The organism is Paenibacillus sp. N3.4, from assembly GCF_008017805.1.
Lineage (GTDB): Bacteria > Bacillota > Bacilli > Paenibacillales > NBRC-103111 > Paenibacillus_E.
The window spans coordinates 115,344-169,698 of sequence record NZ_VRTT01000002.1 but is presented as its reverse complement, the minus strand read 5'-3'; the positions used below and the strand labels follow the sequence as shown (position 1 = coordinate 169,698).

The window sequence follows — 54,355 nt, the reverse complement described above, 5'->3', positions numbered from 1 at the left end:
AGTAGGGGGCTCCCGTCATTCCTTCATCAAGTTCACGCTGTAATTTGTTATCTGTAAACTGCAGTTCGTTTTGATACTTGGAATGGGGGGTAGCCTTGACGACAAGTTGAAACATATTGGAATTCGCCGCTCCAACAAGATGAGGTGGAGCGCTATGCTTATAGGTAAACCCTGTTAATGCTACTGAGAATAGAAGCGTATAGAACAGCCATCGGAACAAGCTGCTTGCCCGCAATCGCCACATCGTTGACTTCCTCCTAAATATGTTATGAGTAGGGGGCAATGGTCCCACAGTCAAGTTTTTACTAACTTGATGAAAATTATGATCAATACGAGCTAAATGTTTCACGGTATATGCTCGATGATTTGAAATGTGATAAAATGTCACCAGATGTAATCATTTGCCTAAGTCGATGGACGGAAAGAAGGTAAAGCAACATGTCGAATTATTCAAGCGAAAGAAAGCCGTTTGAGCTCAATTTGGGCCCGGATCGAGTGGTAAGAGGGGATTTATATAAGGCTGCAACGGGGTTATCCAAAGGAACATTAATTGTTTGTCACGGCTATAAGGGATTTAAAGACTGGGGAATGTTTCCACATGTCGCCGCATCCTTGGCACAAGAAGTAGATGTGATTGCAATCAATTTCTCTCATAATGGAGTTGGGGGGGATCTGCTAGAGTTTACAGAACTCGAGAAGTTTGCTCGTGATACTTATTCCAAGGACTTGGAAGATTTGCATGCCGTCATTACATATATACGAAATCAGGATTATGAATCCTCTCAAAAGCCGATTCTCCTGCTTGGTCACAGTAGAGGTGCAGCCGTTTGCCTGATTTATGCATTGGATCAGCAGAATGAAATCGGTGGTGTCATTAGCTGGAACGGCATTGCCAATGTTGATTTATTCACGGAGGAAAACAAGGCGGAGATGCGGACATCAGGGAGATCATATACGCTGAACGGGCGTACTAAGCAAAACATGCCGCTAGATCTTGAAATTCTAGAGGATATGGAGCGCAATCGCGATAGGTATGATATCGTAGGCAGAATCAGCGGCGCGACATTTCCGATTGCCCTCATTCAAGGAACGGAAGATGGACAAAGGGGGATTCAAGGCTCAAAAACCATTGTGGAGCGGCATCCAGCTGTGAAGTGGATTCGCATTCCCGAGGGAAATCATACTTTCGGATCGGTGCACCCTTATCAAGGAGAGTCAAGAGCATTGAAAGAAGCAATAGCAGAGACGAACAAAATCATTCAAGAAATGGTAGGGTAGCTATGTCGAGAACATTTTTCATATCCGATCATCATTTTGGTCATAAACCTATCATTGATTTTGAATCCAGACCTTTTGCAGATGTCGAAGAAATGACAACTACCATGATTTCCAAATGGAATGCAGTTGTCAAAAAAGAGGATCACGTTTTTCATCTTGGCGACTTTTCTTTTCTGAACAAAGAGAAGACCCGAGATATTGTATCCCAATTGCATGGATATAAGTTCCTCATTCTGGGGAATCATGATCGAGGAAGATCACGAAGCTGGTGGCTTGATGTTGGTTTGACGAAGTTAGTGAACACGCCATTATTTATAAAAACTTCTTTTTCCTATCTCATGAGCCTATGTATATGAATAAACACATGCCTTTTGTGAACGTGCATGGTCATATTCATGGTCAGAAATATGAGGGACTCCATTATTTTAATGTGAGTGTTGAACATTGGGATTATACCCCAGTAAGCTTCGAATTTATAAGGGACTCTGTTGTGGTGAACGAGGAACAATGAGGTTAGCAGAAAAAAACAGAGCAGTCTAACGGATATCTCCAGTAGGCTGCTCTGCAACTTATAGTCTGATATTATTTCTTTTCTTTCTTCACTTCTTCAACGAAAACGTCACTTGCATCTCGATTACTTTCAAGCTCAAGGATCGTATATTTTTTATCACCAATCATGATGATATCTTCCACTTCCGGTAACGGATCTGCCAAATAAACAGTTCCCAAAAACATATTGCTGCTCTTCAAACGTAAATTCCATCTATGCTGTTGCTTAGTCATTTCCTTTGTTCCTCCCAATGCTCTTATGACATCAAGTTACCATAAATTCAGACAAGAAGAAAGTCTTTCTCGTTTTAAAGGCATAAATAAGAGATTTGCCGCGTTTTGGTAGATACACTAGTTCTGGGTTGTTCATTTAATATTGACAATTATGCTGATTCTTGATATATTACTAATTGTCTTCAAAACGACTTGTTAGCTCAGCTGGGAGAGCACTATCTTGACAGGGTAGGGGTCAGTGGTTCGAGCCCACTACAGGTCATACCACAAAAAGCATTAAAACCCTTATTCTTTAAGGGTTTTTTTGTTATCTATTTTCAGATATATTATTGACTTAGTTTCAGGGGGCGAAATGGGGGGCATAAAATAAAGTTGCAACTCTTTTTACTTTAGGAAACAATCGTCTCATTTAATCTCATGTAAATTTAAAGAAAATGTGATATATTTTTGTGAGTATTTTCCATGTGTAGTGCCTCTTAAAAAGCGACTCATTCAGAATTAAATTAATGAATGGGTCTCTTTTACGTTGCATTTTCGCTTATACTCAATACTCACTCAAATTCACCAGAATGCCCTCAGATAGCTTCCGTATATTGATCCTCATACAAGTATCACCTAACACTAATCACGCTCGCAAGCCCATTTAAATCCTAAATTATTAAGGGAATATTTGTATTGCCTTCCATCGTTCGACACATGTAATATATTCCATATAAACTACAAAGGTAGTTTTGTTGCTTGGCTATCTTGAAGAGTACGCGGCAAAACAGGGTGATGGCGTTTAGGAAATGGAGGTGAAATTTGAGTAGAATCGATATCGGAAAAATTATTGCAGAATCAGTCTTTTGCTATGAGAAAAATGACGGTCAAGGTTTAGTGAATAAAGACCAATGTGCTTGTTACCAGCAAGGGCAAAAGACGTGTAATGCGTTTATGCAACAAGAACTATTTCATAAACGTTATGGTGAGTTAGAGAATGAAGGATTACCTCGAAAAGATATCCTTTCTATTATTGAAAAGGAAATTGAAGGTAAAGAGCACCATTGGTATAAACAAAACGTAAGCAAATGAATGGCAATAGAGTGTTCTATGAGAAGATGGGAATAAAACTGAACCAACTACTATGCTTAAAGTACGCATTTATGATTTTTAACGAAGAAGAAGTTATTGAAGAGGAACTTGTTTAGCCAGAGCTATAAATGCTCATTGAACGGGCAGGATACTGACAAATTTATGGCGAATGTTAAAATAAGTAAACCGTTTTCTGAAAAAACTCTGCACGTTCTCCCTGAGAAGCGCCTATGTAATAAAAAAAGCATGAATATAGATTGGTGGGAAGTTATATGAGTGAAAATGCCCTTACAAGTAGCGAAATCAATCAGATTTATAAGGAAATAATTGAGGATGTGTACGAAGCTTTAAAGCCCTTCGGTTTTAGGAAAAAAGGTGTTTTGAACTTAGTAAGAATTGATGGATGTATGTATCAGAAATTGAATTTCCAGAAACATACGTACAGTCCATTAATGACGATTAATGTAACTTTTCGACCGCTCTTTCTAAATAATACTGATGATAATACACTCGGATCAAATAAACGTTTATGTTTCTTTGAATCAGATTTACATAACTGGTACGATATACAATTAAACTATAAAGAGACATCTAACAAAATAATTAAATTACTTATCGATAAAGTTCTACCATATTACGATGGTTTAAATACCTCTAAAATGGTTTTAGACAAATCATCACAACTCACAAGTTATTTCCATCAACAATTAATTTTGTTTTCTGCTCTAAAAGAACACGAATCAGAGATCAGCTTAAGATACTTGGATATAATACTTCAAGGATTACATGATCATAAAAAAGATGTTGAAAATATCAATAGGGATGTCAGTGGTTTTAATAATGGAATAAAGTATTATAGTGATTTAAAGCATATGGTTCACAATAAAAATTTTGCTGAGATTGATTTACTTTTAAAGGGTTATGAAGGTGAATTTTTGAAAAAAGTAAAAAAGTTCTTGAAATCTCCGTCGTTCTCTGAATAAAAGAGAAGCTCTATTAAAGAAACCACATCAAGTATGCATTTTTCTGGTCAACATTTGCAGTTTTCCCGCTTGTTTTCTTCCACAATAAATAAAGCCCACTACAATTTTCGCTTAAAATAGCATTCTCCTAAACTAGCAGCTATTTGAAAGAGCCGTCATGTGTGATGTCCATGCATTCACTGGTTATCTCGGTGTGTACAATCAATTTTAAGTTTAGATCATCTTAGATCATTATATACAAGATGAAAGGAACAGTGGCTCTATGTTCAAATTTTTTAACGTCTTGTTTATTTTAATAGTATCCATATTGATATTTACTGGATGCACCACTGAAGAGTCATACAAAACACCTGAACAAGCATTTGTTGCTACTGGCATTAAATCAAAGGGAATTATTAAAAAAGTCCAATTAACAGATGGAGAAGTTATTTTTTATGAAGGATTGAATAATGATGTAGGTGTTGGTCTGGCAAGGAATTATAAGGGGAATTGGAAGTGGATATCTGGACATGGAATGGAGGCTTCGAGTTCATTTCCAGTGACGTTTTCATGGGCTAATCTAGAGCAGATGAAAAAGGCAGGAAAAGGCTACCATATATTTTGGGGTAGTGTAAACGACGAAAAAATAAATAAATTACATATAACTTATGACAACGAATGGAATCTTAATGAAGATGCACTATTTTTTGACTCTGGTCTGGGCTTTAGGATATGGTATGTCGTTTCTACCTACTATTATGGAACAGTGCCAGGAATAAAGGCAACAGGTTACGACAAGGATGATCAAATAGTTTATGAAAATTAATCAATCTAATCTAATCAGTCTCTTCGGTTTATATTAATGAGTTCTCGTTCCATTAATGGAAGGTTAAGTGTGGAATGCATTCTTTTTTAGCAACTATCGGCTATATTAGGTATCTAAGCCTTCTTTTGTTAGATGGTATCTAGCTATTTAGTTTGTTATAATGGGGAGTGGATTGACCAGCCCCTATTTATTTTTTTAGGTGGAGGTTAAGTTATTGCCAGTATATAGAGTTGAAGAAGAAGAATCTGTTTGGTAAGAGTTTGAAGTTGGTAAAGATCTATGGATAGGTAAGCGTAATAAGATTAGGAAAAAGGGTTTCTGTTCAGAAACTGCTTGTAGACAAATGGAGGCAACAAAAATGACAACAAAAAAGAAAACGATTGAGGCCACTTCAGATAAGCTCAATCATTCAACCAAGGTCCTTTTGAAAAGATGGGCTGGTCTTAGTGGATTTTATGGCTATAAATTAATGGAGTTTGATGAGGTTTGCGCTTTATTAAATTCGAATGGTTGGCGTTTGCAGATCGATGATTCCGTAGCTTCAGTTCGAATTGTTGAATTGTATCAAGGCGAGACTCGAGTCAGAAGAGAGAAGTTCACGATGGATGAAGCCGGAAAGGTTCATATGGTTTAATCTTTAAACCAACAAATGAATGTTGCGAGGAATGAATAAAAAAATAACCTATGTTTTGCTATTTATCTTACTCTTTTCCATCCTTTATTATAATAAAGATCCTTTTCTAGCGGTTCTTAGAAATGTTAATGGGCAACCCACAGTTACTCTTAGTGTTCCTTCTGAACGTTTCCCGGAAACAGCTGCACATATCAAGTCAGCTATTAGACATGGAGAACCAGATATCTGCACCATTGATCGAAAGGGTGCCGAAGAAAATCGTAAACATTCATTAAAGGGTGTTCCAACTAAAAAAGGTTTCGATCGAGATGAGTTTCCGATGGCCATGTGCGCCGAAGGTGGTCAAGGCGCAGATATCGAATATATAAGTCCGTCGGACAATCGCGGCGCAGGATCATGGATTGCCAATCAATTGGAGAAATATAAGGATGGAACTAAGGTCAAGATTGTTGTAGAATAACGTGTTGAATGTAAAAAAGTCTCCCTTTTGTGGTCAAATACCACGAAAGGGAGACTTTTTTGCCTTTACCATTATCCTTTGACGCACCTCTCCAGATGATCGACATCTGTAATTCCCAAACTTACTAGCGCCTCGCCAACATCCATGCTAACATTCGCAATAAACCACATACTTGTACTCGGTACAAGGGATCTTTTGAATTCATGAAACAGAATAGAACGATATGTTTTTAGAACGGTCATGAATTCGACGGTGGGTGGCGTGAACAAACGAACTTCGGAAACTTTGTTGAAAAATGATTTCACTTCAAATAAGTCAATGCCGGTACGATCAAATTTGCGGATCATGGCAAAGAAATGATCAATTAAATCTTCTCTCGTTAATATCATCGAGGTATCCTTCTTTCGAGCTCTTCTACCGTAACCATACCATAAAAACGAACTATTTACTCATAAAAAAGAAAAAAAGACGAGCTTCACTCTAAGGAGGATCGAGTGAACCGTCTTTTTTGTCTGTATGCTTGCTTCTTTGCTGAAGAATTAGCGTTTGAAGCTGGAAAGTTGCTGTTCTGCGATTTGTACTAACCGTTTCGTAATGTTGCCGCCTATCGCGCCAGCATCGCGTGTTGCTAAATTGCCGTTGTAGCCATTTGGAGAGAGAGGAACACCAATTTCTTGAGCGACTTCATACTTCAGTTGATCGAGTGCTGCTTTGGCTTGTTGTACGACTAAAGTGTTGCTAGCCATTCATAATCATCTCCTTTTTTTTGGTACATGATTATTATTTGAAAGTTCAGAATATTTATTCATTAAAATATGTGATACAAGGAAAAATCCGTTTGGGCTGATTTTTGTCCTCTAATATCAATAAACCCCCACCGGTTAGGAGGGGGAACTTATATTTGAAATATGTATTATTCCTCTTCGGATTCCGTGCTTTCGTCAGCAGCAGCGAGTTCTTCAACCGCGTCTGTTGCTTCTTCTTCCGCCTCTTGGCTCACCTCTTCTTCGGTGGACTCGTTGGCAATTTCTTCTTCATTTTGGGATACAACATTTTCTTCCTCTTGGCTCATATTGTCACCTCCTCGGCTACGTATAGTATCATTCTATCTCCTTTATGCGGAAAGGACAAGGGGGTTGAAAGCGCTTTTAATAGATTTAATAATTAATTAATAGAATTGTCAGATAATGAAGAAATGCGTTAGCGAGAAAGGTCGAAAAAAGTGTTTTGATGTTATAATATTGCCCGTCAAGGCGGGTAAGCATGTTTTATTTTTTCTTTGAATATATATATGTGGCGAAGCAGCAAAAACATCAAATTGCTGAGCTAATAGGAGGAATCCGAATGAATCGGTCGGATGTTATTTTGGAGCTACAACTTGTTCCTGAACTAGTAAAGCAAGCAGAAGTCATCTTCGTGGACGCAGTGTCTGAACTTGCATGGGCGAAACATCGACTTTTGTCCAAAGAGTGCGAAGTCATCAGCGAGGGGTTAGTTACAGGAAAGAACGACCTGCACCGTCAAGCAGAAATGTGGCCTTACACCAGGGAGCTCCAGCAACAAGTTCTGCTCATGGAGGATGCTGTCGAGCATGCGAAAGTAGAGTTTCATTTCTACAAACGCAAATTGGAAAATCTGCAGACGATTGCTAAATTGATGACGATTTTATAAGTGGGATTCATAGGATTTAAAAAGCCTGAAATCGAAAGATTTTGGGCTTTTTTCTGCAAATAAGAAAGAATATGTCTATATGATTGCTTCGTATAATGAGTGGCCGGCATACAATGAATAAAAGTTAAAGGACTTTATATAAATGGTCCTTTAACTTTTTTTCTTCAGAAATAGTTATCCGTTTATTAGCTTACTTTAAAATGATTGACCGATTGTCTCAAGTTCTGAGAAATGTTGCTTAACGAATGGGCGGAACCTGCCATGCCGTTAAGAGAATCGAGCTGCCTTCCGGTCGTTGCGGCAACCGCCGTTGCAGAAGAAGCCGAACTCTGAGCGATGGTGTTCATCTCCTCGATGGTTACGGACACCTGCATAGAGCTTGCTGCCAGCACTTGAGCGGCAGTTGCTGCTCCCTGAATGCTGCGATTGACATCCTCCGCTGATGAAACAATGTTCGCAAAGGATACTTCCACTTGCCCAATGCTCTCCAGTCCCTTATCTACCTCGCCTAGCCCCTGCTTCATCGTAATTGCTACTTGGTGCGTATCCGTTTGGATCTGCTTGATCATTGCGCCTATATGCTTAACCGCATTAGCTGATTGCTCAGATAGTTTCTTTACTTCTTGAGCAACAACAGCGAAACCTCTTCCGTATTCTCCTGCCCGTGCTGATTCAATCGCGGCATTCAGGGCTAGCAAATTGGTTTGCTGAGATAAATCTCCAATCAGATTGACAATGTTTCCGATATCGCGAGAATGTTCCTCCAGTTTGCGAATCCCTTTTTCTCCGCGGACGACGGCTTCGCTAATGTTATGCATAACATGAACGACTGTTTGTACAGAGGAGTCGCCTTTCTTAGCTTGCAGAGAGGCTTCCGCTGCCATTGACGAAACTTCTCCTGTGGAGTCTGCAATTTTTTGAAGTCCTCCTATAATTTGATCAATGGCCATGCTGGTTTGTTCAGCACCCAACATCTGATCGCTTGCTCCTGCAGCTACGCTCTCTATGGATTGCTTCACCTCACCAGCTGCCTGAACATTGCGTTCGCAATGTTCGAGGAGTTGATCGGAGGACGCTGCGACGGTATCGGACGTGTCGCGTATCTGGATAATCGTACCTCGGAGATTCAGGGTCATACGATTCAATGAATGAATCAAAAGCCCGATTTCATCGCGGTTTTTGACGTTAATAGCAGTGGAAGAAAGATCTCCCTCGGCAATTTTCTGCAGAGTGCCGGATACTTGCCTCACTGGCTCGGCAATGTTGGCTGAGATGAAGAGCGCCAGACCAATGGAGAGAATGACAGCAAGAGATACCGCGATTCCCGTATTGCGAATAGCGCTGTAGTAGAGGCCCTCACTATTTCTGGATAAAGTTACAGCACCGTCATAATTCAGTTTGCCCAGGGCATCGATCTCTTGCTGCATCGATTCATAGGCTTCTTTCGACTTCTTTAACATCTTGGATATCTGGTCAGCATAGGCACCAGCACCTTCCACAAAATTGACCCGTGTTGCCATAATGAATGAATCAGAGTATACATCCTTATAGGCAGACCATTTCGCCTTCAATTGTCCAACATGCACTCGTTCCTCGTCACTTTGCACTTTTTTGCTGTAAAGCATCAAATTATCGTCGATTTGCTTGAAAATCGCACCGGACTGCGGGGTGAACTGCTTTTATTCTCCTCATTCGGTTCCATAATCATCGTAGCCTGTAAAGCTAACATTTGTTGCGCAAGTAAATTAATTTTGTTGATTGTATCTATTCCCTGCAAGGAAGAGTTGGTAATCTCTCCTGTTAATTTTTGCATGAACGACATATTAACCAACCCAGTAAAGCCGACAATTGCTGACAAAACGATCGTAATCAGAAAAGAGCCCAGCAATTTTTTACGTACAGTAAAGGGTTTTGCCTTTGCCATTACACTCCTAGTGTTTCCGCTGAATACGGCTTTACACAAGCCTAGCCACTCCTTATTGCGTTGTTGAATCCAGTTCCTCCACTTGGAGAATTTGATGTTGTGCATGCTTACCCTCCGTTTTGTGAAACACATAATAGGGCTAGTTTAACTTATATTAATTCGGAGAAGGTTAGCGGTGTTCAATGAAAATGTTAAATTTATCAATAAAAACTATGTCCGAGTATAGATTTTTTCTATGATCTAGCTGGGCGAGGATGTTCATCACTGATTTGTCCAAAGATGTATCACCTTTTATCGATTTTACTATCGCGGGTGCTATATTAGAGTTAAATGGATGATAACGATTATCAGTAGATGAAAAGGAAAGAACTCCTGACGCTCCTTAAAGATCTTTCCTTTTTTTTTGTAAATATTTATTGTGAAAAATTGTTTGTTAGGTATGGTTACTGCTGAATGCAGATGTGCATCCTAAGGGGAGAATATGTAAATAGAAAAGTTCCTTGGGAGGTAGTCGCTTTATGAAATCCGTCAAATTGATTGTGTCTGTTAGTCTGGGACTGCTTGTACTGAGTGGTTGTCAAACCGTCAAAAGTATGGCGACAAGTGAGGCAGCACCACTTCCTGCAGAGATTAATGTGCCAATAATGGGAAGCAATGGTCAATCCATTGGGCAAGCCAGGCTAATGCCTGTTGCAGATGGGGTACGGATTGATGTCCGAGTTAGCGGGCTGACACCTGGTAAGCATGGTATCCATTTTCACGAAAAAGCAATTTGTGAAGCTCCAAGTTTTGATTCCGCAGGGGCACACTTCAATCCATTCAAGAAACAGCATGGTTTTCTTAACCCGAAAGGTCCACATGCAGGGGATCTTCCCAATCTGATCGTAGATGAGCAAGGAAATGGTAATTTCAATGCGGTTACGAAGGCTGTGGTTCTACTTCCACACAAACCAAACTCTTTGCTTCAATCGGGTGGTGCTAGTCTCATTATTCATGAAAAAGAGGATGATCTGAAGACAGATCCAACCGGTAATTCGGGCAAACGAATTGCTTGCGGTGTAGTGAAATAATTGAAGGGGCGGAATTAACAGCATGATTAAAACACAAGATCTCAAATTACAAATGGATGAACTTACGAAACAAAACGATATGGTGCTCATTGAACTTGAACAAGTAAAGAAGATGCTCATTAATGGCGGCAGCAACTCTCAAAGCAATCAAGGCACCGGACAAAACCAAGATCAAGGTGGAGCTGGAGGTCAGAACAGCGGCGGACAGCAAGCTGCAAATGCCGACTCGCAGCCACAAGGTCAGAATCAAGCTCAAGGATCAAGTCAACAATCTCAAAGCAAAGGTCAAGGACAATCACAAGGCCAATCACAAGGGCAATCACAAGGACAAGGACAATGTCAGAGTGCAGAACAGAGCTCAGGAAGCGGACAGCAAGTAACCGATTTAGCCAATGAATTATTGAAAATTAAAGATCTTGTAGAAAAGTTAGAGCAGAAAACATCTCAATATGTCAGCAGCCAATCGGAAGGTACCTTAACGGAAAAAGACGCCGTTAATCTTATTCTGACCTTAATGAACGGCATGGTGGACTGGGCCAGTGAATTTGTCTCGTCCAAAGCGTCGTCGAATGGGCAGTTGCAATAAAAGGAAGAAAAGGTCGTACGAAAGACAAAAGAGCATCTCAACCATGCGCTTTTGTCTTTTTTGTTGAAATTAGACGTTTTCAATAAAGAATTCTTTATAATTCATTTATTGATTTTTTAGGCTATTCGACAATATGCACTTATTTACAGAACATAGAATGACCGATAAAGTATAGAGTAGAAAAGTAATAGAGTTAAACTATGGATGAGGTGTAGGGGTCATGAGAGAAATTGATATTAATCATGTGATGAATCAACTTGGAATTCAGCCTATTCAGTTGCAAAGATGGCAAACCGAACAAGCGAAACAAGCAGCAGTTGATCGTGCATGTCTTCTCGAGGCTTCAATTGAAACACTCACGGAACTTATGTCCGAATCTTCATCTCCGCTGTCAATCTAAACATCATCTTCATTTAATGGCCCCTGTTCCCTCAAGTTTGAGTTGAATATGGACATGGACATGAAACTCAAGCCCGGGATAAAGGGATTGCCACATTTCCCATTCTTCTTCCACAGCGCCAAAATGATGAGCTCTATAATCTAATCCGAAGCCAAATGGATCGAGATTTTTTTTCTGGCTTCGATGATCGGAAGAATGGGATCTAACCCCATTCTATTTTTTTTCGATAAAATCGAACATATATTCAGAAATAATATAACCGGACTCCACGCCAATCGTCCCATGGAACCCTATAGGAATAAGAAAGCTAGTCAGCAATACACCCGCTCCAATAATAGGAATCGTCCAGAGATAGGGAATACGTTTTTTTTCGCGTCACAATTTCCATACAGGCATCATAGTTCATGGATGGATTCGTTGCAGCTTTGTAAAACACCCATGCAATAATTGGCGCATTAAGAATGAGAAGAATTTCCATGCTGTACAGAACGCTTTCTGAGCGAGTTCTTGAAATAAGTGCAACAACGAGAACGAATGCCAAAATAATGTAAAAGGAGGATACATCCGGATTAATATATTTTTTGGTTATTTCGCTGTAAGCAATAAGTGTAATGCCGCCGGCAAGGAACCACAGAGAAATGAATAGCAGCATAATGATAATCCGCAGCCAGTTTGGAATGCGGTTCTTCATGATTTCAGGGAGAACTTGATCTAGAAACTTGGTTATAAACGTCCTATCACACGAGTTTACACACGTAGAGAACTATTTCGATAGCGGAACCTGATTAAGTTAATGTTGGTTTCAATATGCTCACTAAAAGCCGTTTGAGGGCCCTGAATGGTTGCTTCCACTTTGGCATCGGATAAGGTAGTGGCTTTAACTTCTGCCGCCTGAAAAAGAAGGATGTTATCATTGGAAAAAATAGCTATATAACCGGATGTTATTTTAAATAATGCGTCGACATCTGTAAATTTTTGGTTTGCATAAATCTATGCTCTAGGTCATCGGAGGGTCGTTAATGAGATCAAGGGATATTCTTCCTCTAAAAGCAACCTTTTCCTATTAGTGTGTCTCTCTAGCAGTTGATGTATCCATATGACGACAAAGTATCGTTAGTTTATTTCAAGGTCGAAAAGGGAATGATTGGAACAAAGGACTCCAAAACCTACCAATGAGGAGACACTTCATGAGAACATTAGCTATTATTCCTGCTTACAACGAAGAGAAGAGCATAGAACACGTTGTTGCCGCTATTAAACAAGAACAACCGGATATGGATATTATTATCATCAATGATGGTTCTACAGACCAGACCTCTTGGATGGCTCAAAAGACAGGTCTGGCCATTGTGATTGACTTGCCGGTTAATCTAGGCATCGGGGGGGCCATGCAAACGGGATATTTGTATGCATACCGTCACGAATATGATCTGGCGGTCCAGATTGATGCCGACGGACAGCACGATCCGAAAGAATTAACGCAAATTATGGAACCCATTCTAAGTGGCACTGTAGATTGCTGTATCGGTTCTAGATTTTTACATAAAACAGCCTATCGTTCTGCGTGGAATCGAAGATTGGGGATCTTATTTTTTACATGGATGATTCAATGGATGACAGGGAAGACGTTCACGGATCCGACTTCGGGCTTCCGTGCGGTTAACCGTCGACTCATTGACTTATTTGCTCATGACTATCCCGAAGATTATCCGGAAGTCGAAGCGATCGTTTTGCTGGAGAGAAAGAAATTCATCGTCCAGGAAGTATCTGTTAGGATGCATGCCAGAAAGACGGGACGCTCATCGATTACACCTTTGAAATCGTTGTATTATATGATGAAAGTTTCTTTAGCCGTTTGTATAACCAGAATACGTAATGTGAGTTGATAATGATGAATGTGTATGTGTTGGGCATTGTGTTTTGTCTGATCTTTATTTTTATTTGTGTAGAGCTAATTCGCAGGCAGAAGCTTCAGGAGCAGTACGGAATTCTTTGGTTAATTCTAGGGAGTTTGATGGCTGTATTCAGTCTGTTTCCCAGCTTACTTGATGTGATTTCACATCGTATGCATATTTACTACGCACCGTCATTTCTTTTTCTGGGAGGACTATTGTTTTCTCTTGTTTTCATCATGCATTTAACACTGGTTATTTCGAAGCTGCATCGTAAATTAACACGTCTTATCCAAGAAGTAGGTCTGCTGCAGGAACAGTTGCAAAGGAAGGGGGCGGAATAAAAAGGATGGCTCCATTTGTTATCGTCTTGCTAAATGTATGTTTATTGGTTGCTGGGCAAATTGTCTGGAAAGTAGCGCTTAGTCGAACGCCATTAACCGGCATCCATAACCTAAGTGCCATTTTGATGCAGCCTTATATTCTTCTGGGTTGCGTGCTATATGGAGTGGCTACGGTAATATGGTTCTATGCATTAAGCCGGTATGATCTGAGCCGTATATATCCTTTGCAGTCGATAGCCTACGTCTTCGGCGCTTTGTTTGGATGGTTATTATTTAAGGAAGCGTTTACGGTTCATCAGGTCATGGGCTTGCTCATGCTGGTTGGAGGCGCATTTCTGTTAGCTAGGTGAATAGAATAACCATCGTGGAAGGGGAAGAGGGTTGTGAAGAAAGAGTACGGGTTTGCCTTACTGCTCATATTGGCTGCCGCGTTATATTTGCGTCTTCATTATGTGCTTGAAGCGGAGTATCCACCGTTGGAATGGGATCAACTGGAGTACACGAAAACAGCGGTTCAATTGTTGGAAAAGGGCATATTCGCTTATCGGGATACGATTCCTAATACGTTGGTCACACCTGGATTTCCATTGCTCTTAGCAGCTGTATTTTCCGTAATCGGACATGAGCACTTAGAATGGTCTTTGATGGTTGTCCGTGTGTTGAATTGTTTTCTTTCATTGGGGGCTATTGTTTTTCTTTTTCTATTGGGCAAGCGAATACTTCATCCGATAACGGGGCTTTTTGCTGCAGGATTTGCCGCGGTGTATCCTTCCTACGTATGGTCATCTTCCCTCATTTTAACGGAGGTTCCATTCCTTACGGCTTTCACGGCCTTACTTTACATCCAATTACGTATCATACAGGAAAACAGATGGCGAGACCATCTCTGGATGGGATTGCTGCTGGGGATCTGTGTGCTCATTCGACCGAATTCACTTCCGATGGCTGTACTCCCGTATGCATTTCTATGGATAAATAATAAAAAGCTGGATGTTAAACCAGCTTTAGTGGCATTTTCTTCTTTTGCTCTTGTGATGATGCCGTGGTGGGTTCGTAATTGGCTCACTTTTCATTCCTTCATTTTCATAGCCAGCGGAGAAGCAGGCAATCCGTTCCTGGGTGGAACGGATCCTTACTTCCAAGGAACAATTGATTGGAATCACATTGATAAAGAGCATCAGTTCGCAGAAGGATTACAACGAATCAAACAAGGATTGATCAACGATCCTTTGCTATGGATCAAATGGATGACGATTGGAAAGTTGCTCGTATTTTTCAATACGATGTGGGTGGGACCTTATCCGTTTTCCGTTCCAGCGTGGTATGCCAATTGGTTGAATCACTTGCATAACTTTTTAATTGCCATCGGCTGCTTCACGATGCTCACTTTTAGCTTTCGCCACAAAGGCATCCTTTATCTGACGATGGGCTTTATCATGTTTTTAAGTGTCCATATGATATTCATACCGGTAAATCGGTACTTGTATAGTATGCTCCCGTTTCTTATGTTAAGCAGTGCCTATTTACTTACACAAGTTATCCTTATGGTGCGCCATGCCTGGATTACATCTCTATTACAGCGGAAGAGGATCTAAAATTCATATGCTTAGCACAATATTCGATAATTTCACTTCTGCGTACAATGCCGATAAATTTATCTGAATCATCCACGATTGGCACGAAATTCTGGACTTTGGCCAAATCGATTAGATCCTCCATATCCGCATGAATATGGACGGGTTTGTTGCGAACTCGCAGCGGAACTTCAGAAAGAACATGACGATGCGCATTTTCAAAGCCAACACCTTCGGTGTTTTTAAGAAACCAAAGTAAGTCTCCCTCAGTAACAGTTCCCACAAAGTGCCCGTCATCGGAAAGGATAGGGACAGCGGTATATCGATGGTATTCCATTCTTTCTAACGTTTGACGCAGTGTAGCGTGCAAGGTCGTAGTAATGACTTCGGATTTAGGTAATAGGAAAAAAGCGATATTCATTCGTACACACTCCTTCGTTCTTTCATCAGGCAGGTTTAGAAACAGACACCTCTATTGTATCAAAAAAAGCGCATAGAATCTAAACCTGCGATAGATGCTAGTACAGAGGTGATTGAATTGAACCAAGCATTGAATACAGCACTAATTGGAATTGGGACAGCCCAAGCGGTAAAGATCCCTATTACTTATATACAGACTGGGGACTGGGATTGGACACAGGTGCTGCAAACCGGGGGGATGCCAAGTTCACATTCCGCTGGTGTATCTGCGCTTGCGACTTACATTGCTTTTAAAAGAGGGATCTCAGCGATGGATTTCGCGATAAGTACGGTTTTCGGAGCTGTCGTCATGTACGATGCGATGGGGATCCGTCGAGCAGCAGGAGAGATTGCCGTAGAAGTGAATGACTTGGATGAGCAAGTCGAACGTTTGGCTAAGCAGCAGCCTGGTTTATACCACGCGCGTAGACGGAAAGCTTTAAAGGAACGATTGGGGCACCTGCCAACGGAAGTTTTGGGAGGTGCGATATTAGGCGTTGCTGTAGGGGCCATCAGTTTTTTGATAGAAAAACAAAGAAGGTAAGAATGACGCATATGGACAACTTTCTGCGAATGGGATAAGATCAAGAAACGTTCTTAGAAAGGAAGAAGTCGATATGGAAATTATTCGTGTAACCTCATTAGAGCAACTGCAAGCTTGTTTTCAAGTTCGTTTAAAGGTGTTCGTGGAGGAGCAACAGGTTCCTGAACATTTGGAGATGGATGAAAAGGATGAGTCACCGGATGCTTGTCATCACATTCTTATAACATATGAAGGGCAGCCTGCCGCTACGGCACGTTGGTATGAATATCAAGAAGGCGTAGCCAAGGTTCAGCGTGTTGCCGTCCTGAGTGGATATAGAGGCAAATCTCTAGGGAAGCAAGTGATGATGGCGATCGAGCAGCAAGCTCGTGAGTTAAACTGCTCCTCTGCTATTTTAGATGCACAATGTCAAGCTGAGGGTTTCTACCTTCAATTGGGATATCAAGTTATTTCCGATGAGCCCTTTTATGATGCGGGTATCCTTCATGTCCGTATGCAAAAACGGCTTCACCCTTGAGCGGCTTTGTCCAGCATAACTGTATTTCCCATGGCTAAAGGCATTGTGATAATAAATCGTGTTCCCAAATTTAGCTCGCTTTCTACTTCAAAGGTTCCTTGGTGATCTTGAACAATTTTATAGCAAATGGATAAGCCAAGTCCCGTCCCGGATTCCTTTGTTGTATAGAAGGGATGAAAAATTTTCTCGAGCTGGTCTTCGGGGATGCCTGGTCCATTATCCGCAATTACGAAAGTCGCGTTCTTAAGATCGCGGCTTAGTTTAATTTGAACAAGTCCATTCTCTTCCATAGCCTCGCATGCATTTTTAACTAAATTCAACAGCAACTGTATCATTTTGTCTTGATCCATAAGTACAAAGATTGCATCTAAGGATTCTTGATAGTGAATTTCATGTCCGAAACGCGTCGCTTCCGATTCCATTAATGAAATCACTTTCAAGACGCATTCATGAAGAGAATATACGCGAAGTGATTGCTGTGAGGCTTGGAAAATTGCAGGAATTCACCGGTCAGGTGACTCATGCGGTCGATTTCATCCATAATCATCGAATACCAATTCTCAATGTTGTAACCGTTTTCTTTGGAGATTTGTAGAAAGCCTCTTACTGTTGTCAATGGGTTTCTGATCTCATGAGCCATCCCGGATGCAAGCTCCCCAACAACCCTAAGCTTTTCTGATCTATGCATATGTTCTTCACGTTTCAGCCATGAATCCCGTTTCTTCATGAATAAATTATGCTCGACTAACAAAATAAGATCGTCTTTGGTTTGACCATCAAAGGGATAGCACGCGATACCATAGGTAATCTGAATCCCCGTCAGTTTGGGAAGCTCAGAATCAAGCTTTTGCTTGTAGGAGGCAGTTGTTTGATTATTTGGGTATAAGGGGATAACAACGGCGAATTCATCGCCACCGTATCTCGAGATAAAGAACGCTTCTTTAAATAAAATTTGAAGGAGGTCCGCCATTTGCTTTAAAATGAAATTACCGGCCTGGAAGCCGCGGGTCGTGTTCATGGATTTCAAATCCGTACAGTCAATAAGGATGACGATCAGATGCTGATCCTGCTGGATCAATTGTTCCAATCTACGGTGTGACTCCTCATAGTTATACAAGCCAGTTAGCAAATCTTTTTGGGACAACAATTCTTTTTCTTTACGGAGCATCTCCGATTGTCTCATCGTTAACCGAGTTGTCGTTGTCACAACTGCAATTACCGTAAAATCAAGCATGCAGCTAATGGCATAATCCCAAAACAAACGATTGTTCGTTGTTGCTATAATAGGATATGAAATCATCATGTAAGTGAGGGCATAGGAAGCAGCCAACATCCATAGTGTTTTCCATTGTTTTTCCACATGAATATCCCTTGCGAGCGTTAAGATGTAGAGGGGCAAACAAAGACTCATGTGACCAAAATATTGTAAAGATCCTATCAATAGTAGACGTAGCCAAAGCATAACAACATGACGCCTCTGAATTTGTAAACTGACCATATACAATATAGAGCTTAGAATAAGCAATGGAAGGTTACTTGCTGGGTTGGAAATACTCGCATATAGGCAAAAAAAGAATGTATAGGCATAAAGAATCGAATTGATAACCACCATATCATCTCCTGAGTGTAAGAGTGACAGTATTTTACACACTTGTGATATGTTCTCTGTGACATAAGCAATTCCTTCTTATCCATGAAAAAATAGGGGATAAACCACGAAATTCCCCGAAAAAAAAACCTTTCGGACATGATCCGCAGGTCTTTAACAGCGTTATATAATAGAAATTAGAAATTATTCAGGAAGATCAATGATTTCATGCTGGTGCAAGAAGGTCATACTCCCGGTTTGTCCGATATAGTTACTCATCGTATCATCATAATGCATGAGGTAAATGCGCTCCTGCAAAGGAGTGGGAAGGGTGAGCAGCTCAGCCAGTGTAGCATGTATGTAGCCTTTGCCTCCGAGTTGGCAATCGTGCAGGATGGTGTGACAATTTCTTTTCTGAAAGACTTCTTCAAGCAGCAACTGCTCATTGAATTTGAGATCAGCACTATAAAATATTCGTTTATTTATAAAAAATGAATAATTAAGCTTATTGGGAATATGGAGAGTGGGTATGTATTCAAAAGTGAGTCCAGGTAAAATAAGGACGGGGAGATGTTCCTCGATCAGATGAACTTCGAAATAATCACCAAGGCTGTGGAAACCTTCAATTGGGTTATAAAGGCCGCCTTTGAGCGTGTTCTCCCATAAGGTTCCGGCAAGCGCTTCGGTTATGAAAAGCTTTATTTTCTTGCGATTGTGCAGATACAATAATCGAAAAGCGATTTCCTCCAGTCCGCCAACATGATCCGCATGGATATGTGAGATGACGATGCCATCGATCTGATCAGGCGTTAAGCCGATTTCATGCAGCGATTTTGGCGTGGTTGAACCACAGTCGATGAGTACTTTTCGTCCTTGGCAGTGAATAAGAGCGCTTGTATTATAATATGACTTGGCAAATGCACTGCCGGTTCCCAACATTTGAATTTGCAAACTCATTCAGGCAGCCCCCAATATTCGACAAAAAGCATCTTTTTCTAATGTAGCATGGGAGCTTCATGGATTTCAACCCTTATATCTAATTCGTTTTTGAACAAATGCTTGAAAGGTTATCTTATCAATTGGGAAAACTTGTGAGGTGTTTATAGTTGTTTATATGGATTGGGCTTATAATTCTTCTTTTAATCAGCTTGATATTAATCGGCATATCGACCTACGTGGGTTGGCAGCTTACGCATCCTAAACGAAAAGTGTTGGATGATTCTCCCCTTAACTATGGCATGCATTTCGAGGAAATCAGCTTTCGGAGTCGATCCAAGGATGTGCTCATACGGGGTTGGTTCCTGAAATCTCCACATAGGTCAGACGTACCTATGACGGTGATTATGGCTCATGGGTATAGCGGGACACGTCTAGAGAAGGGGCTGCCAGCGCTGGCGCTGGCTCAGTCTCTTGTAGAGGCTGGTTATCATGTGGTTATGTTTGATTTTCGTAATTCAGGACAATCAGAAGGTCATATGACTACGGTAGGTTATTTGGAAAAACAGGATGTTCTAGGAGCGATAGATTGGGTAAAAGAGCATGTGCCAGGAAAAATCAGCTTACTTGGCTTTTCCATGGGCGGAAGCACAGCCATTCTTGCCGCAGCAGATGAAAAGGCTGTTGTCGGGATTATCGCAGATAGTGCTTTTAGCCAACTGAGTCCTTACCTCCGCGATAATTTGCCGGTGTGGTCGAATCTACCCCGATTTCCCTTTACTCCGCTTATTCTTTTCATTTTGCCGCGACTCATAGGAATCAACCCCCGCAAAGTTGATTCTTTAGCTTCTGTCGACCGTGTTTATCCACGTCCGATTCTATTTATTCATAGTAAAGCGGACACGGCGATTCCGTGGTCGAATAGCTATGTGATGTGGGCTAAACATCAGGACGTTTTTGAACTGTGGGCGACCGACGAGGGTGGCCATGTCGGCTCATATTACATGCAGCCGGAAGCATATCGAGAGCGTGTTCTTGCTTTTTTATCTAAATGTTAAAACCAACGCAACTCTTCTTAAGCTTCGGAGTATAAAGATGCAGACACAAAGATTACTTACGAGAGCTGGAGGTTAAAGGGATGAAAGTTCAGCGTATATTTGCGTTGATGCTGGTGTTTTTTGTTCTAAGCACGGCTGCAGTGGTGGCCTCATCGATATGGGGGGATTATAAGGGGTTGAACGTTGCCCGATTGATCGTCAATGGGAATACGGCGGAATTCGGGGATTCAGATGTACCACCGCTTATTGTGGACGGCAAGACTGTCCTGCCGCTTCGTAGTGTGAGTGATGCGCTTCAAGCGTTAGTGAAGTGGGATAATTCGAACAAAACGGCTTATTTATTCAAACCAAATGTTCATATGTTCTTCACGACAGAAGTGCGTAAAGATTCGGCTATCGTTCCTTTCGGAGTGGTTGAACGTGGAAAGCAAGCAGATTTTATCGTTTTCGCACAAGTGGATAATTTGAAAACGAATATTGATTCAGTGCAGGTGTCTGTGATTTCACCAAGCGGGAAAAGCGTGATTACACCAGTTGTCAAATCAATTGCAGAATCCAAAGAGTCCTTCTGGCTGAAAGTGCCTTTATACGGGGTTTCTTTCGACGAAGCGGGCACTTATGTTGTGAGGTTTGCTATGCGGCAATCAGGAACCACGGACTACTCGGTCGTATCGGAGAAGCAAATTCAATCCGAGTAAATATGCAGTCACAAGGAATTAGGTTTGACCTCTTATTATGAAAATGTTAGGATAATTGGGTAATCAATTATTAGACGAAATGAGGTTCTGCCTGTGAGTGATGATAAGCACGATCATGTACATGGCCCGGACTGTGACCACGATCACGAGCAAGGGGAAGATGTTTTTATCGTAACCGACGAGAACGGTGAAGAGCACGAGATGGTCATGGTTTATACGTTCCAATCTCAAGAGCAGGCTTATGCTGTTTTGCTGGATCGTAATGATCCTGAAGCAGACGGTGTCATTTTCCGTGTGGAAGAAGAGGACGATGAAGCTTACCTCATCAACATTGAAGATGAAGCGGAATGGAACGTGTAGTGACTATTTACAATGAAATCGTAGCTCAAGAAGACGAAGAATAAGAGCTATACATAAGAGCCCCCCTAACGGATAACCATCTGTTAGGGGGTTCTGTTTGTTATGATTATTTTCTTGGATTGAAATACATGATTCTGCCATTGAAGAGATGAAGTTCGGCTTTCAAAAGTTTCCCTAGGTATTTGCAGAATTCGTTGCCCTTGCTCTTGTCCCCATGGGTCGCATCATCCGGCAAAACGACTTGTACATAATGTCTTTCTTCCTCTGCATGCTGCTCGTTTCCAACACCAAGGAGAATGTATTTGTACAGTGGATTGATTCCTTTCAAATAGAACCATTTGCCTTCGCCTTCCGGCTTTGTTTCAATGGTGTAAGGGAACCCAGCCTCGTCATATTCCCAGCCTAGCTGCTTGGCTGTCAGACTTAGCTGCTCACGGTAATGGAGAAGCCTTGCTTTCAGTTCGTCCAAAGTGAGTGCGGCAACCGTGGAACCTGTAACCAATTTAATATAAGCGCTTTGAGCCATTCCTTGATCACCTCATTCGCTAAACATCACCAACATCATAGCATCATGTAAACGGTTTTACAATATATACCTGTTGAAAGAGAGATTAGAATATCGCTTGTGTTTCGACGATGACCTTCACATTTTGAACGCTGCGGTCTTCTGGTCCTTTAACTGGCAAGCCGACCTCTACATGTTCTACGATGTAGTTGATTAGTTCTTGCGTAATAAGCTCGCCAGGGAGAAGAATAGGTATGCCCGGCGGATACACATAGATGAATTCAGCGATGATACGATCAGCGGCATCTTTAAAAGGAATAGTTTCCGTCTCGCCATAGAAAGCATCGCGTGGCGTCAATGTGAGCTGTGGAATCGCCGGTACTTGAATGACAACTTCCTTCACTTCGGCGACGCCGTCATTCACATGTGAAAGTTCGCGAAGGGCTTCTAATAAAGTATCGACGTTTTCTTGCGTATCGCCCGGCGTGACGAGGCAAAGGATATTGTACATATCACTCATTTCGATCTCAATATTATAGTGTTCACGAAGCCAATTCTCTACCTCAAAGCCGTTAAGGCCGAGCTTGCGAACGTGGACGCAAATTTTTGTAGGATCGTAGTTATAGGTTGCTTCTTCACCCAGAATTTCTTCGCCAAAGCAGTATAGATTAGGAATTTCGTTGATTTGCTTTCTTGTATACTGAGCTAATTCAATAGTCCGCTCTGCCAAGCTGCGGCCATTCAGTGCTAAATGTCTGCGAGCGGTGTCTAATGAAGCTAGCAGGATATAAGAAGTTGAGGTTGTTGTCAGCATCGATATGATGGTTTGAATTCGTTTTGGGTTGACGCGATTTCCTTTGACATTAAGCACCGAGCTCTGGGTCATTGAGCCGCCCAGCTTATGTACGCTGGTAGCAGCCATATCGGCGCCTGCTTCCATCGCTGACATCGGGAGCTTATCATGGAAATGAATCAATACGCCATGGGCTTCATCAACGAGAACTGGCATGTTGTAGCTATGCACCAGGTCAACGATTTCCTTCAGATCCGTACATACGCCGTAATACGTTGGATTAATTACGAGAACCGCTTTGGCATCAGGATGCTTCTCAAGGGCTCTGCGTACGGAGCGGGTTGGAATACCATGGTCAATACCTAGGTTTTTGTCTCGCGCAGGTTGAATGAAGACAGGTTTTGCACCTACGAAAATAATAGCCGCCAAGATTGATTTATGCACGTTACGCGGTACGATAATTTTATCGCCTTCGGAGCAAACGGTCATAATCATGGTCATGATGGCACCGCTAGTCCCTTGTACGGAGAAAAAAGTATGATCGGCGCCGTAAGCGTCCGCGGCAAGCTTTTGAGCTTCCTCAATCACACCCATTGGTTGATGGAGGTCATCCAGTGGTGCTATATTGATGAGGTCGATGGACAGAGCGTTGTCCCCAATAAAGGAACGAAACTCCGGGTCCATGCCGACTCCCTTTTTATGTCCGGGAATATGGAACTGGATTGGATTTTTCGCGGCATGCGCGAGCAGTGCAGTGAACAGTGGCGTACGATTGTGATCCACTTAATTATCGCTTCCCTTCTATCGTGGCGTGTTTGTCGATCTATACAACAAACAAAATGAGTATAACAAAATACAATCGACATGCAAGCTAAATTTTTGAAAATAGTTTATGCGGATTGAGGTCAAACTAACAGTGGACTTGTTAAAATAAGCCGAAAAACGCAGAAGGAGGCAAAATCCTTTGAATTTATTGCAAAAATGGCACAAAAACCGACTGTTTTCTCCGTTTGTCGTCGAATTGTTAATTATTATGTTTGTCGTCGAATTTGTGAAGGGCGCTTTGTTGTTAACGATTTTACCTGTATATATGAAGACAACCTTGGGCGCATCCGCCTTTATTATCGGATGGACCTTAGCTGCACAATATATTGGAGATAACGTGCTTCGCACACCAGTAGGGTGGATTATTGATAAGTTAGGCTATCGGACAACGATGTTGACCGGCGTGCTGCTAACTTTTATTTCTGTCATTTTAATTGCAACGACGTCACAGCATATTTGGGTCATCGTAGGATGCGCTCTTCTTGGCTTTGGTACCGCTCCGTTATGGCCTTGTGTCATTACAGGAACGACTGAGGTAGCCGGAGATGAGGCCCAAGCAACGATCATGAGTGTGGTATATATGGCTTGGTTGTCGGGAACTGGGTTAGGTCCGGTTGCGATTAACTTTTTTGTGGGGGAAACGAATTATAGCACCGCTTTTCGGGTGCTACTTGGCTGTATGACCGTTGTTGTGATCGTGGCGTTGATGCTTCCCCGGAAATCAGGTGTTTCTGCCTTAAACACAGGAAGTAGAGAGAAAGCAAATGTACATAAAAAGGTACTAGAACCTTTTGCCAAACGAGTTTTTGCCTATCTAAGTGAAGTTCGGCGTTCTATGTCGATAAGTCCTTTGATGTTTCCCGCCATGTTTGCCCAGACCTTTGCTTTGGGTATCTTAACGCCAATTCTTACGCTTTATGCCAAAGAGGTTCTGAAGCTGACCTCCTTTCAGTACAGCATGTTCCTCATTGCAGGTGGAGCCGTCACGGTCATCTTCTTAGTTCCAATGGGGAAACTGGTGGATCGTTTTGGCATTCGCCCCTTTTTAATCGCCGGATTTTTGTTGAGTTCGGTTACTTTGCTTCTGTTTACGTTTACGCACACTATGCTGCTGCTTTATGTACTCGTAGTTGCACTTGGAATCGGTTATGCTTTCATCATTCCGTCGTGGAATGCATTGATTGCATCGGTCATTCCGCCTGAGAAAAGGGGAGCGGTTTGGGGTTTTTTTCTAACCATCGAGGGGATGGGAATGATTGTCGGTCCTATCGTCTCGGGTAAACTGTGGGATGTATATGGCTACCATGCGCCTTTCCTCACCAGTGGTTGTGTAATTTTCCTGCTGCTTGTTCTTCAAATGTTCATTTCCATCCCCAAAAAAGGTATGGTACGATAGGAGAAAATGTTTCTTTTGGAGGATTAAAAGCTGCATGAACAAACAAATCGGAATCATCATGCTGTTGTTGATGACCATATTCGTCGGTTTCGGTATTATCATTCCCGTTCTCCCAGAGGTTGTTAAGGGTGCCGGTGCGCAATACCACAACGCGCTGTTGCTATCTGTGTATTCCGCGGCTTCCTTTCTGATGTCGCCGATTTGGGGAGGGATTTCTGATCGCATCGGACGCAGACCCATTATATTAATTGGCTTGCTTGGCTTTAGCGTAAGCTTTTTCATTTTTGGCTTTGCAAACGGACATCTCTGGATTATGTATGTGTCTCGTATTTTTGGCGGTTTATTCTCAGGTGCGGCCACTGCTTGTGCGGTAGCATATGTAGCTGATATCACGACTGCTGAGAACCGGACCAAGGGAATGGGGATGGTCGGCATGTCCATTGGTTTAGGCTTCATCTTTGGACCTGCATTAGGCGGCATACTTAGCCGATGGGGGCTTTATCTGCCTTTCTTTGTGGCATCCGGACTAGCGCTTGCATCATTCGTACTGGCATTCACGATTTTGAAAGAATCGTTAACCCCTGACAAACGGACGTCTGTCAAGGAAAAGAGGGTGTCCAGATGGACAGCATTCGATGGGGCATCCAAATATTTATATGTGCTTTCTTTTTTCGTTTCATTTACATTGGCAGGGCTGGAAGCAACGCTGCAATATTTTCAAATGGATAGGATTGGCGCTTCGCCTTTCGATATCGGTATGATGTTTTTAGCCAGCGGCATTGTAGGTGCCATTATTCAGGGCGGTGTTGTTCGCCGTTTAGTGAAACAGGGAGCTGAGCAGCGAGTTATTGGTGTTGGACTGCTTTTATCCGCTGCAGGTTTTTTCCTGCTTCTGTATTCCAGCAGCGTTCTCACCGCAGCCATCTATTTGTCAGTCTTTGGAGCGGGTAACGCGCTCATACGCCCTTGTGTGACGTCTTTGATTACTCAGCGCACTAAAGTGGGGCAGGGTGTAGCAACGGGCCTCAGCTCGTCCATGGACAGTCTGGGCCGTATCGCTGGCCCGCTTCTTGGGGGAGCCGTGTTCGCCATTGCGCATTCACTGCCCTTCATCATCGGCGGTGTCCTTTGCTTAGCGGCAATACTTTTGCTACAGCGCTTCATTCGCTTGGATCGGCAGACTCGCACGCAGCAAGCGGCCTGACGTACGAAAAAAGCTGTACACTTGATTCCCATTTGGGAGATCAGGCGTACAGCTTTTTTGCTTTGGAAACAAACAGAAGAGAAGTATTCGGTTGTCTTCTACTAAATCTGCCCTAGGGCTCGCGAGGCGACAACCCATGCAAGATGAAATGAATCGTATGCTCAATCTCTTGAGCCTCATCCCACTCGGCGTCAGGCAGCATCAGAAAGCGCGTCAGAATGAAGCCAATAATGGAAGTTACGATCAATCGCACACTGGTTGCGGTGGGCATTTCGATAAGCTGCCCTTCCGCCTGAAAATGCCGCACCACTTTGTTCGCGCGTTCGAGGACGAGTTTTGCCGCAGTGGCTTTAAATTGTTCCCTTAACTCTGGATGAAAAGGGATTTCGTGAAGAAAAATTTTAAGAATCGGTAAATTTTTGCGAGCGAATTCTAACCGATTAATAAGAATAGCGCGCAGGAAATCCTCGACCTTGGGATAGTCTGCGTCTAGTACTTTCATGAAATCTTTGGCAGCAAATGGGGCGATAAGCTTCGTCATAATGGGAGCAACGATGGAGAGCAGCAATTCTTTTTTTGTTTTATAATGACGGAAAATCGTTCCTTCCGCTACGCCTGCTTTCTGAGCAATTTCACTGGTGGAGGAGCCTGCAAATCCTTTTTCAGAGAATATCTCCACAGCGGCCTGAACAATCTTCATCTGTTTATCGGTCATTTTGTCTTCCTCGTCATTCAAACGGAGCAGCTCATTTAACCATGGCTCGATTTCGGACAATGCATTCACCTCCTCATCGTTTTCTGCAAGGAAAACGGCATTATGGCCAGCTTAAACCGACATCCACTCATTATATCTTACGATGCTTTCGCAGCGCCAGTATGTTTAAAATCATAAAGCAGATCGTGAAGGCGGCCAATACGAGGACATCGATCCAAATACGATCCCAGCCAGCCCCTCTGATCATGATATTTCGCAGCGCATCGGCGCCATATTTGAGCGGCATGATGACGCCAATCCAGCGAAGGTAAACGGACATCGTGTCGAGACTGAACAAGCCTGAGAAAAACACTTGTGGAACGATGATCAGCGGAATGAACTGAATCATCTGGAACTCGTTTTCTGCAAAAGCTGAAATGAGCGTACCCAAAGACAGGGCTGTCAGTGCAAGAAGGACTGTGATAAGCAGAACAAACCAGAATGAGCCGACAAGCATAAGGCCGAGCACACTTGTTGCAAACCATGCGATTAAAGCCGCTTGCAGCGTTGTGAATAAACCAAAACCTAGTATATAACCGACAACAATTTCCCACCGTCGTAGTGGAGTTGCGAGCAGGCGTTCTAAAGTTCCTCCCGTGCGTTCTCTGAGAAAAGAAACACCGGAGAGCAAGAAGACGAAGAAAAAGACGAAAAAGCCAATCAGAACAGGGCCAAAGTTATCAAAGGCAGCCATATCAGCCGATCCATGCAAATAGGTGATGGTGGGTACTGGCGTATTAGCATTTGCAGGTGCTGCGCTTTGTAAGGCTTTTTGGAGCAGAAAGAGAATAGCTTTATTTTTGCCGGGATCGCTGCCTTCTAACGTAACTTCGGGTGCCGCGCCATTCATCGTAATTATGGCATCCAACTGCATGGATGCTAGCTTCGCTTGGGCTTCTTCAGCGGAATAGTTGGTTACTTCTGCATGCTGATCCTGTAATTTTTGAACAAGGGGAGCAGGAACACCGACAGACCCGAGTTTAGGAACGTAAGTATTACCGTTAAATACTAAGGACATCATGAACAGAATCAGCATCGGAGCAACGAGCATCATAGCTAGCGTTCTTTTGTCATGAAAGAATTGACGCAAAATACGTAAAACAATCGCACGGATTCTCATGCTCGAGCACCTCCATAGTAGAGGAAGGCTTCTTCAATTGTTGCCGATGATGTAGCCTGCTTCAACGCTTGCGGTGTCCCCACAGCAGTCAGCTTCCCATCCCGAATCATGCCGAGTTGATGGCATTTATCAGCTTCATCCATGACATGCGTGGTCAATAGGATGGTGGTTCCTTGTTGGCAAAGCTTCGTTAATTCCTCCCAAATAGACTTGCGCAGCACAGGATCGATACCGACTGTAGGTTCGTCAAGAATCAGAATCTCAGGCTCATGAAGCAAGGAAATAGCCAGTGATAAACGGCGCTTCATGCCACCTGAATAATGTGTAATTTGTTTCTTTAGATGAGCGCTGAGGTCAACGAGCTCCATGACCTCTTGCATGCGTTGTTTACGCCTGGTGCCTGATATACCGTATAATGCTGCGAAGAACTCGAGGTTTTCCTGCGCCGTCAGCTCTGCATATAGGGCATCCGATTGGGCCATATAGCCGATTTTAGCTAACATGCTTAACTGCGGCATCTGTTGTCCGAGTACGTGAACGGTTCCAGAAGTAGGCGCATCGATGCCTGCGATCATGCGTACAAGTGTTGTTTTACCTGAACCAGACGGACCTAGAAGACCTAAAATATGAGCTTTGGGTACCTCTAAAGTGATGTCCTGAAGAACAACCTTTTGACCAAATTGCTTGCTGACATTCTGAACCTGAATGGAATCATGTTGGGGCATGGAAGAGCACCTCTTTCATAAAAGTGAGTAATCACTCATTTATTCTTAGTTCCATCATATACGATTGCAAAGCACTTGTGAAGTGAGTAATCACTCATTTTCATGAAATAAAAAAGGCACCCTGACTGGATGCCTTCATAAAAATAACGCTGCCCGTTTATTTATTCTTTCTTCTTACCATCTTTTTTATGGTCAACCCATTTCTCGATGGATGGTGTTAACTGTTCCTTGATGGATGCGACGAGCTTGTCTTTGGAAACGCCTTTGGCCTGAGCAATTTCGGCTAGTGACTTACCTGTTTTAAGCTGAGCGTGCAGCTCGTCCTTGCTCAGGCCAAGTGACTTCGCCAACTTCTCAGTGTCTGGCTTCAGGCCATGACCATGCCATTTGCCGTGACCTTGCGATTCGTCCAACAAATTTTTCTCATTGAGGATGAACTTCAAGTGCTCACCGAGTTTTTGTTTCATATGATCGCCTTGTTCGGCTGTCAGCTTGCCGTCTTTCACGGCGACATCAATGTTGCCGGAGCGAATTTGCTGCAGCTTCGCGGTCAGGTCGGCTTCGCTGATGCCTTTTTCTGCGGCCGCTTCGACAATGCTTTTGCCGCTTTTCAGCGTGTTGACCAAGACGTCCTTATTGACGCCAAGGACAGCAGCGGCTTCCTCAATAATTGGCCATTTGCGACCTTGGCGGCCTTGCTGACCGCGCTCGTCTTGGGTCTGTGTTTTGACAGCTTGCTCAGGATCCGTGCCCTGCGCTTGAGCGTTCAATAAGGTTAGTGAACTGCCGCCAACTAAAATAGCCGTCGCCACCGAGGTGATGAGCAGCTTTTTAATAAAAATTTCCTTCATAGGGATATTACCTCCTTTCCGAGTAAATTCGGAATTACAGAACTTAGTCTGTGCAAGAGGCATTAATTTTAGTTTAAAGGAACCTTAGGCTATCATAAAAATTTCCAACACAATTTATTTTGTATCTACAGCTTGCATATAAAGAGGCATAAGCTTCTCGAACGTTTCCTTGATGAGCTGTTCCAACTTATCCGGATTTTGGAGCACAGGGTCTGCAGCCGCGAGATTTCTTCCAATCAACAGCTCTGCCTTTTTTACATCGCGAAAGCGCACCAATGCTTCCTGCCAACCCTTGCGATCGAGATCGGAAAGCACTGTTGCCTCTTTTTTCATATGATCAAAGGAAAGAACAAAGTCGGAAGGCAGCTCAGTCTGCAAACGATCGATATCATTCATATAGGCTGTTGCAATGTTACTTTTATTCGGCAATTCATAGATGAGAGCGAGCCAAATAAAGACTCGGTCGTCGAAAAGGCCTACTTGAAAGTGAGGAACTTGTTTATATCCACGTTTGTTAGGGCAAACAGCCATCCACGTATCAACGGGGGCATTCACTTTACGTCTGGCGTGCTTGGCGATATGAAGAAACATCTCTGTTCCAGAGAGAAGCGACAATTCATGAACCAAGCTGTCGCCTAGCGCTTTGAACTTGGGCTGTATACGCTCTCGAATGGCTTCCATACGTCCATCAAGGCCTTCTATAGAAAAGGTATCGAAATCATGCTGTGTAAATCCGTTGAAACTCATCGTAATTAGTCCCTCTTTTCATATGCGTTTGCAACTATATTAATGCAATTAGCGTCGTATCGCAATTATTTAAGAGATTCATCATGGAAGAACTAGGTCATAGGACCGATTTTGTTGGAAAAAGCAGGATTTACTACTTTTTTGACGAAAGATGTAGAATCATTCTAATTTGGAAAGACAGGAGAATTTAACCATATGAGCATGCCAAAATGGTCCAAAGTTGCCATACTGGGCACTGTAATGGGAACTTGTTTTACAGCAGGTGTGTATGCGCAAGACATCCTTCAGCGAGTTGATGCTTATTTGCGCAATGACTTCAACGTCGTTGTGGATGGGCAGCAGGTAAAGCTCGCAAACCCACCATTAATTTATAACAATGCCAGTTATTTGCCTGTAAAAGAGCTTGGAACCTACCTCGGTGCGGTTGTCAATTGGAAGGATAGCAACAAAACCATCTATATTAATTCCCGTATTAATGCCCAGCAACCGGCCGAAGGAACCAATACGATTTATTCAGAACTTGTGTTCCAATATCCTTTTGCTCAGTATTTAGATTATCTGGGCGCGACGTATCCCGTCTTGATTAATACGACAGACCAAGCCTATTATCGGTTAAAAGATTTGGATCGAATGGGCGTGAAAACGGATGGATTACGCAAAGCGAAAGAAAAGTATTCGGGCGACATTTATGTAAGCGAAATGGAATTAAAGACCATTTGGAAAGAAGTGCCCCAAATCTCCTATCTCGTCAATGAACCGATTGTCATTACCGGAGAGAAGGATCCGATCAAGCTCAAAGTCATTAGAGAATACATTAATGGCTTCCGTTACTACGAAATTAATAAAGTTCCCTATATGTCCAGCCCGATCATTGTGGATGCTCTACCTGAGGAGAATACATACTCCTATCTACTTGTCGAGAACGGTCATTTCTATCGAACAAGCTTGAAACTGACACAAATCAATGGCATCAATAATACGCCAGATTATGTGGTGGGCAGTTCGTCCAAAGAGGACATTGAAGTGACGAAGTCAATTAATGAGCATCACCAGTGCCAGAAAGTCTTTTTAAATAAAAAATGGCAATTTGCGTTCGGTCGCGAAGGTTCAGTTTGCTAAGAATTTCGGTAATATAATTTTTGATCGTGCCTTCGCTCAGGAACAGCTCCTGGGCGATTTCTTTATTTGACAAGCCCTCAGAAATTTTGACCACGACCGATTGTTCGCTTGGTGTTAATCCCAACTGACTTAGAGGCTGAGGGACATTCACTACAGGAAGTACGCTGGGGCGTATGAAGGTAGTCAGCTTTTTAGCAATATCGGGATGAATGAGTAAATTCCCTTGCTCCACGGTCTTGATGCCTTGAATGATGCGGTCCGGTGGTATGTTCTTAAGTAAATAACCGCTCGCGCCGTTTCGCAGAGCTTGCACAATGAATTCATCATCATCGAAGGTTGTCAGAATAAGCACGGTGACCTCAGGAAATGCTTGCTTGATTTTCAAGGTGCCTGCGACGCCATCACAGACGGGCATACGAATATCCATAAGAACGACATCCACCTGAATGCCGCTTTGAATGACCTCGAAAGCTTCTTCGCCATGGTTGCAGGTTCCCACAATTGTGATTTCTTCATCGAGTCCAATGATTAATTTTAAACTTTCACGAATAAAGGGGTCATCGTCTGTGATCAGTACATGAATCATGAATAAGTTCAGCCCTCTCTTAAGTGGGATCTATTTGACGAAAAGTGGGTAAGACAGTTGTTATGACAAAGCGGTCGTTCACCGTAACGTAGAGTTTTCCTCCGATAAGCTTGCTCCGTTCCTCCATGCCGGTTATACCAAGGCCTTTGACCCCCGCTTGCTCAGGTCGTTCACCGTTATTTGAAATGCTCATCGTCACTTGTTTGGGTTCATATGTTAACTGAATGAGGACTTGCGTCGCTGCGCCGTGACGAATGGCATTCGTAATGGCTTCTTGAGCATTGCGGTATAAAATAAATTCCAAACTTGGATACAGCGCATAAGGCATTCCCTCCATCTCCACCTCGACAATGATTCCCTTATCTTTCGTTAGTTGGTCGATTAATGTACGAAGTGAATAGGTGCGAATCTCATCTTCGTCAGGCTTCATTCGTCGGACAGTCGAGCGGAGCAAATCCATACTTTCGGTTAGCTGATCCCGAACACTGGTTAGCATTTCCATGCCTTTGCTTTGCTGGACAGGAAGGATTTGCAAGACAGCTTCCGTCATCATTTTCAACCGAATCAGCTTATGTCCAAGTTCATCATGGATGTCGCGGGAGATCCGATTGCGTTCTTCTGTTTGGGCAATATTCTCGACTTTGCGTGCATAATCAATTAATTGTGCTCGTGCTTCATTCAGCTCGTAATGCTGCCGCCTCAGTGTGTCATTGAGCAGTTCGACTTCTTCTTTATTTTGCTTGATGCCGTACATATGCAGTAGAAGGAATGTAAGAGAGAGAAAGATGACGTTTGCCATGACATAAGAGCTTACAGATTGACCGGCTAAGGATAGATTCAATAAAGTCAGCTGGAGAAGCAGGCATGAATAACGGATATGATGCTTTATAGTGAACAAATAGGACATTAAGGTAGAGTAGAAGAGAAAGAATAAAATACCGCCATAGGTATGGCACAGCCATGCGCCAAAACCGATTTCGAGAAGCAGCATGAACGTGGATTGAGGCATTAGGGTTCGACGTAGTTCTGCTATCCATATGAATATCAGAATGAGGAATACATACATGGCGTAGGATGGATGGTCTACGAGATACATCGAGGCAATTGCCGGTATGAGTATGAGCATGTAGCGGGTAATCGGGAGAAGTAGTGGCAACCTATTCGCTTCCTTTTTTTGGCCAAGTGTAAGTAAAGTATAGCATAATTGCCAAATGCTTTGACACGCTTTCTTATCAGGATATGACTTAAGTCATATTGGAAAGTGACATCTTCTACCTGTTGAACCGGTAATTACGAAGTACAATATAGATAGACATAGCGTGGAAGAAAGGGAGAGGATAAGATGAGCTTCGTTCAACTCAAAGGTGTCGTCAAAAAGTACAATAATCACATTTCCGTTGATCATCTGAATTTATCTATTCAAGAAGGCGAGGTTTTCGGCCTCTTAGGTCCTAACGGGGCTGGGAAAAGCACAACGATCAAAATGCTGAGCGGATTGCTGAAAATCGATCAAGGCGAGATGTTTGTGGATGGCCTGTCTGTCGCCGGGAACACCATGGAAGTGAAACGAAGAATTGGTCTTGTTCCTCAAGACTTGGCTATCTTTGAAAACTTGACTGCCAAAGAAAACGTGACGTTTTTTGCTAAGCTGTATGGCCTGCGGGGACAGTTGTTAAAAGCCAGAGTGGAGGAAGCGTTGGAATTTGTTGGATTAGCTGATCGTGCTAAAGACAAACCAAGCTCCTTTTCCGGAGGGATGAAGCGAAGGCTGAATATTGCCTGCGCCGTCATGCATCATCCGAAGCTGATTATTATGGATGAACCGACTGTTGGTATCGACCCGCAGTCGCGCAATCATATTTTGGAATCAGTTAGGACTCTCAATCGGATGGGTTCTACCATCATCTATACTTCCCATTATATGGAGGAAGTGGCTGCCATCTCCACACGGGTGGGTATTCTGGATCATGGTCATCTCATCGCTTGCGGTACGCAGGAAGAGTTGAGGGGGAAAGTAGCCCAAGATAATAAAATTATCATTCAGGTAGTGGGACTGATTCCTGCCGCGGTGGAGGAACTGAGGGATCATCCGCGAATCAAGCAAGTGACGGTTCAAGAGCAAACTTTGGAACTATTGGTTGGCCCGTCTCAAACGTTTTTACAAGACATTCTGTTCATTCTCTCTAAACATGAAGTGAAAATACAATCGCTTACGCAAGTGGAGCCAGATCTCGAGGCTTTGTTCCTGTCGCTGACCGGACGCACTTTGCGGGATTAGGGGGAATTATTGATGGCTATATGGACGATTGCCTGGTACGAGGTATTGCGTATGCTGCGCATGCGTTATATTCTGCTTATCCAATTTTTCATGCCCCTTTTGATTATATTTATTTTAGGCTCCGCACTCTCCACGGCATTTAAAACAGAAGATCGGGCACTCAAACCGGTCAAAGTGGATGTCGTTCAAGCCGATACAGGACTCCTAAGTGCCGGATTCAATGAATTTATCGCGGCGGCTGAAGTAAAGAACAGGCTTCAAACAGTCATGATTCAAACACGTGATGAGGCGGTTAAACGAATCAAAGACGGTACATCCGATTTTGCATTAATCATTCCAAGTGATTTCAGCAGCCGTGTGCTCGGAGGTTCAGAAGCAAGCTGGGAAATGATTCTTGGTAAGGACTATGGCCAGAATCTGGTTGCGCAGATGGTGCTGCGCTCTTTCTTAGATCAAGCCAACCTTAATCAAGCCGCATTCATTGCTGCGGGTCCTGCAGCAGCGGAGGCTATTCAGAAACAGGGAGGCGTTGCTTTACAGAAGCCAACTGACACTTCTCCGGTACGTATAGGTAAACTAACAACTGCTAACGGCAGTTATACGGCTATCCAATATTATGCAGCATCCATGTTAGTCATGTTCTTACTTTACTCGGGCATGTCAGCAGCGATTGGGCTGCAAAGTGAGAAGGAGAAGCATACCCTAAGCCGCTTGAATGCGATGCCGATTCATGAATATGACATCTTATTAGGCAAGGTCATAGGGAACGCGTTCATTTCACTCCTGCAAGCAGGGACGATTATAGCCGCGACATCTTTCTTTTACGGTGCCGATTGGGGTCATTCCTGGGTCATGCTCTTCTTGATATGCTTAAGTATCATCACGGCATCGATGAGCCTCGCCATTCTGGTCATGATCGTAGCCAAATCGATGAAAACGATTGGCACTATTTTTCAAATGCTAATTATTGCCATGACCTTCTTGAGTGGTGGATTTACGCCTTTACCTGAGGGGTTGATGCAGCGAATAGGTGAATTCACACTTAATTACTGGGGAATGCAAAGCATGTTTCGTATCATGCTGGGCAGTGAGTTTACGCTCATTCTTCACCATATGCTTATATTAGCAGGCATCGGGGTGGGCATGCTGCTTGTTTCTCTAGTTGTTTACCGAAAGGTGGGCTATCATGAATAGTTTGTTTATTGCGCTTAATATGCTGCGGAGAACCCTTTTTCATAAAAAGGGCCTGCTCTTGCATCTCCTTATTCCGGCGATAGCGGTTTCTCTGATCATTGGCCTGCTTGGCGGGCAAGAAGTGCACCAAGTTCATGTTCGTTATATCAATATGGATCAAGGAACGATGGGCCATCTTGTACTTGAAGAACTTGCCAGCTTGCCAGATTATCGGTTACAAGCAGAAACGTCTGAGGTAGGATTAAAAGAGGATGTTATCAAACAAAAGTCATCCGTGGCTTTTCTGATCCCGGAAGGATTTAGCGAGCAGCTGCTGAGGGGCTCCTCGGCTGAAGTTACACTGTATCAGCTCAGCACGAACGAAGCATCGATCATACTCAAAATGAATTTGGATAGCATCGTCTCCAGACTGCAACAAACGATTACACTTCATGCCGATCAAGGTCTTAAGGGTTCAACTTTGCTTGAAGCTGTAGACAAGACCTGGAATCAAATGAAGAAGCACCAAGTAAACGCTCATCTTACCGATTACAATCTCTATGTGAATCCCGGTATGCATATCGTGATCGGTTTTATGCTCATGTTTATGATGGTCGTCGTTAATAACACCGTTGCCGTGATTATGGAAGATCGAAGACAGCGGACGATGGCAAGGACATATACCGCACCTGTGCGTGCTTTAGAAATTATGGTCGGCAACTTATTGGGGAGCTTCCTTGTTGGTACTTTGCAGATTCTGGTTATTCTTTTAGTTACACGTTATATAACGCACTATGAATATGGTCTTCCGTTCCTGCCTCAGTTTATTATTTTGGAATTTTTCTTGTTAGCAAGCATGGGAATTGCCAGTGCTGTAGCGGGAATGGTGAGAAATTCGACGAATATGAGCATTATCAACTCGCTCGTCATAACACCTACCTGCATGCTCGGAGGCTGCTTCTGGCCGATTAGCCTTATGCCGGAGTGGATGCAAAAAATGGCCAATTTTGTGCCGCAAAAGTGGGCCATTGATGCCATTGCGCGGATGGCTTCGGGGCAGACGCTCTCGCAGATGTGGATGCATATGGGTGTGCTTACCCTATTCGCCCTTATCTTGCTTGGTGTTGGTTCCGTCATATTGAAGCCAGGGGAAGCGGAGGCTGGTTAATGGATGCTTGGATGAAAATGCATGATAGTTGTATATTTGATGAATATCATGCAAGGTGTCGATTGAAAATTTGAGGGTTAAGGTTGGTGGTCAATGACGAACCATCAATCTTGGGGAGAACACACTTACTATTTGAATAGATAATTACTTTGCAAGCCACATTGGATTGATTGTCCATATGGCTTGTTTGGTATAGATAAAAGTGAGATTTTATCTAAGCGACAGATCATATTTGAAAGCATGACTTTTGTAGCAATTTCCTTTGAAACCTAATGATGGGATAATGTGTCTAAAGGTAAGCACGCATAACAAAGGAGAAAGTTAAATTGAATATGAAAAACATAGTTGTATCCTTTGCAGCTTCGTTTATTTATGGAATAATTGCGTGCTAATGAATCCACCAATAAGGGCAGCAAGAACCATCTTGGCAATTTCCCACCCGAATTTCCTTCTATTAATCATAATCACTTGTCTTATTTTTTTGCTTTCAATTCTAAGATTGAGAGGGATTTCTTATATAAGAAATCCCCCAAACGGGGTCATATTTGCAAGAAGTTTTCTGTAAACATGGATTTAAAATGAGGGCATCCTGTTGAAGGGTGCTTTTATTTGTTTCTATAAGGGAACAGGGGGGTTCATAAAACCTCATGGTAATTCGCTTTTTCCCCAGACCACCTGTGCGCCCTCAGCCAGCGCACCTAAACTTAATTCGAACGATAGATTATCAACTATAACGATGTGCCAGATGGTACAATAGGAATAAAAAGGGAATATCCTTGTTGATACAGAAGGCATCTGACACTATTCGACTGGTAGTCTAACATATTTAATTGATTTGATCTACGCGTAAGTAGGAGGTATTGCATGACAGAAGATTTTTATTGTGAAGAAGTACTGAGCGGAAAACGCCAGTGGATAAGGTGTTTGAAACTGAAAGTGTCTTAGCATATCATCATACACGCCAATTCTATCCAGTACATATTGTGGTGATTCCCAAAAGACATATTGCGTCATTGCTTACATTAGAGGACAGTGACAATGATCTTTTATTAGAACTATTAGATGTAATCAAGAAAGTAGCGGCAGACGTAACAAAGGATTATGGCGCATGTCGTGTACTCACTAATCTGGGGAAGTATCAAGATTCTAAGCATTTGCATTTTCATGTAGCTTATGGTGATCCAATTAGGTAGTAACCAAAGAATGATTTTATTTAGTTGAGAGAAAATCTATTGGTTTAATTGTCCAATCAATCAAAGGAGCTCGGTTCTATGAAATGTACTCGATTGAATGAAATAATTGAAAAAAATTGCAGTACAGCGGTGGAGTATGCTGTATCTTTTGGACATACTTTGGATTTTACAGACGCAAGCATAAAAAAAGTGGAAGAGATTCTTGATTATTATGCAAATGAATTATCAACATCGAGTGCAGATGATAAGCCTACAGAAAATCAAGTATGGTCAATGGCAATAATTTGGGGGTCTTATCTTGGGGAAACAATGGTAAGAAACATTGGAGAACCATGCAAATGGATTTATGAGGAAGGGGAATATCTATTAGAAGCTAAAGAAGCGATAGCGAATCCAGTCGGGAAAACCTATAAGAGATTAATAAACGGAAAAGAAGATAATGTATATTCGTTTTACGACATAATCAGCCTTGAAATCAAAAAGCATATTAATGCAAACTAACTTAAAGCAATTGAGAAAATTGTACAAAATACAATGCTTCATAGTTTTATTGAAGCATTTTCAATATTAGATGGAACAAGAGATCCAAGTGTCATTAAGTTACATGAGATATGGCTTGGAATGAAGTTAGTGGAAACGAATGATGATAATGATGATTTCTTGCATGATCTAATTTACGAAACGTATTGGTTTTGGCAGGATATGAAGCAAAACAAATAAATAAGCAATTTAAAGACTGGGGATATAACGAAATATTGATTGTAGATAATCAAGCGGCTGTTTCTAGATAGAAATAAATAGTGTGTTTAGAGGGGGAATTCGAATAAAGGTAAGATAATAGAAACATATCGAATGGGAGCGGAAACTTGAAGATATCAAAAATCAAAGGATATTTCTTTATTGCTTTTTTTATAGTAGTAATTTCTTTTCTTTTCATGAAAAATTATGAGTCAAAGATTAGTTATCTTGCTCTTGGGGATTCGATACCAGCAGGAGTATCTCCATATTCAACTGTTTCGTCCTTGAAATATGAAAAAAGCTATCCTGATTTCATTTCAGAACATTTGGGGAAGAGTAAGGATATTGAATATACAAAAAAATATGCTGTTCCAGGAAGTACTACGCTAGATTTGTTAAGTGATATTCATAATGATGTTATTAAAGATAATGAATCAATCAGGAATAGATTAAAGCATGCAAATTTAATTACTGTTGGTATAGGAGCTAATGATCTTTTAAAAAGCTATGCCCTTAAAGAAACAAATTCACAAACCGTAATAAAAACAATTGGTTTAAACCTATCTGAAATAATTGATGAAATTAAAAGGATGAATCCATCTATTAAAATTTACATTGTAGGATACTACAACCTATTTCCACTGAAAATGGATGTAGTAAGTGAAAAATTCAACCAAGATTATGTAGAACTTAATAAGCAGTTAGAAGAAGTGTCATTAAGGAAAGATGCGAAGTTTGTGGGGACAAATGAGGTTTTTAAAGATCATTACGGAGACTTCCTACCTGTAATTGGAAATGTCCATCCGAACGAATTTTGTCAAGAAAAGATATCAGAAAAGATATTGGAGGTTGTTAATGAATAAATTAGTTCAAATATAAACAAATGAGGTGTTTGCACTGGAGAGCAAAGACATATTAAAGGTCAAACTACTTCCAAACGAACTACATCAATTAGTTGAAGAAAGTATCAATGATGGATTTAGGCATTTGATTCGTTTGGTTAATGAATTTCAAGCTGGAACAAATAGATTTGATAAGCAAGGTGAAGCACTTTTCATTGCGTATGCTGGAAATCAAATTGTTGGCATTTGTGGACTTAATCAAGACCCCAATTCACAAGAGGGATCAACTGGGCGTGTGCGCCGCTTGTATGTATCGAAGGATTTTAGGGGTTTAGGCATTGGTAGATTATTGATAGGTGAAGTAATTAAAGAAGCAAGAATATACTATAGGACTCTTGTCCTCAGGACTGATAATCCTATAGCTGATAAGTTCTATTGTTCATTGGGGTTTGAAGTGAGTGCAAAGGATGTATATATAACGCACTATCTTCAACTAGTAAAGTACGATTCTATCTAATAGAAGGTGAATCGCTTGTCGTATTCATACGAAGACTTAGAAAGAGATTTAGCCATTGGGCATGAACTGCATTTCAAATATGTGGGTAAACAATACTCTATAAGTAATAAAGCTGGTTGGTATTTGTCAGAGCAAGCATATAAACAGGGAGAAAGTACAGTTAAACAATCAGAACATAGCTATTTCAATGGCTATGGTGAACAGGTTGAATGGAAATTTATTATGGTTCTTGATGTGTTTGAACTTTTGGATGATGTGATAAAGAGTGGAGTAGAAGTTTATTCAAGATTCATTCATTCTACAAAATACATAAGTACAGATGACGTAATTCAGCAATATTATCCTGAATCAATAGTCAAAGATAACGAATAAAGCACATGGATTTTATTTTAGGGAGCAAATTATTATGGAGGAAAAGAAGTTTATTGCTTACACAGGGGATTATAGGGTACACGACAGCAAGATAGAAGGTATACTTTGGGAAAATGAAAATCTTTCTGTATTTTTAAGAAGCTACAAGGGAGAAGCGTTAGTCGTAAGATTTTATGGCGTAAAAACAATCCATTCCAACAGACCACTTGGTATGATGCTTTATGCAATAAGTGAAATGAAATGTCATGATCCATTACGTAAGTTCATCTTTGGAAATTGGGATGAAAGAGATGATGCTTCACTTGAAATCGTCGCAGAACAAGTAGATTTTAAATCCAAAGTCAATTGTATTGAGTAAAGAGCAATTTTTCGTGGAAGATGGTAGATTGTTGTGAAAAGAATAATGTTACATATATGTATGTTTCTCTTGTACTTAGGCGTATCTTGGCTTCTTAAATCACTTGGATGGTTTCCAGAACCTGTGAGAAACAATGGTTGAATGATGTTCGTAATTATTGGAGTAATCATGGCTTTATTATATTTGTCTTGGATTAAACACAAGCATAAATAAGACATGGAGATTTGACAAGTCACAGGAGGTGAATATTTGACACTAAGTAAAATGGCTTCTAGGAAAATCGTTGTAGGAGATGAAGAATACGGGTGGACAATCTCCGCAACAACAAAAGGACGTATAGTATTAATTGCGGAACATGGGAAGGAAAGGGGACAATGAATAGAAGTACATATACAATCTGGCATTAACGATTTTTGGGTTGAATTTCCTTATGTTGATGCTTTGAACTTAAAGGTAGCCAAACCTAAAGAAGTTGCCACAATTATCATAGAAGCAATTGTACAAGGGTGGAAACCAAGAGAAAAAGGCTTACCATTTCAAGGGTTACCGAAAAGCAAAGCATATACTGAACTTTACCCAACGCAAGGTATGCGATAAAGGAGTGAACCATGATAACTGACTGTTTAGGTTGTCGCTTAGCAAATAAATTGGAAACAGTGCAAATCATCTATGAAGATGATTTAATTATATGCTTTTTGGATATTGCACCATTAAATGAAGGACATACGTTGATATTACCTAAGAAGCATTATAGAGATGTTGATGATTTAGGGATTGAGGTAGCAACAGCGATAATGGTAGCAGCTGCTAAAATATCTAGAGCGTTGAAGATATCATTTTCGCCTGACGGAATCAGCATTATACAAAATGGTGGTCAATTTAATGATCTTGGTCATTATCACATGCACGTTTTTCCGCGATATATAGATGATGGGTTTGCTTGGATGGAACCAGAAGATGTAACGGAAGCAAAGGATAGGCTTGGTGAAACTAAAGAGCGTCTTGCCAATGTTCTCATTTCCATCAAAGAATGATTTTATTGAGATGGGTGACAACGCTGTAGAAAACGATTACGTGAATTAGGGCACAAAAAACTTCACTTAGACACAACATCCAAACAAATGCCTGCTCAAAAGTTATACGAGAAGTTTGGATACAAGGAAGTGAACAGAAATACGGTTAAGGACTTGGAAATTATATTTTATGAAAAGATGCTTTGATAAAAGAGCAGTTTCATTGAAAAGGGGGTAACATGCTTGGCTATTGATAAGGCTTTACAAAAACCTCTTGAAGTATGGTAAGAACCGCAGGGGGATGTGATTCTTAATGTTTCTGAAAGTGAGTGTGCAGTGTACTTTGGGTGCTGGAATGAGGATAGTACGCCTGCTGAATATATAGAGTACGAATATGAACGTTTACATCATTCCTAAATACTAAAAGTTATAGATTCAGAATGGCTCACACGATTAGTGATTAAGCATAAAAGGCTTTCTCCTAAAAGTATTACAAGAAATGATGTTTATCACCATTACGTTGTAGCAAGTCATGATGTTTATGTAGAAGTAATTGCATTGGGCTTCAACCTTGAAAGATTGAACAGAGAGCAAGCTGGGGAATACTCACGACTTATTGATGAAGCGTGATTAATATAAAACATGGATTTCATTTAAAGGAGTTCTTAATATGCATATTGGAATAGATTTAGACAATACGGTTCTGGATGCCACTTCTACTTATTTAAAATATTATAATATGGCGTCTGGTTTATCATTTACACCAGATGATGTTAATGATTATTATTTATATCGTTTATATGGGTGGGACAATGAACAACGTAAATCCGTATTTATAAATATGGATACGATATTCATTGGAACTCATCACCCTTTCCAATGGCAGTAGAAATCTTACAGCAATTATTTAATCAGCACCAAATATCAATTATTACGGCTCGCCCCTTGCTTTTTCGTGATGTTACAATAGATTGGCTTAAACACCACAATGTTCGTTATCACAATATTTCACTAATTGAAAATAAACTCCAAGAATGTATCAACTGTCAGGTTGATGTGTTGATTGATGATGCCCCTCACTATGCTAAGGAGTTCGCCCTTAATAATAAGCCAATTATTTTATTTGAACAGCCATACAATTTGGCGATTTCTAACGACATAGTATATCGTGCTTCAAATTGGATTGAGGTAAAAAAGCATATTGATTATTTAGAATCTAACCTGATTCAATAAAAGAGAAGTTTCATGTGGGGTGTTGATGATTGAACTATCCAGTAAGAATTTTAGAATATAATCCTGAATGGAAAATGCAATTTAAACAAGAGAAAGCACATATAGGGAACGTTTTAGGCGATAATGCCATCTCAATTGAACATATTGGAAGTACATCTGTAGAAGGCTTGATGGCGAAGCCCATTATTGATATTGCTGTTGCAGTTCGTGATTTAAATGATGCAGACTCGTTTGTTGAGCCACTAATGACAATTGGGTATGAGTATGTGCCAAAAGTAGATTTTATAAGACGTAGATTCTTTAGAAAAGGCGAATGGCGAAAAGGAACACATCATTTGCATGTGTATGAAATTACAAGTAATGAATGGCGAAACAATTTGTTGTTTCGTGATTATCTTAGAAGCAGTCCAGTCCTACTAAATCAATATGCAGAACTAAAAAAGCAACTCGCTAAATATCACTCTAACAACAGAAATGAATACACAAAATCGAAAGCACCATTTATTCAAAGGGTTATCGAAATGGCAAGGAAGGAGAATGTTGAAACTTGAATTATTCGTTTTCGATAATAACAGGTTTAATGCAACTGATTTCATTGCTTTTGGTAATATTGCTAGTTGCTGCGTTGATAAGTGCCATAAGATACTTTGATTGGAAGCGAAAAAACGATGGTGAAATGGGTAAGAAGCTTGATAAAGTAATTGAATTGCTTGGAAAGGATAGGTCTTAATAAGCAATGGAAGGAAAGCCTTATTTGTGAGGAGTGCATAAAAATAATAAAATCTCAGGACATATTACTCATACAGAAAGAAATTGAATTGGGAGTTTCAATATTAAGTGATGCTGAAATAATTGAGGAGTTTATGAACTGGACACCAAGTCAAACTTGTGAAGCAGCTGCTCAAGGATATTTTTCTTTCCTGTCATCAATAGCATACTATAAAACCCCAATCATTCAACCATTACTAGTAAAAGCAGTAGAACCACTTTATTTCTTAGGAATTAGTGATGTAGAAGGAATTATGGGATGGGTGAACCATTATAAGGATACTATAAAAGTCATGTATGCACCAACAAAAAATGGACAGTTATGGCTAAGTGAAGAATTTCCTAGGATGGAATATGAGGTATCTCTGATACTCAAGGATTTAGTTATTGAAGATGCTGTAATAGAAAGTGGTAATAAAGTGAAAGAAGATCGAATTGTTGTATGCCCTTGGTGTGAGAGTACGATAGAATATGGAGTAAGTCATTGTCCTGAATGTGAAAATGAAATTGTGGAATTTGAATCTAATAGTGAGGATAGCATTGATTCAATACCACTAAGAGGATGGCTACTATTTTACAATGCAACATGCATAATCTCTATATTCTTTATCTGTTATTCGTATTATCTAATTATCAGAGTAGGCATATCGAATGTTGAATGGACGAAACAACTAATATTTTTAACTTCATACAACCTAATTCATTTAATTTGTCTGATAGCTACTTTAACATTGATTATGAGCAAAGAAAAAGTATGTTCCAAAGATTATTGTGGGCTTGGAAATTGTTAATTTCATTCCGTTTTGTGTTAATTTCTTTATGTCATATGAGAGTGCTGTTCAAAGTTCTCTTATGACAGGTGTATCAGTAAGATTAATTTGGATTGGGCTATGGGTATGCTACTTCCTAATGTCAAAGAGGGTAAAGAAAACGTTTGTCCATTAAGACTTATGCATGAGATTTAATTGCGAAACACTGGACATACATGTATAAGTAAGTCAATGAAGGAGAAAATTGAATTGAAAATCTCCACTAGGATACGTACAACAGTTATTTTAATAAGGAACTTAATCATATTGGTATTAATTGGAGTATTCTCTAAATCGTTAATAAGCATATATCATTTATTTGTTCCGCATAGAATGGAAAGTTTTACAGAAACTTTAATATGGGTTGCAGTAGTTATGTTTTCAGTGGGTATAGCTGTGCCTGTTGCTAATATTCTTATGAAGTGGCTTCTTATAAGAGAAGAGAGTATTAAGAGCAATAAACAACAAGAAAATAATAGCGAATGAATAAGCGGGGTAACTGATAAACGCAGGTTGCCCATCTATACTTAATTGTGTATTAGCAAGCAAATGATTGGGGGTATTATGTGCTTGTGCTTGTTCCTTGTTTAAGTGAGAATCTTACATAAATACCTAATTTTATCTAAGCCGCTGTGTTAGTTGAACATTATACGCTATGCCTGAAGCCCAGAAACCTTGCTCTGGGCTTCTTTTACGTATGGTGAATTGCATTAGGTGTATCTATTGGTTGAAGGGTGGGGAATAAGAATTAGATCATTAAGATATGGCATAACAAAATTTTACCAATTGAGACAAAAGTAATGGTACAATTTAACTATTCATCCAGATAAGGAGTTTTGATATGTCGATATATGTAGTTCTTGGTATACTCTTAGTTCTTTCAATTATCTTGAAATCTCCCACCTTCAAAAAGAAAGGCTTTATTGGAGAGAAATCTGTGTCGTATCAACTTAACAAACTTGATAAAGACAAGTATTTAATATTGCATGATATCACAATTCCATCTGTAAAAGGGAAAACAACTCAAATTGATCATGTAGTTATTTCTGAACATGGTGTATTCGTTATTGAAACGAAGAATTACAAAGGTTGGATTTTAGGAGATGAAAAGTCTGATTATTGGACTCAGGTTATCTACAAGCGTAAGGAAAGGCTTAATAATCCGCTTAGACAAAATTATGGGCATATTCAAGCTTTAAAGGCATTATTGAGTGATTTTGAAGAAGTGCCTTTCATATCAATTGTTTGTTTTAGTGCTAGGGCTGATTTAAAGGTAAATGTTACGTCTGAAGTTATTTATACAAAGTATTTGGTAAGTACGATAAACAAATACAAGGAAATAGCTCTTGGCAAAGATGATGTTCAAAAGATATACAATGCAATTCAAGGTGCAGGCTTGAAAGATGGAAATGTTAAGAAAGAACATGTTAAGGCTTTAAAAAGTGAATTGGCTGTGAAAGCGAACAAAGTTGCGAACGATGAATGTCCTAAGTGCGGAGGGACGTTGGTTGAACGAAGTGGGAAGTTTGGGAAATTCAAAGGATGTGGGAATTTTCCAAAGTGTAGGTTTATTCATAAAAATGCATAGCATCAGGAGGTTTTTTTATGGCTAGAAGGAGTAAACAATCAATTTCAACTTTCTTGGTTAGTGCATTGGGGATGTTATGCACCTTAAAAGCATTCGTTTGGGTGCTGGAAACAAAGGTACTAAATACACCAATTGAAAAAGATACCATTCCTCAATTATGGGATAATGATCGCTGTTGTGTTACTTGTATTGAGGGTTTCATTTGTTCTTATAAAGAATAGAGCTAGAAGATCGAATAATGTTGTTCAAGCGGTAGGAAATGACTTTACAGTTCTAAATGATGTAGATACATTTCATTGCGCTGCTTGTGGTAATAGAGTTAGTGAAAAAGTTAGAAATTATTGCTTGGAAAGACCTAACAAGTTTAACAATCAAGTGCTTTGCTACGAACATCAAAGATAATTTGGAGGTAATGAAGTGCTTGGGCTAATGTTGTTGTCATCATTCTGTTGTTTATTGTAGTAGGCGTTATTGCTTATAAGACATTTGGTAGCCATAGAAAGCAAGAGCAAGTCGTTCAAGGAGTTTTAAAACTAATTGACATTAAGTAAACTACGGGGGTTTCAGTCATTATGAGAAAAATTAACTTTGTATTACTAATAGTCGCTGCTATTTCAATCACAATAACGGGTTGTGTTTCTTATTCAGATTCAGAACGTCAAGTCGATATCGCAAAATTAGAATCAATGAAGCAAGCATTGGATAGTGATATGAGGGGTATTCAAACTTTCCAAAATGACCAAAAAGAAGGCAAACCCGTTTCAAGTGACCGTTACGCTTGGTACTTACATATTCAGAAAGAATACGAGAATGGCGTTTCTAGCTATAATGAAATTGCCAAGAAAACAGGTTCCCCTAGGTATACTCCACAATAATCACTAAATGAATTATGCAAAAAATACCGAAAGTTCCGAACGAATGGCTGTGTCTAGTGGCGCTGTGACGTCTGGAGTCAATTGGGAGGAAGCTTCAGTAATAGAGCTTTCCAAGATGTAAAGGATATTTACGATAGTAAGCTTTTCGTGCAAACTTATGCGGTTAATAAATGGGCAAATAGATTCTGAGTCTATTCCTTTGAAGTTAGGTGTATGTAATAAAGGAGCTAGCTTAGATAAAACTTGCATTTTATCTAAGTCACATTCAAAATTTCAACTCCATACATAAATGCCCATAGTCTCAGGACTCGCGGCAGCAAGAGCAAGAGGAAGAAAAGGTGGAAGACCTCCGCTGGATGATAAGAAAGTTAAGCAAGTGTTGAAGCTTTATGAAAGCAAGGAGTATTCGTTGAAGGAGATCGTCGATCTTACAGGTGTGTCGAAGCCTACATTGTATCGTGAGTTGGAGAAAAGGAAAGTAATATCTTGAAGAAGGATTTATGGTGAGGGCATCCTGTTGAAGGGTGCTTTTATTTGTTTCTATAAGGGAACAGGGGGGATCATAAAACCTCATGGCAATTCGCTTTTTTCACAGACCCCTTGTGCGCTCCAGACCAGCGCACTTAAACTCAATTACGAACGATAAATTATCACCTACAGCGACAAGCCAAATGGTACAATAGGGATAAAAAGGAAATAGGGGCATATCCGTTTGAAATATTTTACAGATAAATTATGGACTCAAATGAATCAAGGGAGCTTTGAAGATCAGGAACAGGCGCATCTGCAATGGACTGAGAACAATCAAGCATATAATGAACTCTATCCACAACTTCAAAATAGGCTATCACGTAAGGTTTATGATCACTTCAAAACAAAGGGCTTTCACGATTATCGCCTAAAAAGTGTTGATGTGAAGCATTCTGATTATGGCGTGTTGAACCCAGTTGAGGTTACGGTAACAATGACCAATGATATAGAGGAATGGAACATTACGTTCAAGAAAATAAAGAAACTTGAATTGAAATTTGAATGTGGTGAGAGTGAATTTGAACAGCGCAGAGGGTTTGATGACTGGGGATACAACGAAATATTGATTGTAGATGATGATACGTTGTCATTTGAAGTGCTGTTTGCTTCTGGAGCTACGATCTTGATTCACTTCAAGAACAAGCAGGCGTTTTGGAGAATACAATATAAGAAGGTGTATTGTGAACAGTATTGAACATATCCGTCAAGAGGAAAAGAAGTATCATGAACATTGTTACGACAACTATAAGTTATTTGAAGAAGGCTCTTGGTTACATAAACCTGTTAAAACAGTGCTGGATTTAATGACCTATTTTGATGGAAGGGAGAATGTGACTGTTCTTGATCTTGGAAGCGGTGTAGGAAGAAACAGCATTCCAATAGCAAAAAAGATTAAAGAGCGAAATGGTAAGGTCTATTGTGTTGATTTGCTTGATTCTGCTTTAAGCAAGTTGCATCGTTATAGTCAAGAACTTGGTGTAGCTGATGTAATTGTAACGGAAGAATTAGATATTGGGGAGTATGTGATTAAACCTAATTATTTTGATTACATCGTTGCAGTTTCAAGTCTTGAACATGTTCAATCAGAATCAATTTTAGTGGAAGTAATAACTAATATGGCAAGAGGTACTAAAGATAAAGGACTTAATTGTATAATTATTAACACAAATGTAGAAGAAATTGATATTGAAAGTAACGAAAAGATAGAGCCATTACTTGAAATAGACATGTCTACAGAGCATTGTATGAGCATTCTTAACAGGATTTATGCTGGATGGAGTGAAGTGACTGTTCTTGTGAAACAGCTGAAATTTGAGATTGTACGGAATGAAAGACCAACTCTGCTTAAAAGTGATTGTGTTTCATTTGCAGTTCGGAAATTATAGTAAGGGAGTCATCAAATGAAAGAATACGTCAAGGAAATGAGAAAGCTTGTTGGTTCACACCCAATCATGCTTTGTGGCACAAACGTCATTATCTTCAATAACCAAGGACAAGTTCTGTTGTTGAAACGATCAGACAACAATTGTTGGTGCTTCCCTGGTGGAGCAATTGAACTAGGGGAAAAAGTTGGAGATGCAGCAAAAAGGGAGGTTCTTGAAGAAACAGGATTGCAGGTTAACACGTTAGAGCTATTTGATGTGTTTTCTGGACAAGAGCTGTACTACAAGTATCCGCATGGAGACGAAGTTTACAATGTGGTCATAACTTATACATCTAAGGATTACATTGGAGAGATTTCAATTAATGAAGAAAGTACATCTGCTTGTTTTTTTAATATTGAAGAACTTCCTAGTGAAATAAGTCCTCCAGAAATTCCGATTGTTGAAGAACTGAAGCGCAGAATGTTGAGTTAGTTGAATCAGCTATCCGTAAAATGGTAGCTTCTTTGTGTTGATTTTATTGTATAACGATAAAATGGGATAAAGAGGAAGTTGATGAATATGAGAATAGCGGTTAGTTTCAAGTTATTGAATATTAATGGAACTCATGTAACATATGGCTATAGCAAGGAGTTCAATATTTTTGAAGGTGTCTTTGAAATTGATTTAAGTAAACATATAGGATTAGAATTTGGAAGTGAGAATGAACAGGATATTACCTTTGAATTAGTAAGCCATGTGATGGTGAATGGAAAGATTATGGATTAGCAGGCAGGGCGATTATGAAGATTTACAGGTATTATAAGGAACATGGAGTCTATCCTGAAAAGGGAGGACATTATGCAAGATGATGTTTATGTTTTTAATGAGTTTAAGAACAACAAAATAAGACTATGGATTAATAGCTATGAAGCAATTCACTTCAATGTAATTGATTCATTTGAGCATACGATTAAACCTAATAAGCCTATAATACTTAACTCAAAAATCTCTATTGTTGTTGAATTGCTTAAATATAAAAATGCAAGTAATTACGCTTTACTTGGAGCTACCTTTATCCCTTTTGAGGATGGAGTATTACGAGTGAAGGGACTTGTAGGTAAAGACACAGGTGAAGCACTCCTTGATAATATTGCCTTCTCAAACGATGAAGTTCAAGTAGGAATACCTGTGGAGTATTCACAAGCAATTTTGAATACAACCCTTAGGCATGGGTATAATTCTGATTCATTACCAACTGGAACGCTCTTTTTCAACTTTGGCGCACATGCCACTGCATGTTAATGGAGGTTGAGGATGAAAATATTTATTTTAGTGAGCTTATTAATTATTTTGGTTTGCATCATTCAATTGATAAGAAATAATTATAAAAAAATTAAGAAACTAAATAGGGCAATCATTAATATGTTTAAGTTATTACCGTTTATGATGAAGATAATAATACTTGGTATCTTATTATTCATAAAACGTATTTTTAGCATTCGGTATATAAAAAAATCAATAAGAATGCTACAATTTTTATTTAAAATACCAATAATTATATTTATTGCCAACATTGTAAGAATAAAAAAACTCAAAGATATTTTCAATTTACTTATTTTGGTGATATTCGCCAACTTATTTATAAGTGTATTTTTCAATGATGGTAATATAGAAACTTTAAATTATTTTTGGAAGAGTGCCTATATTATATTTTTATTAATTTCTATCTGGATTTATGGATTATTTTGTAGATACTGGCTGCTAATTAAGGCTAAGGGAAACTTATACTTGATGTTAGTCATGATTATATCTGCAGTTATTATTCCGTTCGCAACTTTAGTCCCCTTTGAGAAATTAAAAAACACTGGGTCTATTGAAAATACCGATACTTACACTCTAGGTATTTTATCGTTTTTAGTTATTATATTTTTGATATATATTTTAAAAACAATATCAGATAAAGGTGAAATTTTACTTGCAGCAATAGGTGGTTTAATCACTATTCTTTCTATTGTGATTTTTTCAACAACTGCCATTGGTTTTTATTTAACTGCAATGAATGCCAGTGGATTTTCGAAAGATAGCATAGAGGTAAAAAGTGATAATGACTTTATTCAGTATTTGTTAAGTTACTCGTATAAAGGCGCTACTCAATTTTTTACTGTTCCAACCAAACAGGACAGTAAAGTCATTGAAGCTACTCAATATATAGTTTACATAGGTGGTATACTTTTTGTTACCATAATTCTCGCTTTTTTCGTATCATATTTTGTAACAGTTCACTTTCTAAAGCATACTGAGACAAATGAGCATAAACCATACACAACGTATCTCTACAAATCAAATCGATTCATGATAAAGTATATGCGATATTTGAAGAAAAAAGGGAAAATTTGCAAGATTTTAATTTTAAATGAATTTCGACTTTATAAGGTAAAAAGGAATTATGATTCCTTCTAAGTTAGATGCTGCTCACATAAAATTCTTCTTTCATGTAAGTAGTGGAGAAGTCACATAGAACGAAATCAGACGCTCTAGGATTGCTCCTGAGCGTCTTTTAGTGTTGGTTAATGGGATTGGTTGTCAAATTCTAGCTCTACAAGGCGAACTAAATCTGATGGCTTCATTTGTAATACTCTTGCAATATCGAAAAGGCTGGTTAAAGTAGTTGATACTTTCCATTTTTAAGCTCAGAGATATAGCTGCGTCCAAGGGTGCTTTCAACAGCTAGTTGCTCTTGTGAAATATCTTTTTTAATCCTTAGACCTTTAACGACTTTTCCGAATTCAAGTTGCAAAGGATTGTTCCCCTTTTAGAATCAAGCATTTGGGTGCTGGACAGGGATGGCGAATGTAATCATGTGATCTACTAATGAAGTGGAACCACCTACCTAAGATTTAACTCGACCACTATATTTATGAGTAAGACCACATTATAATAAAAGTATGTGAACTAAATAGTAAGTGGTCAACTCCCCAAAAGCCTTGATTTCCCTAAGCATTATCAACTCGCTCGTCATAACACCTACTTGCATGCTTGGAGGCTGCTTTTGGCTGATTAGCCTTATGCCGGAGTGGATGCAGAAAATTGCCAATTTTGTGCCGCAAAAGTGGGCCATTGATGCCATTGCGCGGATGGCTTCGGGGCAGACGCTCTCGGAGATGTGGATACATATGGGCGTGCTTACCCTATTCGCTCTAATCTTGCTTGGTGTTGGTTCGGTCATTCTTAAACCAGGTGAAGCGGAAGTGAGTTAGTGGGTGCTTGGATGGATATGTATAGGACCATTTCTTTCTCTAAAAGAACTGGTTCAAGTAGTGGCAGATCGTTGATCGCACCAAAAGAATGTCTGATATTTCCTTTGGTTTTTGCCAAAAGGGGATCAATGAGAAGAACTCAAGATCATTGATTGAAGGATAGGTTGCTGTTGCTAGTCAACATTTACACAATCTTGTTGCGTGTTAACTTTTAAGTCCATGGAGATATCTTATCTAAAATAGGTGATACTTTGTGATAGAAATTTTCTTAGGACTTGTATTGCTAATTTTAGTATTCGTTAATATTAGATATGAAATGCGAAGATCAGCACATATCGTAATCACCTTAGTAATACTTTTATTGTTTGTAACGATATCAAGTTCCTATGTTTTTTATAAAAAGCATAGTTTAACTTTTTGGGATTATTGGGACTACAAGAATCAAGCACTAAATTTTTCGAAGGAATATGATCCCGCACATACTTATGAATTTGTTGATATCGAAAATCAAGGGTGTAGGATGATGATAGGTTGTACCTTTGTTGTTAAATTGGAATCTACATCCAGTGGAGATAAGTTAGATATATTATTAATGAAAGGTAGAGTTGTTCCTCTTTCAAGTCCAAGAAAGAAAACAAGTGAAAGTTGAGGTTTTTATTAGAAACAAGCAACATTGTACTGAAAACGTCCATGTTGCTTGTTTTTGCATTTCTGTGTGAAAGTGCCTGAGTATATAAAAGTGAGATTTTATCTAAAGGTCTGAACACATTCGAAAGTGTAAAATTTGTAGTAATTACCTGTGAAACCTAATGATGGGTAATTGCGTCTATTCATAAAGGTGAGTAAAAGAAATGAGTAGGGGGACTTAATGAAAAAGAAGTTGGTTGTACCTATATTGATTTTATTGATTGCTGTTGCATTATTAGGTGCGTACAAATTAGGTTTACGGAATGGAAAATATAGTGACTGGCTCTCAGAGTCAAAGCCACCCCTACCTAAGGTTATGATTGATGGTAAAGATATTCAAGTATTTGGTGGCTCTTATTCTTGGTGTGAGAAGCCTTTGCTCTCTGGTCTTATTACATGTGTTAATTCAGATAGTCCTTCACCAGTAGATTATATTAAGTCAAATAATTACAAAGCTGAAACAGTAATATCTGGCTCAGTAATTGAAGCAAAAGCACCCAAAGGTATAAGGGAATTTAATCTTAAGACTACAGCAAAAGACTTCGTGGGTGATTCGTATATTATCCCCAAGGAAAAAGGGACTTACATTTACTATTTACATGCTGTGTGGAGAGCTGATCAAGGCAATGCGGACTTCTTCTTCGCTGTAGAGATTAAGTAGTGAATGAACTACCAAAGGAGAGTTTGGACTTGAATATAAAAAACATACTTGTATGGTTAATTATTGTAGCAGTGGCTGTTGTAGGTATCCTCTATGATGTAAGGAGTAAGAAGACATTCGTGGCTGGCAACCAAATACTCACTCAAAACGATGTAATGAGAGCGTTTGAATCAAAGAACTTAGTTCTTGTTCCTGATACTGAATCCTATCCCTACGAACTGAATAAAACCAAAGCACTTAATTTTAAAACAGGGAACGATATCATCCATATTTACATTTTTAAATCAGTAATGGGAAGTATCAAGGCTGTAGAAGAACGAAGTAAAAACCTAGAGCATGCCAGTAGCATATATTCAAAAACTTACATTATTAACAATGTGATTATCATATATGTACCTAAAAACCCAAAGAACAACTTGGAAGGTAAGCTTCAGGAAGTTATGGATGAATTGACTATAATTAACGCAAAAAGTCAATTGGTGAGTATAAAGGATATTAATGATGCTTTTGAACAAGAAGGTCTACACCTTGAAAACTGGAAGGGTAACACATATTTTAAACTTAACGGTGTTCAACCAAAGATGGTTAACACTTACGATTGGAAGTTTGCAATTTATGTTTTTAATTCTGTGGGCGATCGCGAAAAAGGTCTTGATGACTTCCATAAACA

The 54,355-nt window shown here is 40.2% G+C and carries 77 protein-coding genes, 1 tRNA gene and 3 pseudogenes (2 of these 81 only partly in view); 57 read left to right on the top strand and 24 right to left on the bottom strand.

Features of this window, described 5'->3' with window-relative positions; genetic code table 11:
- Nucleotides 1-244: the 5' portion of a hypothetical protein gene (locus FU659_RS02640; RefSeq protein ID WP_147946108.1), read on the bottom strand. Its footprint begins 770 nt before the window's first position; 244 of the gene's 1,014 nt are visible here — the first part of the coding sequence; its start codon is at nt 242-244; the stop codon falls past the left edge of the window.
- A 194-nt stretch (nt 245-438) separates the two neighbouring features.
- Between FU659_RS02640 and FU659_RS02635 the strand changes: the two genes are divergently transcribed.
- Nucleotides 439-1,278, top strand: coding sequence for an alpha/beta hydrolase family protein (locus FU659_RS02635; protein WP_147946107.1), 840 nt, complete (start codon nt 439-441; stop codon nt 1,276-1,278).
- Nucleotides 1,279-1,280: 2 nt separating this feature from the next.
- The gene (locus FU659_RS02630; protein ID WP_261807568.1) at nt 1,281-1,634 is read left to right on the top strand and encodes a metallophosphoesterase; all 354 of its coding nucleotides are present in this window, start codon (nt 1,281-1,283) and stop codon (nt 1,632-1,634) included.
- 226 nt (nt 1,635-1,860) lie between these two features.
- Here the strand turns inward: FU659_RS02630 and FU659_RS02625 are convergent, their stop codons facing one another.
- Nucleotides 1,861-2,061 (bottom strand): hypothetical protein, encoded by a 201-nt coding sequence (locus FU659_RS02625; protein ID WP_147946106.1) that lies wholly within the window; start codon nt 2,059-2,061, stop codon nt 1,861-1,863.
- A 189-nt stretch (nt 2,062-2,250) separates the two neighbouring features.
- Between FU659_RS02625 and FU659_RS02620 the strand changes: the two genes are divergently transcribed.
- The 6 genes from FU659_RS02620 (at nt 2,251) to FU659_RS02595 (ending at nt 6,014) form a co-directional block, all read left to right on the top strand.
- A tRNA-Val gene (locus FU659_RS02620) sits at nt 2,251-2,323 on the top strand.
- A 539-nt stretch (nt 2,324-2,862) separates the two neighbouring features.
- Complete coding sequence (locus FU659_RS02615) at nt 2,863-3,132, top strand: hypothetical protein (protein ID WP_147946105.1); 270 nt, start codon at nt 2,863-2,865, stop codon at nt 3,130-3,132.
- A 272-nt stretch (nt 3,133-3,404) separates the two neighbouring features.
- Nucleotides 3,405-4,115, top strand: a complete 711-nt coding sequence (locus tag FU659_RS02610; RefSeq protein ID WP_147946104.1) for a DUF4304 domain-containing protein — start codon at nt 3,405-3,407, stop codon at nt 4,113-4,115.
- A 283-nt stretch (nt 4,116-4,398) separates the two neighbouring features.
- Nucleotides 4,399-4,920 (top strand): hypothetical protein, encoded by a 522-nt coding sequence (locus FU659_RS02605; RefSeq protein ID WP_187273853.1) that lies wholly within the window; start codon nt 4,399-4,401, stop codon nt 4,918-4,920.
- A 358-nt stretch (nt 4,921-5,278) separates the two neighbouring features.
- On the top strand, nt 5,279-5,554 hold the full coding sequence (locus FU659_RS02600; protein WP_147946102.1) for a hypothetical protein: 276 nt from the start codon (nt 5,279-5,281) through the stop codon (nt 5,552-5,554).
- A gap of 31 nt (nt 5,555-5,585) precedes the next feature.
- A complete protein-coding gene (locus FU659_RS02595) occupies nt 5,586-6,014 on the top strand; it encodes a NucA/NucB deoxyribonuclease domain-containing protein (RefSeq protein WP_147946101.1) in 429 nt (142 codons plus the stop codon).
- 71 nt (nt 6,015-6,085) lie between these two features.
- On the opposite strand, the gene FU659_RS02590 is transcribed toward FU659_RS02595, so the two are convergent.
- From FU659_RS02590 to FU659_RS35060, 3 genes are all read right to left on the bottom strand, one after another.
- On the bottom strand, nt 6,086-6,403 hold the full coding sequence (locus FU659_RS02590; RefSeq protein ID WP_147946100.1) for a hypothetical protein: 318 nt from the start codon (nt 6,401-6,403) through the stop codon (nt 6,086-6,088).
- A 150-nt stretch (nt 6,404-6,553) separates the two neighbouring features.
- Entirely contained in the window at nt 6,554-6,760 is a 207-nt protein-coding gene (locus FU659_RS02585; protein WP_147946099.1) for an alpha/beta-type small acid-soluble spore protein, read from the bottom strand.
- 167 nt (nt 6,761-6,927) lie between these two features.
- Nucleotides 6,928-7,086: a hypothetical protein gene (locus FU659_RS35060; protein ID WP_187273852.1), complete on the bottom strand. Its 159-nt coding sequence runs from the start codon at nt 7,084-7,086 to the stop codon at nt 6,928-6,930.
- Nucleotides 7,087-7,358: 272 nt separating this feature from the next.
- Here FU659_RS35060 and FU659_RS02580 point away from each other — a divergent pair, with 272 nt between their 5' ends.
- On the top strand, nt 7,359-7,685 hold the full coding sequence (locus tag FU659_RS02580) for a hypothetical protein (protein WP_147946098.1): 327 nt from the start codon (nt 7,359-7,361) through the stop codon (nt 7,683-7,685).
- 185 nt (nt 7,686-7,870) lie between these two features.
- On the opposite strand, the gene FU659_RS02575 is transcribed toward FU659_RS02580, so the two are convergent.
- Nucleotides 7,871-9,310, bottom strand: a complete 1,440-nt coding sequence (locus FU659_RS02575) for a methyl-accepting chemotaxis protein (RefSeq protein ID WP_147946097.1) — start codon at nt 9,308-9,310, stop codon at nt 7,871-7,873.
- Nucleotides 9,310-9,714 carry an MCP four helix bundle domain-containing protein gene (locus FU659_RS02570; RefSeq protein ID WP_187273851.1) on the bottom strand — a complete coding sequence of 135 codons (405 nt, stop codon included), beginning with the start codon at nt 9,712-9,714 and terminating at the stop codon, nt 9,310-9,312. The genes FU659_RS02575 and FU659_RS02570 overlap by 1 nt, the downstream gene beginning before the upstream one ends.
- Before the next feature lie 413 nt (nt 9,715-10,127).
- Between FU659_RS02570 and FU659_RS02565 the strand changes: the two genes are divergently transcribed.
- From FU659_RS02565 to FU659_RS02555, 3 genes are all read left to right on the top strand, one after another.
- The gene (locus tag FU659_RS02565) at nt 10,128-10,679 is read left to right on the top strand and encodes a superoxide dismutase family protein (protein ID WP_147946095.1); all 552 of its coding nucleotides are present in this window, start codon (nt 10,128-10,130) and stop codon (nt 10,677-10,679) included.
- 22 nt (nt 10,680-10,701) lie between these two features.
- The gene (locus FU659_RS02560) at nt 10,702-11,265 is read left to right on the top strand and encodes a hypothetical protein (RefSeq protein ID WP_147946094.1); all 564 of its coding nucleotides are present in this window, start codon (nt 10,702-10,704) and stop codon (nt 11,263-11,265) included.
- A gap of 220 nt (nt 11,266-11,485) precedes the next feature.
- Nucleotides 11,486-11,665 (top strand): hypothetical protein, encoded by a 180-nt coding sequence (locus FU659_RS02555; protein WP_147946093.1) that lies wholly within the window; start codon nt 11,486-11,488, stop codon nt 11,663-11,665.
- Nucleotides 11,666-11,674: 9 nt separating this feature from the next.
- On the opposite strand, the pseudogene FU659_RS02550 reads toward FU659_RS02555, so the two are convergent.
- The 3 genes and pseudogenes from FU659_RS02550 to FU659_RS02540 form a co-directional block, all read right to left on the bottom strand.
- Nucleotides 11,675-11,839, bottom strand: a pseudogene (locus tag FU659_RS02550) (Ger(x)C family spore germination C-terminal domain-containing protein); the annotation flags it as partial.
- Between the two features lie 133 nt (nt 11,840-11,972).
- Nucleotides 11,973-12,356 (bottom strand): hypothetical protein, encoded by a 384-nt coding sequence (locus FU659_RS02545; protein ID WP_147946092.1) that lies wholly within the window; start codon nt 12,354-12,356, stop codon nt 11,973-11,975.
- 56 nt (nt 12,357-12,412) lie between these two features.
- Nucleotides 12,413-12,655: a spore germination protein gene (locus tag FU659_RS02540; RefSeq protein ID WP_147946146.1), complete on the bottom strand. Its 243-nt coding sequence runs from the start codon at nt 12,653-12,655 to the stop codon at nt 12,413-12,415.
- 197 nt (nt 12,656-12,852) lie between these two features.
- On the opposite strand from FU659_RS02540, the gene FU659_RS02535 reads away from it, so the two are divergent.
- The 4 genes from FU659_RS02535 to FU659_RS02520 are packed head-to-tail and all read left to right on the top strand — an operon-like array spanning nt 12,853 to nt 15,496.
- Entirely contained in the window at nt 12,853-13,551 is a 699-nt protein-coding gene (locus FU659_RS02535; RefSeq protein ID WP_147946091.1) for a glycosyltransferase family 2 protein, read from the top strand.
- Nucleotides 13,552-13,553: 2 nt separating this feature from the next.
- Nucleotides 13,554-13,901 carry a DUF2304 domain-containing protein gene (locus FU659_RS02530; RefSeq protein ID WP_147946090.1) on the top strand — a complete coding sequence of 116 codons (348 nt, stop codon included), beginning with the start codon at nt 13,554-13,556 and terminating at the stop codon, nt 13,899-13,901.
- Nucleotides 13,902-13,906: 5 nt separating this feature from the next.
- On the top strand, nt 13,907-14,251 hold the full coding sequence (locus FU659_RS02525; RefSeq protein WP_147946089.1) for an EamA family transporter: 345 nt from the start codon (nt 13,907-13,909) through the stop codon (nt 14,249-14,251).
- Between the two features lie 33 nt (nt 14,252-14,284).
- Entirely contained in the window at nt 14,285-15,496 is a 1,212-nt protein-coding gene (locus tag FU659_RS02520) for an ArnT family glycosyltransferase (RefSeq protein ID WP_147946088.1), read from the top strand.
- Here the strand turns inward: FU659_RS02520 and FU659_RS02515 are convergent.
- Nucleotides 15,465-15,896, bottom strand: a complete 432-nt coding sequence (locus FU659_RS02515; RefSeq protein ID WP_147946087.1) for a CBS domain-containing protein — start codon at nt 15,894-15,896, stop codon at nt 15,465-15,467. The two genes, FU659_RS02520 and FU659_RS02515, sit on opposite strands and share 32 nt — an antisense overlap.
- 54 nt (nt 15,897-15,950) lie before the next feature.
- On the opposite strand from FU659_RS02515, the gene FU659_RS02510 reads away from it, so the two are divergent.
- Nucleotides 15,951-16,478, top strand: a complete 528-nt coding sequence (locus FU659_RS02510) for a divergent PAP2 family protein (RefSeq protein ID WP_315971263.1) — start codon at nt 15,951-15,953, stop codon at nt 16,476-16,478.
- A gap of 73 nt (nt 16,479-16,551) precedes the next feature.
- Nucleotides 16,552-16,995: a GNAT family N-acetyltransferase gene (locus FU659_RS02505; protein ID WP_147946085.1), complete on the top strand. Its 444-nt coding sequence runs from the start codon at nt 16,552-16,554 to the stop codon at nt 16,993-16,995.
- Here FU659_RS02505 and FU659_RS02500 read toward each other — a convergent pair.
- The 3 genes from FU659_RS02500 to FU659_RS02490 all read right to left on the bottom strand — a co-directional run bounded on the left by FU659_RS02500 (nt 16,986) and on the right by FU659_RS02490 (nt 19,540).
- Nucleotides 16,986-17,429 carry a sensor histidine kinase gene (locus FU659_RS02500; protein ID WP_261807572.1) on the bottom strand — a complete coding sequence of 148 codons (444 nt, stop codon included), beginning with the start codon at nt 17,427-17,429 and terminating at the stop codon, nt 16,986-16,988. The genes FU659_RS02505 and FU659_RS02500 overlap by 10 nt on opposite strands.
- A gap of 2 nt (nt 17,430-17,431) precedes the next feature.
- The gene (locus FU659_RS02495; RefSeq protein WP_187273849.1) at nt 17,432-18,355 is read right to left on the bottom strand and encodes a GGDEF domain-containing protein; all 924 of its coding nucleotides are present in this window, start codon (nt 18,353-18,355) and stop codon (nt 17,432-17,434) included.
- Between the two features lie 432 nt (nt 18,356-18,787).
- Entirely contained in the window at nt 18,788-19,540 is a 753-nt protein-coding gene (locus FU659_RS02490) for an MBL fold metallo-hydrolase (RefSeq protein WP_147946082.1), read from the bottom strand.
- A gap of 149 nt (nt 19,541-19,689) precedes the next feature.
- Here FU659_RS02490 and FU659_RS02485 point away from each other — a divergent pair, with 149 nt between their 5' ends.
- The 3 genes and pseudogenes from FU659_RS02485 to FU659_RS02475 all read left to right on the top strand — a co-directional run bounded on the left by FU659_RS02485 (nt 19,690) and on the right by FU659_RS02475 (nt 21,679).
- Nucleotides 19,690-20,577: an alpha/beta hydrolase gene (locus tag FU659_RS02485; RefSeq protein WP_261807567.1), complete on the top strand. Its 888-nt coding sequence runs from the start codon at nt 19,690-19,692 to the stop codon at nt 20,575-20,577.
- 80 nt (nt 20,578-20,657) lie between these two features.
- On the top strand, nt 20,658-21,275 hold the full coding sequence (locus FU659_RS02480) for a stalk domain-containing protein (protein ID WP_147946081.1): 618 nt from the start codon (nt 20,658-20,660) through the stop codon (nt 21,273-21,275).
- 93 nt (nt 21,276-21,368) lie between these two features.
- Nucleotides 21,369-21,679: pseudogene (locus FU659_RS02475) on the top strand (DUF1292 domain-containing protein).
- Nucleotides 21,680-21,741: 62 nt separating this feature from the next.
- Here the strand turns inward: FU659_RS02475 and FU659_RS02470 are convergent.
- Nucleotides 21,742-22,161 carry a DUF1885 family protein gene (locus FU659_RS02470; RefSeq protein WP_147946080.1) on the bottom strand — a complete coding sequence of 140 codons (420 nt, stop codon included), beginning with the start codon at nt 22,159-22,161 and terminating at the stop codon, nt 21,742-21,744.
- 85 nt (nt 22,162-22,246) lie between these two features.
- Nucleotides 22,247-23,716 (bottom strand): aminotransferase class I/II-fold pyridoxal phosphate-dependent enzyme, encoded by a 1,470-nt coding sequence (locus FU659_RS02465; RefSeq protein ID WP_147946079.1) that lies wholly within the window; start codon nt 23,714-23,716, stop codon nt 22,247-22,249.
- A 181-nt stretch (nt 23,717-23,897) separates the two neighbouring features.
- Between FU659_RS02465 and FU659_RS02460 the strand changes: the two genes are divergently transcribed.
- Both FU659_RS02460 and FU659_RS02455 read left to right on the top strand, forming a co-directional pair.
- On the top strand, nt 23,898-25,154 hold the full coding sequence (locus FU659_RS02460) for an MFS transporter (protein ID WP_261807566.1): 1,257 nt from the start codon (nt 23,898-23,900) through the stop codon (nt 25,152-25,154).
- A gap of 34 nt (nt 25,155-25,188) precedes the next feature.
- Nucleotides 25,189-26,358: an MFS transporter gene (locus tag FU659_RS02455; RefSeq protein ID WP_147946078.1), complete on the top strand. Its 1,170-nt coding sequence runs from the start codon at nt 25,189-25,191 to the stop codon at nt 26,356-26,358.
- Between the two features lie 112 nt (nt 26,359-26,470).
- On the opposite strand, the gene FU659_RS02450 is transcribed toward FU659_RS02455, so the two are convergent.
- From FU659_RS02450 to FU659_RS02430, 5 genes are all read right to left on the bottom strand, one after another.
- Entirely contained in the window at nt 26,471-27,073 is a 603-nt protein-coding gene (locus tag FU659_RS02450) for a TetR/AcrR family transcriptional regulator (RefSeq protein WP_147946143.1), read from the bottom strand.
- A 130-nt stretch (nt 27,074-27,203) separates the two neighbouring features.
- A complete protein-coding gene (locus tag FU659_RS02445; RefSeq protein ID WP_147946077.1) occupies nt 27,204-28,232 on the bottom strand; it encodes an ABC transporter permease in 1,029 nt (342 codons plus the stop codon).
- Nucleotides 28,229-28,957: an ABC transporter ATP-binding protein gene (locus tag FU659_RS02440; protein WP_147946076.1), complete on the bottom strand. Its 729-nt coding sequence runs from the start codon at nt 28,955-28,957 to the stop codon at nt 28,229-28,231. The genes FU659_RS02445 and FU659_RS02440 overlap by 4 nt, the downstream gene beginning before the upstream one ends.
- 161 nt (nt 28,958-29,118) lie before the next feature.
- A complete protein-coding gene (locus FU659_RS02435) occupies nt 29,119-29,808 on the bottom strand; it encodes a hypothetical protein (protein ID WP_147946075.1) in 690 nt (229 codons plus the stop codon).
- 114 nt (nt 29,809-29,922) lie between these two features.
- Nucleotides 29,923-30,555: a DUF1054 domain-containing protein gene (locus FU659_RS02430; protein ID WP_147946074.1), complete on the bottom strand. Its 633-nt coding sequence runs from the start codon at nt 30,553-30,555 to the stop codon at nt 29,923-29,925.
- 195 nt (nt 30,556-30,750) lie between these two features.
- Here FU659_RS02430 and FU659_RS02425 point away from each other — a divergent pair, with 195 nt between their 5' ends.
- The gene (locus FU659_RS02425) at nt 30,751-31,674 is read left to right on the top strand and encodes a stalk domain-containing protein (RefSeq protein ID WP_147946073.1); all 924 of its coding nucleotides are present in this window, start codon (nt 30,751-30,753) and stop codon (nt 31,672-31,674) included.
- On the opposite strand, the gene FU659_RS02420 is transcribed toward FU659_RS02425, so the two are convergent.
- Together FU659_RS02420 and FU659_RS02415 are read right to left on the bottom strand one after the other, a co-directional pair.
- Entirely contained in the window at nt 31,592-32,260 is a 669-nt protein-coding gene (locus FU659_RS02420; RefSeq protein WP_147946072.1) for a response regulator transcription factor, read from the bottom strand. The genes FU659_RS02425 and FU659_RS02420 overlap by 83 nt on opposite strands.
- Nucleotides 32,261-32,279: 19 nt before the next feature.
- Nucleotides 32,280-33,416 carry a sensor histidine kinase gene (locus FU659_RS02415; RefSeq protein ID WP_147946071.1) on the bottom strand — a complete coding sequence of 379 codons (1,137 nt, stop codon included), beginning with the start codon at nt 33,414-33,416 and terminating at the stop codon, nt 32,280-32,282.
- A gap of 186 nt (nt 33,417-33,602) precedes the next feature.
- Here FU659_RS02415 and FU659_RS02410 point away from each other — a divergent pair, with 186 nt between their 5' ends.
- From FU659_RS02410 to FU659_RS02280, 29 genes and pseudogenes are all read left to right on the top strand, one after another.
- Nucleotides 33,603-34,538, top strand: coding sequence for an ABC transporter ATP-binding protein (locus FU659_RS02410; protein WP_147946070.1), 936 nt, complete (start codon nt 33,603-33,605; stop codon nt 34,536-34,538).
- A gap of 12 nt (nt 34,539-34,550) precedes the next feature.
- Nucleotides 34,551-35,732, top strand: a complete 1,182-nt coding sequence (locus tag FU659_RS02405) for an ABC transporter permease (RefSeq protein ID WP_147946069.1) — start codon at nt 34,551-34,553, stop codon at nt 35,730-35,732.
- Nucleotides 35,725-36,879, top strand: coding sequence for an ABC transporter permease (locus tag FU659_RS02400; RefSeq protein ID WP_147946068.1), 1,155 nt, complete (start codon nt 35,725-35,727; stop codon nt 36,877-36,879). Before FU659_RS02405 ends, FU659_RS02400 begins: the two co-directional genes overlap by 8 nt.
- 864 nt (nt 36,880-37,743) lie before the next feature.
- A pseudogene (locus FU659_RS02395) lies at nt 37,744-38,072 on the top strand (HIT domain-containing protein).
- 93 nt (nt 38,073-38,165) lie between these two features.
- A complete protein-coding gene (locus FU659_RS02390) occupies nt 38,166-38,573 on the top strand; it encodes a hypothetical protein (protein ID WP_187273848.1) in 408 nt (135 codons plus the stop codon).
- A 33-nt stretch (nt 38,574-38,606) separates the two neighbouring features.
- On the top strand, nt 38,607-38,792 hold the full coding sequence (locus FU659_RS35055) for a hypothetical protein (RefSeq protein WP_187273847.1): 186 nt from the start codon (nt 38,607-38,609) through the stop codon (nt 38,790-38,792).
- Between the two features lie 146 nt (nt 38,793-38,938).
- A complete protein-coding gene (locus FU659_RS02385; protein ID WP_147946066.1) occupies nt 38,939-39,673 on the top strand; it encodes an SGNH/GDSL hydrolase family protein in 735 nt (244 codons plus the stop codon).
- Between the two features lie 25 nt (nt 39,674-39,698).
- Nucleotides 39,699-40,169: a GNAT family N-acetyltransferase gene (locus tag FU659_RS02380; RefSeq protein ID WP_261807564.1), complete on the top strand. Its 471-nt coding sequence runs from the start codon at nt 39,699-39,701 to the stop codon at nt 40,167-40,169.
- A gap of 15 nt (nt 40,170-40,184) precedes the next feature.
- Nucleotides 40,185-40,541, top strand: coding sequence for a DUF4288 domain-containing protein (locus FU659_RS02375; RefSeq protein WP_187273846.1), 357 nt, complete (start codon nt 40,185-40,187; stop codon nt 40,539-40,541).
- Between the two features lie 34 nt (nt 40,542-40,575).
- Nucleotides 40,576-40,899 (top strand): hypothetical protein, encoded by a 324-nt coding sequence (locus tag FU659_RS02370; protein WP_147946064.1) that lies wholly within the window; start codon nt 40,576-40,578, stop codon nt 40,897-40,899.
- Between the two features lie 249 nt (nt 40,900-41,148).
- Nucleotides 41,149-41,277, top strand: a complete 129-nt coding sequence (locus FU659_RS36770; RefSeq protein WP_261807563.1) for a hypothetical protein — start codon at nt 41,149-41,151, stop codon at nt 41,275-41,277.
- Between the two features lie 230 nt (nt 41,278-41,507).
- Nucleotides 41,508-41,933 (top strand): HIT family protein, encoded by a 426-nt coding sequence (locus FU659_RS02365; protein WP_147946063.1) that lies wholly within the window; start codon nt 41,508-41,510, stop codon nt 41,931-41,933.
- A 649-nt stretch (nt 41,934-42,582) separates the two neighbouring features.
- A complete protein-coding gene (locus FU659_RS02360; protein WP_147946062.1) occupies nt 42,583-42,801 on the top strand; it encodes a hypothetical protein in 219 nt (72 codons plus the stop codon).
- Nucleotides 42,792-43,145 (top strand): 5' nucleotidase, NT5C type, encoded by a 354-nt coding sequence (locus FU659_RS02355; RefSeq protein ID WP_147946061.1) that lies wholly within the window; start codon nt 42,792-42,794, stop codon nt 43,143-43,145. The genes FU659_RS02360 and FU659_RS02355 overlap by 10 nt, the downstream gene beginning before the upstream one ends.
- Nucleotides 43,146-43,174: 29 nt before the next feature.
- On the top strand, nt 43,175-43,696 hold the full coding sequence (locus tag FU659_RS02350) for a GrpB family protein (protein ID WP_147946060.1): 522 nt from the start codon (nt 43,175-43,177) through the stop codon (nt 43,694-43,696).
- Nucleotides 43,697-43,725: 29 nt separating this feature from the next.
- A complete protein-coding gene (locus FU659_RS38685; RefSeq protein WP_397354933.1) occupies nt 43,726-43,875 on the top strand; it encodes a DUF4083 family protein in 150 nt (49 codons plus the stop codon).
- Entirely contained in the window at nt 43,856-44,704 is an 849-nt protein-coding gene (locus tag FU659_RS02340; protein WP_147946058.1) for a hypothetical protein, read from the top strand. Before FU659_RS38685 ends, FU659_RS02340 begins: the two co-directional genes overlap by 20 nt.
- Entirely contained in the window at nt 44,685-44,858 is a 174-nt protein-coding gene (locus FU659_RS38680; RefSeq protein WP_397354902.1) for a DUF2569 family protein, read from the top strand. The genes FU659_RS02340 and FU659_RS38680 overlap by 20 nt, the downstream gene beginning before the upstream one ends.
- 74 nt (nt 44,859-44,932) lie before the next feature.
- Nucleotides 44,933-45,208: a hypothetical protein gene (locus FU659_RS02330; RefSeq protein ID WP_147946057.1), complete on the top strand. Its 276-nt coding sequence runs from the start codon at nt 44,933-44,935 to the stop codon at nt 45,206-45,208.
- Nucleotides 45,209-45,563: 355 nt separating this feature from the next.
- Entirely contained in the window at nt 45,564-46,310 is a 747-nt protein-coding gene (locus tag FU659_RS02325) for an NERD domain-containing protein (protein ID WP_147946056.1), read from the top strand.
- Between the two features lie 17 nt (nt 46,311-46,327).
- The gene (locus tag FU659_RS02320) at nt 46,328-46,531 is read left to right on the top strand and encodes a hypothetical protein (RefSeq protein ID WP_147946055.1); all 204 of its coding nucleotides are present in this window, start codon (nt 46,328-46,330) and stop codon (nt 46,529-46,531) included.
- Between the two features lie 351 nt (nt 46,532-46,882).
- A complete protein-coding gene (locus FU659_RS02315) occupies nt 46,883-47,185 on the top strand; it encodes a hypothetical protein (RefSeq protein WP_147946054.1) in 303 nt (100 codons plus the stop codon).
- A 289-nt stretch (nt 47,186-47,474) separates the two neighbouring features.
- Nucleotides 47,475-47,675 (top strand): helix-turn-helix domain-containing protein, encoded by a 201-nt coding sequence (locus tag FU659_RS02310; protein WP_147946053.1) that lies wholly within the window; start codon nt 47,475-47,477, stop codon nt 47,673-47,675.
- Between the two features lie 222 nt (nt 47,676-47,897).
- Nucleotides 47,898-48,410, top strand: coding sequence for a hypothetical protein (locus FU659_RS02305; RefSeq protein WP_147946052.1), 513 nt, complete (start codon nt 47,898-47,900; stop codon nt 48,408-48,410).
- The gene (locus FU659_RS02300) at nt 48,397-49,101 is read left to right on the top strand and encodes a class I SAM-dependent methyltransferase (protein WP_147946051.1); all 705 of its coding nucleotides are present in this window, start codon (nt 48,397-48,399) and stop codon (nt 49,099-49,101) included. Before FU659_RS02305 ends, FU659_RS02300 begins: the two co-directional genes overlap by 14 nt.
- 15 nt (nt 49,102-49,116) lie before the next feature.
- Nucleotides 49,117-49,572, top strand: a complete 456-nt coding sequence (locus FU659_RS02295) for an NUDIX hydrolase (protein ID WP_147946050.1) — start codon at nt 49,117-49,119, stop codon at nt 49,570-49,572.
- Nucleotides 49,573-49,653: 81 nt separating this feature from the next.
- Entirely contained in the window at nt 49,654-49,866 is a 213-nt protein-coding gene (locus tag FU659_RS02290) for a hypothetical protein (protein ID WP_147946049.1), read from the top strand.
- A gap of 72 nt (nt 49,867-49,938) precedes the next feature.
- Nucleotides 49,939-50,382, top strand: a complete 444-nt coding sequence (locus FU659_RS02285) for a hypothetical protein (RefSeq protein WP_147946048.1) — start codon at nt 49,939-49,941, stop codon at nt 50,380-50,382.
- A 12-nt stretch (nt 50,383-50,394) separates the two neighbouring features.
- Nucleotides 50,395-51,540: a hypothetical protein gene (locus FU659_RS02280; RefSeq protein ID WP_147946047.1), complete on the top strand. Its 1,146-nt coding sequence runs from the start codon at nt 50,395-50,397 to the stop codon at nt 51,538-51,540.
- A gap of 199 nt (nt 51,541-51,739) precedes the next feature.
- Here FU659_RS02280 and FU659_RS02275 read toward each other — a convergent pair whose 3' ends face one another.
- Nucleotides 51,740-51,877: a helix-turn-helix domain-containing protein gene (locus FU659_RS02275; protein ID WP_147946046.1), complete on the bottom strand. Its 138-nt coding sequence runs from the start codon at nt 51,875-51,877 to the stop codon at nt 51,740-51,742.
- Between the two features lie 166 nt (nt 51,878-52,043).
- On the opposite strand from FU659_RS02275, the gene FU659_RS02270 reads away from it, so the two are divergent.
- The 4 genes from FU659_RS02270 to FU659_RS02255 form a co-directional block, all read left to right on the top strand.
- The gene (locus FU659_RS02270) at nt 52,044-52,337 is read left to right on the top strand and encodes an ABC transporter permease (protein WP_261807562.1); all 294 of its coding nucleotides are present in this window, start codon (nt 52,044-52,046) and stop codon (nt 52,335-52,337) included.
- A gap of 253 nt (nt 52,338-52,590) precedes the next feature.
- Entirely contained in the window at nt 52,591-52,986 is a 396-nt protein-coding gene (locus FU659_RS02265; protein ID WP_147946045.1) for a hypothetical protein, read from the top strand.
- Between the two features lie 219 nt (nt 52,987-53,205).
- Nucleotides 53,206-53,685 (top strand): hypothetical protein, encoded by a 480-nt coding sequence (locus tag FU659_RS02260; protein WP_147946044.1) that lies wholly within the window; start codon nt 53,206-53,208, stop codon nt 53,683-53,685.
- 29 nt (nt 53,686-53,714) lie between these two features.
- Nucleotides 53,715-54,355 carry the 5' portion of a hypothetical protein gene (locus tag FU659_RS02255; RefSeq protein ID WP_147946043.1) on the top strand. Its footprint extends 133 nt past the window's final position, so the window shows 641 of its 774 coding nt (coding positions 1-641); its start codon is at nt 53,715-53,717; its stop codon lies beyond the right edge, outside the window.

Excerpts from the sequence above, each read along its gene's own strand:
- FU659_RS02635 (WP_147946107.1), top strand. The coding sequence starts at position 439 with ATGTCGAATTATTCAAGCGAAAGAAAGCCGTTTGAGCTCAATTTGGGC.
- FU659_RS02630 (WP_261807568.1), top strand. The coding sequence starts at position 1,281 with ATGTCGAGAACATTTTTCATATCCGATCATCATTTTGGTCATAAACCT.
- FU659_RS02625 (WP_147946106.1), bottom strand. The coding sequence starts at position 2,061 with ATGACTAAGCAACAGCATAGATGGAATTTACGTTTGAAGAGCAGCAAT.
- FU659_RS02610 (WP_147946104.1), top strand. The coding sequence starts at position 3,405 with ATGAGTGAAAATGCCCTTACAAGTAGCGAAATCAATCAGATTTATAAG.
- FU659_RS02600 (WP_147946102.1), top strand. The coding sequence starts at position 5,279 with ATGACAACAAAAAAGAAAACGATTGAGGCCACTTCAGATAAGCTCAAT.
- FU659_RS02595 (WP_147946101.1), top strand. The coding sequence starts at position 5,586 with ATGAATAAAAAAATAACCTATGTTTTGCTATTTATCTTACTCTTTTCC.
- FU659_RS02590 (WP_147946100.1), bottom strand. The coding sequence starts at position 6,403 with ATGATATTAACGAGAGAAGATTTAATTGATCATTTCTTTGCCATGATC.
- FU659_RS02585 (WP_147946099.1), bottom strand. The coding sequence starts at position 6,760 with ATGGCTAGCAACACTTTAGTCGTACAACAAGCCAAAGCAGCACTCGAT.
- FU659_RS35060 (WP_187273852.1), bottom strand. The coding sequence starts at position 7,086 with ATGAGCCAAGAGGAAGAAAATGTTGTATCCCAAAATGAAGAAGAAATT.
- FU659_RS02580 (WP_147946098.1), top strand. The coding sequence starts at position 7,359 with ATGAATCGGTCGGATGTTATTTTGGAGCTACAACTTGTTCCTGAACTA.
- FU659_RS02575 (WP_147946097.1), bottom strand. The coding sequence starts at position 9,310 with ATGCTTTACAGCAAAAAAGTGCAAAGTGACGAGGAACGAGTGCATGTT.
- FU659_RS02570 (WP_187273851.1), bottom strand. The coding sequence starts at position 9,714 with ATGCACAACATCAAATTCTCCAAGTGGAGGAACTGGATTCAACAACGC.
- FU659_RS02565 (WP_147946095.1), top strand. The coding sequence starts at position 10,128 with ATGAAATCCGTCAAATTGATTGTGTCTGTTAGTCTGGGACTGCTTGTA.
- FU659_RS02560 (WP_147946094.1), top strand. The coding sequence starts at position 10,702 with ATGATTAAAACACAAGATCTCAAATTACAAATGGATGAACTTACGAAA.
- FU659_RS02555 (WP_147946093.1), top strand. The coding sequence starts at position 11,486 with ATGAGAGAAATTGATATTAATCATGTGATGAATCAACTTGGAATTCAG.
- FU659_RS02545 (WP_147946092.1), bottom strand. The coding sequence starts at position 12,356 with ATGAAGAACCGCATTCCAAACTGGCTGCGGATTATCATTATGCTGCTA.
- FU659_RS02535 (WP_147946091.1), top strand. The coding sequence starts at position 12,853 with ATGAGAACATTAGCTATTATTCCTGCTTACAACGAAGAGAAGAGCATA.
- FU659_RS02530 (WP_147946090.1), top strand. The coding sequence starts at position 13,554 with ATGATGAATGTGTATGTGTTGGGCATTGTGTTTTGTCTGATCTTTATT.
- FU659_RS02525 (WP_147946089.1), top strand. The coding sequence starts at position 13,907 with ATGGCTCCATTTGTTATCGTCTTGCTAAATGTATGTTTATTGGTTGCT.
- FU659_RS02515 (WP_147946087.1), bottom strand. The coding sequence starts at position 15,896 with ATGAATATCGCTTTTTTCCTATTACCTAAATCCGAAGTCATTACTACG.
- FU659_RS02505 (WP_147946085.1), top strand. The coding sequence starts at position 16,552 with ATGGAAATTATTCGTGTAACCTCATTAGAGCAACTGCAAGCTTGTTTT.
- FU659_RS02490 (WP_147946082.1), bottom strand. The coding sequence starts at position 19,540 with ATGAGTTTGCAAATTCAAATGTTGGGAACCGGCAGTGCATTTGCCAAG.
- FU659_RS02480 (WP_147946081.1), top strand. The coding sequence starts at position 20,658 with ATGAAAGTTCAGCGTATATTTGCGTTGATGCTGGTGTTTTTTGTTCTA.
- FU659_RS02470 (WP_147946080.1), bottom strand. The coding sequence starts at position 22,161 with ATGGCTCAAAGCGCTTATATTAAATTGGTTACAGGTTCCACGGTTGCC.
- FU659_RS02455 (WP_147946078.1), top strand. The coding sequence starts at position 25,189 with ATGAACAAACAAATCGGAATCATCATGCTGTTGTTGATGACCATATTC.
- FU659_RS02450 (WP_147946143.1), bottom strand. The coding sequence starts at position 27,073 with ATGACCGATAAACAGATGAAGATTGTTCAGGCCGCTGTGGAGATATTC.
- FU659_RS02445 (WP_147946077.1), bottom strand. The coding sequence starts at position 28,232 with ATGAGAATCCGTGCGATTGTTTTACGTATTTTGCGTCAATTCTTTCAT.
- FU659_RS02440 (WP_147946076.1), bottom strand. The coding sequence starts at position 28,957 with ATGCCCCAACATGATTCCATTCAGGTTCAGAATGTCAGCAAGCAATTT.
- FU659_RS02435 (WP_147946075.1), bottom strand. The coding sequence starts at position 29,808 with ATGAAGGAAATTTTTATTAAAAAGCTGCTCATCACCTCGGTGGCGACG.
- FU659_RS02430 (WP_147946074.1), bottom strand. The coding sequence starts at position 30,555 with ATGAGTTTCAACGGATTTACACAGCATGATTTCGATACCTTTTCTATA.
- FU659_RS02425 (WP_147946073.1), top strand. The coding sequence starts at position 30,751 with ATGAGCATGCCAAAATGGTCCAAAGTTGCCATACTGGGCACTGTAATG.
- FU659_RS02420 (WP_147946072.1), bottom strand. The coding sequence starts at position 32,260 with ATGATTCATGTACTGATCACAGACGATGACCCCTTTATTCGTGAAAGT.
- FU659_RS02410 (WP_147946070.1), top strand. The coding sequence starts at position 33,603 with ATGAGCTTCGTTCAACTCAAAGGTGTCGTCAAAAAGTACAATAATCAC.
- FU659_RS02405 (WP_147946069.1), top strand. The coding sequence starts at position 34,551 with ATGGCTATATGGACGATTGCCTGGTACGAGGTATTGCGTATGCTGCGC.
- FU659_RS02400 (WP_147946068.1), top strand. The coding sequence starts at position 35,725 with ATGAATAGTTTGTTTATTGCGCTTAATATGCTGCGGAGAACCCTTTTT.
- FU659_RS35055 (WP_187273847.1), top strand. The coding sequence starts at position 38,607 with ATGCTTCATAGTTTTATTGAAGCATTTTCAATATTAGATGGAACAAGA.
- FU659_RS02370 (WP_147946064.1), top strand. The coding sequence starts at position 40,576 with ATGGAGGAAAAGAAGTTTATTGCTTACACAGGGGATTATAGGGTACAC.
- FU659_RS02365 (WP_147946063.1), top strand. The coding sequence starts at position 41,508 with ATGATAACTGACTGTTTAGGTTGTCGCTTAGCAAATAAATTGGAAACA.
- FU659_RS02360 (WP_147946062.1), top strand. The coding sequence starts at position 42,583 with ATGCATATTGGAATAGATTTAGACAATACGGTTCTGGATGCCACTTCT.
- FU659_RS02355 (WP_147946061.1), top strand. The coding sequence starts at position 42,792 with ATGGCAGTAGAAATCTTACAGCAATTATTTAATCAGCACCAAATATCA.
- FU659_RS38685 (WP_397354933.1), top strand. The coding sequence starts at position 43,726 with ATGCAACTGATTTCATTGCTTTTGGTAATATTGCTAGTTGCTGCGTTG.
- FU659_RS02325 (WP_147946056.1), top strand. The coding sequence starts at position 45,564 with ATGTCGATATATGTAGTTCTTGGTATACTCTTAGTTCTTTCAATTATC.
- FU659_RS02320 (WP_147946055.1), top strand. The coding sequence starts at position 46,328 with ATGGCTAGAAGGAGTAAACAATCAATTTCAACTTTCTTGGTTAGTGCA.
- FU659_RS02315 (WP_147946054.1), top strand. The coding sequence starts at position 46,883 with ATGAGAAAAATTAACTTTGTATTACTAATAGTCGCTGCTATTTCAATC.
- FU659_RS02310 (WP_147946053.1), top strand. The coding sequence starts at position 47,475 with ATGCCCATAGTCTCAGGACTCGCGGCAGCAAGAGCAAGAGGAAGAAAA.
- FU659_RS02295 (WP_147946050.1), top strand. The coding sequence starts at position 49,117 with ATGAAAGAATACGTCAAGGAAATGAGAAAGCTTGTTGGTTCACACCCA.
- FU659_RS02290 (WP_147946049.1), top strand. The coding sequence starts at position 49,654 with ATGAATATGAGAATAGCGGTTAGTTTCAAGTTATTGAATATTAATGGA.
- FU659_RS02285 (WP_147946048.1), top strand. The coding sequence starts at position 49,939 with ATGCAAGATGATGTTTATGTTTTTAATGAGTTTAAGAACAACAAAATA.
- FU659_RS02280 (WP_147946047.1), top strand. The coding sequence starts at position 50,395 with ATGAAAATATTTATTTTAGTGAGCTTATTAATTATTTTGGTTTGCATC.
- FU659_RS02260 (WP_147946044.1), top strand. The coding sequence starts at position 53,206 with ATGAAAAAGAAGTTGGTTGTACCTATATTGATTTTATTGATTGCTGTT.